The organism is Priestia sp. TRM10 (genome assembly GCF_057808375.1).
The window spans coordinates 806619-863017 of sequence record NZ_JBJZOT010000013.1 but is presented as its reverse complement, the minus strand read 5'-3'; the positions used below and the strand labels follow the sequence as shown (position 1 = coordinate 863017).

The window sequence follows — 56399 nt, the reverse complement described above, 5'->3', positions numbered from 1 at the left end:
CAATTATACGTAAATAAAAAGAACTCCTACACATGTTGTGTAAGAGTTCTCTTTTTATTTTGTTTGACTTTCAACAGTGTTTGTACCAAAGTATTTTTGAGAAAGTTTTTCTAAAGTGCCATCTTCTTTAAGTTTTTGGAGCTCTTTGTTTACTTTTTCTCTTAACTCATCGTTATCTTTTTGGAAAGGAAATGCAGTTGCATCCTCATCAATTGGCTTTCCAACAAGCTTTGCTTTGAAATCATGTTTATTAATTTCAGCTGAAAGAACAGAACCTGAATTTACATATCCGTCAATACGGCCTAATTCAACATCGTTCATTGCTCCTTCACGTGTTTCATACGTTTTGATGTTAAGGTTCATTTTATTTTTCGTATTATACTCTTGAAGCTTTTCAACATGGTTAGAACCTAAAACACCAGCAACTGTTTTTCCTTTTAAATCTTCAATTTGATTTACGTTCTTATTATCTTTGCTTGTAACAATTTGTGTTCCGATATAAGAGTATGGATCAGTAAATTTATACATTTTTTCACGTTCAGCTGTTACTGCTACCGCATTTGCAACAGTATCAATTCGACCTGAGTTCAGCTGTCCCATTAGACCACTAAAATCTGTTGTTGTCCATTCTACTTTGTATCCAAGATTTTTAGCAATTGTGTTCATTACCTCTACATCATAACCAACAAGCTTACCATCTTCTTGATATGCGTTTGGAAAACTTTGACCTGTTGCTCCAACTTTAATTACTTTTTCATCTGAACCTTTGCTTTTCTCCTCTGAAGAATTTCCGCATGCAGCAAGTGCAACAGATAAGAGAACTACAGTAACAAGCGTTAATAGCTTTTTCATTTAATAAACTCCCTTCTTTCACCTAAAATACCTTTTAAATTTTTTGATCTCTTCATACTATGTGTTCTTTTTTTCTTTTTATAATACGTCAAGAAGCTCCCCTATTGTGTGGCTTCTCTCAAGCTGTTGAATTTCATCTACTATTTTTACCGTTTTTTCTTCATCTTGCAAAGCACTGGACATCTTCTCCTGTAGTTCTTCAAAAGATAATCCATTTCCAGGGGCTCCTTTAGGAAGATCAACACGTTCTGTGAAAGTAGCACCGTTTGCTTCAACTTCAACAATCGTAAAGCGACCTTTTGGAACTGCAGTTGGCAAAGGTACTATGTCCTCTCTGTACACTCTCTCAATACGAGGTAAAAAAGCTTTGATGCTAGAATCAATGCGTTTATTTTTAAAATTTTCTAGTCCAAGTGCTTTTTTATGTAAAGCAAGCGCTACAACGTACTCAACGCTAAAGCGACCTTGTTCACCAGTTTGCGGATTTTGTTCTATAAGTGCAGCATCTCCTCCTTTCGGAAAAGAGATTTTAACGTTTGTCACATCTTCTACACGAAATTCATTTTTATATGAAAGCTTAACAGCAGCATCTGCCGCATGATGAGCAGCAGAACAAAACGGATAAATCTTAAACCAAAGACCTGGTGAATAAATTTTCCACTCTTCGCCCCAACTTGAGAAGAGAAGAGCTGATGGAGCAGGATCTTCTCCATAGAGAGCGAAGAAACCTCTATCGCCATCTAATGCGCTTTTTGTTCCTCCAAAATTGATTTCTGCAAGTTTTAAAGCTTGCAAAGCGTTACGTGCTGCAAACCCTGCATGAAGGGGCTTTGTTTCTGTTCCAAACTGAGCCCTCATTCCCCCAGTCTGCGTTGCTGCAAAGCCGATAATTTTTTGAAGTGTTTCTATGGAAACATTTTTTAAATATCCACATGCTATACTTGCAGCAATTGTGCCAAGCGTGGCAGTATTATGCCACCCTTTAATATAGTGATCACTGCCAATAGCTTGTCCTAATCTTGCCATAACTTCTACACCTATCACATAAGCGCTCAAAAAACGTTCCCCACTTATATTTTCACAAGAGGAAAGAGACAAAAGCGCTGGTAAGATAACAGTGCTTGGGTGCCCTCTTACATCTGAATGAACATCGTCGTAATCAAGCGCATGGCCGAGAAAACCATTTATTAAAGCACTTTGCAAAAAGTTTGCTTTTTTGTTCTGGCCAATAATGGGGACGTTCTGATAACCGCCCTCTTCTTCAATGAGTTTTAATAACTTTTGAACGCCTTCGTCATCTCGAGCTGCAAAGCTTGAAGCAAGATAGTCGATTACCCCAAGCTTCGCCATTTCTAGCGCTCTTTTATCTTTAAGCGGGTGTGAAGAATATACAAGCTCGGATAGTTTTTTTGTTATTTCCATGTTTCTAGCACTTTTAACGCTAAATTGGCAAAATAGGAAGATGCAACTTCAAGCGCACCTTCTTCCAATGTAAAGGCTGGATGGTGCCATTCTTGGGTACCGTTTGTACCCATCCATACAAAGAAACCTGGAATTTTCGTTTGATATACAGCGAAGTCTTCTCCACCTGGGCTTTTTTCTGCTTCCACTGCTTCATACCCTAATTCAATCGCTGCCTCTGTTGCAACTTCAGCAAAGCGAGCATCATTCTGAACAGAAGGTAAATATGGGTACCAACGAAATTCAGCTTTTGCTCCATATCCTGCTGCAACTCCTTCAACTGTTCGCTGCATAAACTCTGGAATTTTCCCCCGTGCATCATCTTGAAATGTTCTTACAGTTCCTTCAAGCTTCACTTTATCAGGGAGAACGTTCCATGAACTTCCTCCATGAATATTGCAAATACTTACAACCGCATTTTGCAATGAGCTTACGTTTCGGCTTACAACAGATTGCAAACTTGTCACAATAGAACTTGCTGTCACAATCGAATCAATACTGCTATTCGGGATGCCAGCATGACCGCCAACACCAATGACGTCAATTTCAAAGCGATCAACACTTGCCATTAAGGAGCCTTCGCGTATACCTACTGTTCCAACTGGAAGATCTGGTTTGTTATGCATACCAAAGATAGCTTCCACCCCTTCAAGCGCTCCTGCTTCAATGACTTTCTTGGCACCAGCAGCTATTTCTTCTGCTGGTTGAAAAATAAAACGCACAGTCCCTTGCAGTTGATCTCTCTTCTCTTTTAGGAGAAGAGCTGTTCCGATAATTGAAGCTGTATGAAAATCATGACCGCAAGCATGCATTACCCCATCTACTTTAGATGAAAAGGGAAGGTTTGTTTCTTCTTTTATAGGTAATGCATCAATGTCTGCTCGAATCGCAATCGTTGGTCCTGGCTTTGCACCTTTAATTTCTGCGATAACCCCAACTTCAAGGTTCTCAAAAGGAAGAATATCAATATCGCCCTCTTCTAACCAGCGACGAATTCGTTTTGTTGTCTCAATTTCCATCATAGAAAGCTCAGGATGTTCATGAAGTTCACGACGCATGTTTGTAAGCTTTTCTAAAAGCTTTTCATTTCCTTTTTGAGGTGAAGTCACGTTCTTCATTCCTTTCCTTTTTGTTTATTGACTACCAACTTGCTGTAAGAATTTTTTTGTGCGTTCATGTTTTGGGAAGTCAAAGATTTCCTCTGGTGTCCCTTGCTCGACAATATGACCATCCGCCATAAAAATAACCTTGTCTGCTACTTCACGCGCAAAGTCCATTTCATGAGTTACAATTAGCATTGTTGTTTGTCTTTCTGCGATTTCTTTAATAACCGCAAGCACTCCAGATACAAGTTCAGGGTCAAGTGCTGATGTAGGTTCATCAAACAAAAGAGCATATGGATCAATAGCAAGTGCTCTTGCTATTCCAATTCGCTGCTGCTGTCCCCCTGAAAGTGTAATAGGATAGCTGTCCGCTTTATGAGCAAGACCAACTTGCTCTAAAAGATTCATTCCAATCTCATTTGCTTCTTTTGGTTTCATTTTTTTCGTTATAATAAGTGCCTCTGTTACATTTTGAAGCACTGTTTTGTTTTTAAAAAGATTGTAATGTTGAAAAACCATCGCTGTTTGCCTTGTTAAAGCATGCGCTTCTTTGCGACTATACCTCTCTGCATTCAGCTTAACATCCCCAATTTGAATTTCTCCCTTATTAGGAGTCTCAAGCAAGTTCAAGCAGCGGAGAAACGTTGATTTACCAGAACCAGAAGGACCGATAATCGCAACAACTTCTCCTCGCTCAACTTCTAGACTTATTCCATCTAGAACCGTTAAATCTTTGAATTTTTTCACCAAATCTTTTACAACGATCAATTGTTACACCCCCTAGTTTCGGTACGGTTTCCCAATGATTTTTTCGATTACAGATTGAACGATACTGTAAACAATTGTTAATAACCAATATAAAATAGCAATTGCTAAATATGTTTCAAGGTAACGAGCAGATGCAGACGCTAAAATCTTACCTTGTGCAAAAAGTTCTGTTAAGCCTAGTGTAAATGCAAGAGACGTTTCTTTTAACAATCCAATAAACGTATTCCCTGTTGCAGGAATCGCATTTCTCGCTGCTTGTGGTAAAATCACTCTTCGGTATGCTTGAAACTTTGTCATTCCAACAGATGTACACGCTTCAAGCTGCCCTTTATCAACAGAATCTAACCCTGCGCGAAAGATTTCAGCTAAATATGCGGAGTTCTTCACACTTAGACCAATAATGGCAGCTGTTAGAGCTTGCATTGCCTGAAGTTCCGGAAAAATTTGTGGAAGTCCATAATAAATTAAGAAAAGTTGCACAAGCGTTGGTACAGCTCTAAAGAATGAAATGTATAAGCTTGCTAACTGATGCAAAACAGGGATTTTACTCTTTGTAATAAGAGCGAGTACAAGTCCTACGATAATTGCAACAATCATCGAAACTACGGCCATTAACAATGTAACCGGAATATACGGGATAACATCCGGAAAAACGTTAATGAAATAATTTAAATCAAAATTCATATTCCACACCACCTTGCTTCTCTAAATAACTTTTTTATTTTTGTCCTCTATAAAGATTTACTGAAAATCTTCACGAAGTTTCTTAACTAAATATACGGTAATATGTCCTTTTCCTAAGTCCTGTGACCCTGCCTTTTCATATCCTTTGCGCTCATACATTTCAATAAGCCAAGGATGTTTGTCAGCCGTCCCTAAAGAAACTGCTGGACATTTTAAGGTTTCGCTTAGTACCGTATTTTCTAACCATTCCATCATTAAGCTTCCAATGCCCTTTTTACCATAGCTTGGATCTACTGCAAACCACCAAATATGCGGATATTCAAAGGGTCCTGGCTGAGGACCCCAAGGCATCCTAAGTGAAGCTGTTGCAATAATGTTTCCATCCTCTTCTAACACATAACACATATTATTTCGAACGTTTTTCTTCACGAATGCAAGGTCTGCTGTTGCTGCCGCAAAGTTAATTCCTAGCTCTCGAATTGGCTCATATGCTCGAAGTGTTAAGTCTAAAAGCTTCTCTGCATCTTCTTCAGTTGCTAGTCGATAGTTTCTCATTTTGTCACCTCAGCATCTTTTAAAATCAATTAGAAGCATAGCGATTTTTAGGTTCTTTTAACCCAAGATGATCACGAAGTGTTTTACCTTCGTACTCTTTTCGATATACGCCTCTCTCTTGAAGAATCGGAACGACTTTTTCAACAAAGGTTTCTAAGCCTGCAGGAAGAAGTGGCGGCATAAGGTTAAAACCATCACAAGCTTCTCCTTCAACCCATTCTTCCATTTTATCTGCAAGTTGTGCTGGTGTACCAATGAAGATATGATGTCCACGTGAACCTGCTACAGACTTATATAATTGTTCTAATGTAAGATCATCTTTTTCAGCCATTTTCTTAATAAGCTCATAGCGACTTTGGACACCGTCTACTTTTTCAATATTCAAGTCAGAAAAACGACTTTGGAGTGGATATTGAGTTAAATCAATACCACCTAAGTAATTGGATAAAATGCTTAATCCAAGCTCAACAGGAATTAGATCTTGAAGTTCTTGATATTTAGCATGTGCTTCTTCTTCCGTATCACCAATAATCGGAAAAATACCAGGCATAACAAGAACTTCATCAGGATTTCTACCAAAAGAACGCACTTGCTCTTTAATTCCCTTGTAGAACTTTTTAGCGTCTTCGATATTGTTTTGTGCTGTAAAAATTACTTCAGCAATTTGCGCTGCAAGAGCCTGTCCTGCCGGCGATGAACCTGCTTGAATAATAACTGGATACCCTTGAGGAGCACGGGCAATATTTAAAGGACCTTGAACTGAGAAAAATTCACCTTTATGTCCAAGCTCGTGCATTTTATCTTCATTAATGAATTCGCCGTCTTCCTTATTACGAATAAAGGCTGATTCTTCCCATGAATCCCAAAGACCTTTTACAATTTCCACAAATTCTTCTGCACGCTCATAGCGCTTGTCATGTTCAAGGTGCTCGGTTTTACTAAAGTTTAGACCTGTTTGAGGGATAGAGGACGTTACAACATTCCATCCAGCACGTCCACTGCTTAAATGATCTAAAGAAGCGAACTGTCTTGCAATGTGAAAAGGTTCGCTATACGTTGTAGAAGCTGTTGCAGCTAAGCCAATATGCTTTGTTGCCCCTGCCATAGCTGTTAAAAGGGTAAGCGGTTCAAAGCGTGTAATAATATTTGGATGAGAATTTTTATTAACAGATAAGCTATCAGCTAAAAAGATCATGTCTAATTTTCCTTTTTCAGCTGTCCGAGCTAAATTGATTAGATAAGGGAGATTCATTGCTCCATCCTCAATTGCTTTTGGATGTCTCCAAGATGCGATATGATGACCAGTACCAGCAAGAAACAGGCCAACTTTTATTTCTTTTTTGTTACTCATAACAACGATTTCCTCCTGTAAAAAATTTACGTTTAATCTCTTTATAAACAAAAGTTAAAGGCACTTATATGTTCAATTTTTCACTTTATATTTCATATACTTCCTTAGGTTATGTAAGAAAATGAACAAGTAATCATGTTGAATTCGAGATATTTAGTCTTTTTAAAACCTTTACTAGATAATAAAGATTCCAAAACCAAGTATTCTAATAAGTATTATCAACTTTAAAGTCCTTCCTATAATTTATATGACAGACCTTCATCTGTCAAACAAAAATCACTGCAAAAGTCTCTTGTTTCTTGAAATTATCGCTTAATGATTGATTATACCGATAATATTAGTTGGGTTCAACGATTTAACGCTAATTTTTCGATGAATTTCGACAAATATAAAGGTCATTTTATTTTATTTATTTTTTCATTAGTTTCTTTAATAATATTAGAAAAAGATCTTTATTTTTGTTTTCTTCTACAACAGGATTTTCTATATAAGAAAATTTACGTTTAAAAACGGCTTCTTTCACAGGAAGAATCGCTATCCTTTCCTCCTTTTTAAGAGCATATGCAGATAACATGGACATTCCCATTCCGTTCAATACCGCTTCTTTAATAGCTTGGTTACTGCTCATTGTAATAAATGCACGTGCTTTTAAACCGTTAGAATCAAGCACATGTTTTAAATACTCTCTTGTGCCTGACCCCTTTTCTCGCGTAATCCATGTTTGATTTTGCAAATCTGACAAAGAAAGATTTTTTTGAGTCAGAAACAAACTGTTTTCCTCTACAATAATAGAAAGCTCGTCTTCTAAAAATGGTGAAATCTGAAGTTCAGTATGATTGACTCGTCCTTCAATAAGACCAATGTCAGCTTGAAAAAGTCGCACATGTTCAGCAATTTGCGCTGTATTATCAATAAGTACTTCAATTTCTACATGTGGATATAGCTGATGAAATTCACTAAGTAACTTTGGCAACACATACTCACCAATTGTAAAACTTGCCCCGATCGTTAATTTGCCTTGAACAAAATGATGATGTTCGTAAATCTCTTGTTTTGCTTGTTTGTATAAATGAAGAATTTGCTTTGCTCTTTCATAAAGCATTTCTCCCGTAGGAGTTACTGTGACCATTTTAGGCGTTCTTTTGAGAAGTGTAGTCTGAAACTCTTCTTCAAGGTTTTTAATATGTAAACTTACGCTAGGCTGAGAAATCCGTAGGTTCTCGGCTGCTTTTGTAAAATTCCTTTCCTCGACTACATTAACAAATGTTTTCAAAGCATCATAGTACATAACTTCCCTCCTATTATAAAAAAAACTAATCATTACTATCATTTATATGTATTTTACTTATCCTTTTTCTTTACGTAAAGTTAATAATAGCTAAAAGAGGAAGGAGCAGCGTTTAGGGATGAGAAGCGTTTATTTTTTATAGAAGGAGTATTTGTTACAGCTATCATTACAGCATTCTCTATTTGTTAGTGAAAATTCCATATCTATCTGTTGTAGGGCAGCTCGTTATCGCCATTATGATGGGTATGCTGTTGAAAACGCTTATCTCTGTTCCCATTTCTCTAAATAGCGAAATCTCTTTCTCCAACAAGAAATTGTTCAAGATAAAAAAACAGCAACAAGCATTGCAGTTGTAGCACTGCTTGGCATATTTTTCACAATTTTATACACTTCTCCCCCCAGTTATCGCTCTCTAAAACGAAGTATGGCCTCTTTGCAGGGCAGGTGGAACACTTCACGAAATTGCTCATGTTATAGCAGCTTTTACTCCTTTTGGTCAAGAAGCTGTTGAAGCAGCTCTTATCGTTAAACTTTCTCGAGTCCTCATGCTTGTACCAATTGCCTTTATAGTAGGTTTATTTTTTAATAAGAACAAAGAAACACCCCACTGTACGACTATTACTTTTCCTTGGTTTATCATTAGATTTCTTATCATGAGTTTTCTCAATATGCTTGAGCTTTTTACAAAAGAAACAAGATCCTATTTGCAAACAATTGCTTACTTGCTCATTTCCATGGCTATGGGAGCTCTTAGGTTACAGGTCAGAATAGAAATCATCATAAAAAACAAGAAGAGTGCTTTCTTTGCCTGTTTGTTCGATTCTTTCGTTTTATCTGTTGCTGGGTTTCTCCTCGTTTTTTGGACTCATTAATCTGTATTTCATAGGTCACATTTAAAGCATGTAGTATAGAAAAGAAGGATCGTGTCCGATCCTTCTTTTCTTGGCGCTTTTCCTATCATTATAATTCCTTTTACACCTATAAATAATATACGCAAAGAGAGGAAAAAGATTGTTTTTAAGAATATTACATAGTTCTTAATGACTAACATAGATAATTACCAATTCAAACCTTTCATCACAAACTCTTTGTTCTCCAAAGAAGAAATAAGCTTTTTTATACATTTACTTCCTTTTTAATAGATCATAGTATCCATGTCACATATTACGTAATTAATACCCTTAATTGTATAAATATGCTAAATGTCTCTTGTGAAAGAGTTCCTTTCTTTGCTACGATAATTTTTGTTGTCTTTTTTCATTTTTTTCTATTTAAGATAACATTTTGAATTTTTAAAAGGAGGAATACAATGAAAAACTACTGGCACCTTTTTTATCGCCCATCAGCCTTCTGGGAACAGAATAAAGTAATCAAAAGTAAGTGGGCTATGTTTCTTCTATTGTTAAATGCAGGCTTTACAAGTGTTGGTTTTTATGGAGTTGTTTTAACTCTTGCCCTCGGCTTTTTTCTTTATGGTTTTATGATGCTTGGTGATGTTTCTGAAATCAGTTTACTTTTTATTCCATTGAGCTTTCTTGTCCTATTTTTAATCTCATGGCTCATTGCTTTTATCATTTCATATGTCATAGGATTTTCCACTAAAACGGTTTCAAAGTGGATAGGTGGGAAAGGCAATATGCTACAAGACCATCGCAAAGCTTATTTATTTAGCATGTTAACTTATTTACCATCGAATATTGCCTTGCTTATAATAGCAGTCTTATCTACCATTCTTTTTTTACAAAACCCAGAACAAGTCTATGTAGACCGTGATTTTATGTTTTTACCTGTACTAATCGGGATATGGATCATTTTACATATTGCAGCAAGTATATGGGCAATTTTTGTATGGTGTATTTCTATTGGAAGAGCTGAAGAAATGTCAGCATGGAAAGGATTCCTTACAGTTATTGTAATGACAATTGGGTTATGGATCATTTTAATGATTGTTGTATTTATTCTTTCAATCGCTTCAGTACCTTTCTCTTCTTAAAAAACGAAGATAAAAAGTTAAGAGAGAATACATATTTTACTACGGTACTCCAACAGATACACTTTTAATTTTTATTTTTACGATGCTAGGATCGATTTTAGCTTTATTGAGTTTACTTAACTGGATGATAAATATCAGTAAAATTAAAAAGTCAGCAAATGGGTAGCTTTCTTTATTCTTATTATTTTACCGATTATCTTTATTGCTGTATTTTTCATTATTTTTTACATTATCCAACTCACTATATAACTTCATCATACAAAAAAGAAAAAGCGACGTGATGTCGCTTTTCTTTTTAATATCGCTAGTTTAGTCCATATTCTTTTAACTTATTATATAATGTTCCTCGCGATATCCCTAATAAGTTCGCTGCTGCACTTTTATTGCCATACGTTTTCTTAAGTGCTTCCTCAATTAGAGCAACTTCATTTTTCTCTTCATTTTCCTCTACTTCCTGTTCATCTTCAGGCAAAGAAAAACCTTCTCTCATGTTATGTGGAAGGTAACTAACACTAACATGATCTCTGTCACAGAGTAAGATAAACCGCTCGATGACGTTTCTAAGTTCTTGGACGTTTCCAGGCCAGCTGTAAGTACGCAGCACTTCCATGACCTCTTCGGAAATTTCAGGTGCTTTTTTCTTATATTTCGTACTAAATTCTTGCATAAACTGCTCAACAAGCTCTTGAATATCTTCCTTGCGTTCGCGAAGCGGTGGAATATAAATATTCATAACGGTTAAATGATAGTAGAGGCTTTCGTTAAACTCTCCATTTTGCATCATTTCTTCTAAGTTTTGGGATGTTGATGCAATAACACGCGTATTCTCTGAAAGGGTAACAGGTTCATTCTCTCCTACACGATAAAAAGCTTGATCATCCAAATAATTTAAGAACTTTTGCTGAACATCGAGCGGCATTTTATCAAGTTCTTCAATAAACAGCGTTCCATTAGATGCCTGTTGAATCTTCCCTTCTTGAGTAACCTGTTCATCTTCAGTAAATGTTCTTTCTTGATATCCAAAAAGCTCAAACTCTAGAAAGTTCGGAGGAACAACCGAACAGTTTAAGGTTATAAAAGGTCCTGTACGTTTTGAACCACCATAATGAATAGCTTGAGCAAGCATCTCTTTTCCAGACCCAGATTCCCCTGTTAAAAGCACAGGAATTTCTGCATACGCTACTTTTTGAGCTACCTTTAACGCTTGATGAAGATCTGAATTTGTGCCAACAATGGACGAAAAAGGTTTAGGCTGCTGAATTAAGAGTGGAAGCGAAGAATCTAGCTCTTCATTTAGCCGAACCATCTGCGTGATATCCTGCTCGGTCGCAATCCCCCCAATAATCTGATTCTTACTTGTAATTGGGGACGCATTAATAAGGACATGATTATCGCTGTTCGGCCTATGGTAGGTTCCTCGAACAGGACGCCCTTCATTTAAAATTCGAAGTAAGATGAGAGAATCAGACTGAAAATGCTCACCTATCTTCTGGCCAATAATATCTTCTCGCCTAATTTTATATGTATTTTCAGCCGCTGTATTCCAACAAACAACATTCCCATCTCGATCAACAGCTGTCACAGCATCATTAATCGTTTCAGCAAGCGTAAAAAAAGCATTTTCTAAATTTTCGTTTCTTCGTTCCAACGTTTTAATCCAGGAAGTTGCGGTTATGATGCCTTTTATTTTTCCTTCCCTGTTTGAAACAAGAACAGGGCGATTCCAATCCTGATCGCTTAATGAAAGTTCTTCTTCTACATAAACAGGAGATGATGGCCATTCTGTTTGTTCAATCCATTGTTTTACTAATATATCATCACCCGGAAGGAAATGACGTTCATTGCGAGAGATAACATAGTACTTCTCTCCTTCAACGACAACGAACGAATATTCTGTTAGTTTATTTTTTATCTCAGAAATGTCTTGATTCAAAGAAGTAATAAGGAAAGACGTGTGAAGATCATTTTGTTCAAATTCGAGCATATGAGATTCCTTTCATTCTATATTTTTCACCTAATATATATATGTGATGCTATGCTTAATCTTATTTTGAGCATTTTTCTCTTACAATGTAGAGAACTCGCTTATTTTAATAATTCTAACATTACATAAGAAATGAAGAAAGTTTTGTAATTTTAGCATAACAAATAATTACGAAAGGAACCAATATCTCTCTAATGAGAAAAGTGAATGTATTGAAGTAATACGAATGGAACAAGAATTTTTCGGGAGAAAATGAAGGTTATAAATGATGATTATATAATAGAAGAAAAAGATGCATTATTTAGAAGGGTGTTTTTTTCGCTGTTGTTTTAATGTAGGCAATTCTTTCGAAAAATGACACCCTTATTTTATTTATTTTGAGAAGAATCCTTTAAGAGCAAATGCCACATTTTGCGGTCTTTCTGCTAGACGACGCATAAAGTATCCAAACCAGTCTTTTCCAAAAGGAACATAAACGCGCACTTTATATCCTTCTTGAACTAGACTTAGCTGAAGCTCTGAACGGAATCCATATAACATTTGAAATTCAAATTGAGTACGAGGAATATTATATTTTTCGACCATTTCTTTCACTTTGTCAATAATATTATGGTCATGAGAAGCAATAGCTGTATAGCTTCCACTTAATAGATGTTCCTCAATAATGCGTACGTAGTTTTTATCCACATCTTCTTTGTTTTGAAAAGCAACTGTTGGAGATTCTTGATACGCTCCTTTCACAAGGCGTAGCGGAACTCCTTTCAAATCTTTTACATCTTGCTCTGCTCTGAACAGATATGATTGAATAACAGTCCCAACGTTATCATATGTTTCTCGCAGTTCTCGTAAAATATCAAGTGTCATTTGACAGTGAGCATAGTCTTCCATATCAATTCGCACAAAGTTATTATACTGTTTCGCTGTGTCCAAAATACGACGCATATTATCTAAACAAAAGCTTCGGTCAATGTCTAGTCCAAGCTGCGTCATTTTAACAGATAAGTTACAGTCTACCCCATTAGCAGCCATTGCCTCTAATGTTCGTACGTTATATTGAGTAGCTTCTGTTGCTTCTTCTCTACTTGAGACGAATTCACCTAAATGATCCAACGTGCAAACTAATCCTTTTTCATTAAGTTCACGGACTTTTTTCATTGCCCCTTCAATTGTATCTCCAGCAACAACTTGCCCAGCACCAAATCGAAGTCCCCATTTTTTAGCTGCTTTATTTAGCACTCTATTTTGTGAAGCGTGAAGAAACACATTTTTCGATACATTTGCTAACATATAATTCTCTCCCCTCTCTATGTTCCTTACACTTTTTTAATAAAGGAGAGCAAAATGCTCTCCTTCTTCTTAATTAAAGAGTTACGCTCGTTGTTTTAGCTTGTAGGTGAAGAATTAAATAATCAGGGCCGCCTGCTTTTGAATCTGTACCAGACATATTGAAACCGCCAAATGGATGGTAACCAACAATCGCTCCTGTACAACCTCTATTAAAGTAAAGGTTCCCAACATGGAATTCCTCTTTCGCACGTTCAATATGGCTTTCTGTATTTGATAAAAGAGCTCCTGTTAAACCATAATCTGTGTTATTTGCAATCTCCATCATATGATCAAAGTCACGCGCTTTTGAGAAAGCAACAACAGGGCCAAAGATTTCTTCTTGCATAAGACGCGCGTTTTCATCTACATCTGCAAAAATTGTTGGTTCAATAAAGTAGCCTTCTGAATCGTCTCCTTTACCACCAATCATTAATCTTCCTTCTTCTTTTCCAATTTCAATATATTTTGAAATCTTATCAAATGAAGCTTGATCAATAACAGGACCCATATACGTATTTACGTCTTCTGGATTTCCTAGTGTTAATGTTTTTGTTAACTCAACTGCTTTTTCTAATACTTCGTCATACACATCTTGGTGTACAACTGCACGAGATCCTGCTGAACACTTTTGTCCAGAGAAGCCAAACGCAGAGTAAACAATAGAAGAAGCTGCTAAATCTAGGTCTGCATCACGGTCAACAACAACAGTATCTTTTCCGCCCATTTCAGCAATAACACGTTTTAGCCAAATTTGGCCAGGATGTACTTTTGCAGCACGCTCATAAATACGGCAACCAACTTCACGAGATCCTGTAAAAGATACGAAGCGAGTTTTTGGATGATCTACAAGATAGTCACCTAACTCTGCGCCACTTCCAGGAATATAGTTTAGCACACCATCCGGAAGGCCTGCTTCTTTCATTACTTCAATGAACTTCGCTGCAATAACAGGAGTGTTGTTTGCAGGTTTAAGAAGCACTGTGTTACCAGTTACAACCGCAGCAGCTGCTGTTCCAGCCATAATTGCAAATGGGAAGTTGAATGGAGAAATAACGATTCCAACTCCTAATGGTACATAACCGAATGAGTTTTTCTCTCCTTCACGGCTTTCAACGGGAACACCGTCTTTTAGCTTCAGCATTTGACGAGCATAAAACTCTAGGAAATCAATTGCCTCAGCTGTATCAGCGTCAGCTTCTTTCCATGGTTTACCTGCTTCTTTCACTAAATAAGCTGAGAATTCATGCTTGCGGTTACGAATGATAGAAGCAGCTTTAAATAGTACTTCTGCACGTTCTGCAGGATCAACCTTTTTCCATGTTTTAAAAGTTTCTAATGCTACTTCCATTGCTTTTTCCGCTAGCTTTTGATCCGCTTTTGAAACACGACCAATAACTTCACTCTTGTTTGCTGGATTCACAGAAACGATCTTGTTTTCTGTTTCAATTTCTTCCTTACCAATAACAAGTGGATAATCTTTTCCAAGAGATGATTGAACAAGCTTTAAAGCTTCTTGAAACTGTGTCTTATTTTCCTCTACCGTAAAATCTGTAAATGGCTCATGTTTGTACGCTTTGATTTCTGTATTTGTTGTCATTTTATTCTCTCCTTTTTTAAACAATCAATTTTGTAAATCCACTTTCATAACAAATTACGTGTAAAGCCATCTCTTTAAAAACATCTTTTGGAATCTATCTCCACCCTAGTTATCTGACTTTTTATAATTTATTAAATTTTCTATGCTTTATTATAAACACATTCGTTTTGATTTGTATACACTTTTTTAACAAAAATGTTCAACTTTTTGTTAATTGAACAAAAGTGTTCAAAAAGATCCACGACCCTTTCTCCCTTTTTCTAACATTCTTTTCTATAGAATAAAGGCAAATCAAAGAGAAAAACTTCCTTTTAAATCTAAAAATGTAAAATTTAATGTCAGAAAATCGAACAATGTATTATACTTTCTCTTATTTCTTATATATACTTAAGAGCATCTACAAGTGAAACTGTATAAAAAATACTTTAATTTGCTAAAAACAGTAGACAATGTTGTATAATTTAAATTATCATACAATTAAGAAATTTTTATGAACACTATTTTCATTTATTTTTTTAGTAAAGGAGGAATATAGCTCGTTTCCTAACAAATCTACGACTTTGAAAGCGTTTTCTGTTTTCGCTGTCGCAAAGGAGGAAATACATAATGAATATGGAACAACCGCAACTAAAGAAAGAACTAAAAATTCGTCATATTACAATGATCTCCTTAGGAGGAATAATCGGAGCTGGGCTTTTTATAGGAAGTGGAACCCTTATCGGTCAAACAGGACCAGGCTCTATCTTCTCTTACGCTTTTGCAGGTTTATTCGTTATTCTCATCATGAGAATGCTCGGTGAAATGTCTACAGCTAACCCGTCCAGCGGTTCTTTTGCTACTTATGCAAGACAAGCTTTAGGTCCTTGGGCAGGATATACGATTGGCTGGCTTTATTGGTTTTTCTGGGTAATCGTTATTGCTGTTGAAGCTATTGCAGGCTCAAATATTATTCAATATTGGTTTCCAGGCATTCCTTCTTGGACTATGAGTCTCATTCTTACCTTCTTATTAACCCTTACAAACGTGTACTCCGTTAAGTCATTTGGAGAATTTGAGTACTGGTTTTCTCTTATAAAAGTAGTTAGTCTTGCTTTATTTTTAATTCTTGGTGGAGCAATCATTTTAGGTCTTATCCCAGGCGTTGAATCACCAGGAACAACAAACCTTGTAGACCGAGGTGGCTTTCTTCCAAATGGAATAAGTTCTGTCTTTTTAGGTGTTGCACTTGTAATGTTCTCGTTCATGGGAACTGAGATTGTAGCAACAGCAGCTGGAGAATCAGCAGATCCCGAAAAGGCGATTACAATTGCTACAAGAACAGTTATTTACCGTATCCTAATTTTCTACCTTGGATCAATGATGATTCTGGTTACAATTCTACCTTGGGACTCTCCAACACTTTTAAAAAGTCCATTCGTGTCTATTTTAGAGCTTGTAAACGTTCCAGGAGCAGCCCAAATTATGAACTTTATTGTATTAACAGCTGTCCTTTCCTGCTTGAATTCAGGTCTCTATACAAGCTCACGCATGCTGTTTTCAATGGCTCAAAAAGGTGATGCACCTCGCATGTTTTTGAAAGTGAACAAAAAAGGTATTCCATTTAATGCTATTATAGGTTGTACAATTGTTTCCTACATTAGCGTTGGTTTTAACTATCTTTCACCAGATAAAATCTTTTTGTTCTTAGTGAATGCTTCTGGTGGAGTTGCGCTACTTGTTTATCTTGTTATTGCCTTTTCACAGTTAAAACTGCGCCGTATGTATGAGAAAACAAATCCTGAAGCGCTTAAAATTAAAATGTGGTTTTTCCCTTACTTAACGTATATTACAATCGCTGCAATGGCTAGCATTTTCTTTGCAATGGCATTCATTGATTCGCTTCGCTCACAGTTTTATCTCACAACATTAATTGCTTTATGTGTTGTAGGCTCTTATTTCTTAGTTAAAAAGAAGAATGATGTAACAAGCGTTGCAACGTCTACAAAAGAAGAAATTTCATAATAAAAAAGCTCCTTACTTTCATGTAAGGGGCTTTTTCATTATCTCTTCATCATTTTATCTCACGCTGAGAAATTCCTTCATGTTTTATTTATTATGCACAACTTAGACTTAGTCTGGATTACAGGCAATCTTTCCGTAACGAAGTGCATCATAGATTGCTCGCCCATCACTTGACGTTGTTTCTGAAAACTTAATAGGCAAAAGAGAGAATGCAATATAGTAGACAGAAAAGTAAACAAACTGATAAGAAAATAGAGAAGGTTCTACTGTACTATACATGACTAATCCATTTGTAATCAAAATAGAAAATAGGTTAGCAATTGATCCTCCTGCATATACAAGAGCATGTGTAAATCGGTTATCAATCTTTAATTCTTCATAAACACAAAAGGAATCTAAAAAATAAATAGACTTAATTTTAAATTTCCCCTTCTTAAAAATCGTTCTACCACGACCAATTGTAAAATCTACTCTTCCTCCAAAAAGAATAGCAACGACTGAATGTCCTAGTTGATGAGTAACAGCAACAAGTGGAAGGACAATTAAAAAGGAAAAGAAAAACTTTGGTAAATCTTCAAACCCAAACATGATGGTCCCTCCTGTTAACTTAATGGAAGGAAGCTTTATAAAAAGTTTCCTTTTCTCTCCTACATTCCACCTTTTTTTTGTTCAAAACCTTTTTTTCCTTTTTTCTTTATGCAGAAAAGAAAAAAAGAACACAAGGATGTGTTCTTTACATGTGCTATGCTATATTTTTAGCCTTGCTCCGTAAGTCAGCAGCAAGTGTTTCTAGTTTTTGAATAAGAGTTGAGCCTGTTTCATTTGCCTTTTGAGACTTTGTTGTAAGCTGGGCCTGATGCTCTATGTAAATGTCTTTTTGATGTCCAAGCCAAGAGCTCGCATGTACCCCACATGCATTTACGTTTTCTTGAGCTCCTTCATTGAAGTTGTTAACAGCTCTTCTTACCGTGTTTGCATAGCTTTCAAGGACAAGAGCTTGAGCTAAATATTTTGCTTTTAGAAACTCTCGCTCAATTGCCTCTCCTACTGTATCACTCACATGATGTAGCGCATCTCCTACTTTATGTGCAGCATCGCTAATCTCATGTGTAAGATGCTCTAATCCTTGCTGTCTTGTCATATCTTATCCTTCCTTCCATACAACTCTATCTTTCCAATTATAAAGGTATAAAGTAAGATATTGGATAGTAAAAAAGACTCTTTTTCTCCTTTACCTCTATCTAAAGACCTATACCCCTATTAAATCATTTTCACATAAAATAAGCTCTTCTCTGAAGAGAAGAGCTTATTTTAGCGATTTTTTGCTTTTCCAATTTCTTTTTGCACATCGCCTTTTAATTTATCTTTTTTACCTTCATTCTGCATATGACGATCATTCGTGGCATTTCCGACTTGATCTTTTGTTTCTCCTTTTACTTTATTCACTGCACTTTTCACTTTTTCACTAAGTCCGTTGTTTTTACTCATCTACATCACCTTCTCCTATTTAATTTGTTACTTTTTCTTTTCCCTCTCTAAAAAAAAATCAAACATATTATAAATTCTGATTGAAAATAGCTTTATGATAGACTATCTCTAAGGAGGAATGAATATGAAAACAATGCTTATCGTACACGATGTCGAAGAATACCGTTCCGCAATTGAAGAAGTTGCCGAAGGATTCCATGTAATTATTGAAAAAGACCAAAGCAAATGGAAAAACTATGTGGAAAAAGCAGAAGTTATGCTCGGTTGGAGAAAAGAGATGAATGTTGAAGAATTTAAGAACCTTCGCTTTTTACAAAGCTGGAGCGCTGGGGTTGATACACTTCCACTTCCACAACTTAAAGAAAAGAAGGTTTTTCTTTCTACAGCAAGCGGCGTTCACGCTTATCCTATTTCAGAAACTATTTTTGGACTTCTTTTATCTTTAACAAGAAAAATTCATACATATGTAAGAAATCAGCTTGAGAAAAAGTGGCATAATAGCGGATTGAGCTTAGAACTTCATGAGAAAACGATTGGCATCATTGGAATGGGCGCCATTGGTAAAGAAACGGCTAAAATCGCGAAAGCTTTTAACATGAAAACGCTAGGTCTTCGCCACTCAGGTAAAGAAGAAAAGCATGTTGATGAAATGTATACAACAAAAGATCTCTCTTCTTTCTTGCCTCACTGTGATTATGTGGTGATTACACTTCCTCTTACTGAAGATACGCACGGAATGTTCGGTGAAGAGCAGTTTAAACAAATGAAAAACTCCGCACTTCTTGTGAATATCGGCAGAGGTGAGCTTGTTCGTGAAAGAGACCTTATTCAGGCTTTACAAAACGCGGAAATTGCAGGAGCTGGACTTGATGTTTTTGAACAAGAACCACTTGAAGAAAACAGTCCGCTTTGGGAGCTCCCAAACGTGATTGTGACTCCACATACTTCTGGCGCTACTGAATATTATGCGAAGAGAGTTGTAGAAGAGATTTTTCTTCCGAATGTAAAAGACTATCTCAGCGGAAAAACACCTTCTATTAATACAGTGGACTATGAAAAAGGCTACTAATTTAACAAAGAGACGCTGTATTCCATCAAAAGCCTCTCTAAGCTTTTAATGGAATACAGCTCTAATAGCGAGCTTTTTTAAATTTCTCTCCATTATCATTATCTTCTTCCCTATTATTTTCTTCTTCATGAAATTCGACAGTGTTTTGTCCTGTAATATAATCAAAGGGTGTATAGTGACTTTTAGAAACCGTACGTTTTAAAATAAAAAATTTGTAGCACACAACCAAAACGATCAAGATAAAAACCATTGTAAAAGTAAGAAACACCAGAGATAAAAAAAGCAACGAGCTACCCCTCCTCTGTTTGTATACGTTTTCTTCACTTTGTTGGTTTCAATAAAATCGACTAAATAAAAATTATGGATGAACAAAAAAGTAAGATAAAGACTAGAAAGATCCATTGAATTTTGTATACGTTTTCTTTCTCCTCTATTCATCTTCTTTTTTATATGCTATAGTTTTTATAATTACATTATTAGTAGTAGAGAAGGGATTAAATCATGAATGGAACATACTCTCCATACATAACGTTCACGGAAAAGGAATGGTCTAAGCTTCGTTCTGTTACACCTTTTCCATTAACAAATGAAGAAGTCGAAAACTTCCGAGGCATTAACGATAAACTATCTGTCCGTGAAGTATCAAACATTTACTTACCGCTTTCTCGTCTTTTAAATCTTTATGTAAAAGCTTCTCAAATGCTTTTCAAAGGTACACACGACTTTCTTGGTAAACAGGGTAGTAAAGTACCTTACATTATCGGAATTGCCGGAAGTGTCGGCGTTGGGAAAAGCACAACAGCACGCGTTATTCAGGCGCTTTTGTCTCGCTGGCCTGAACATCCGCGCGTTGATCTTGTAACAACAGATGGTTTTTTATATCCTAAACATGTGTTAGAAGAAAAGGGACTCATGCACCGCAAAGGGTTTCCTGAAAGCTATGACACAAAATATTTAATTGATTTTTTAACAGCTGTAAAATCTGGAGATCCACATGTTAATGCGCCCCTTTATTCACATGTGCTATATGATAGAGTTCCAGATAAATATACTCATATTTCACAGCCTGACATTTTAATTTTGGAAGGCATTAACGTTCTTCAACAAATGCAAAATTTTGAGACTCCTCAGCTCTCCGTGTCTGATTTCTTTGATTTCTCGATTTATGTAGATGCTGATGAGTCTGACATTTTTCGTTGGTATGTAGAACGTTTTAAAATCTTTTGTCAAACATCTTTTCAAAACCCAGATTCTTATTTCCATCGCTATGCAGGCCTTTCTGAACAAGAAGCAACAAACATAGCGACAAACATTTGGAAAGATATTAATCAAAAGAACCTTCATGAGAACATCCTTCCTACCCGCTATCGGGCAGATCTTATCCTTCGTAAAGGACAAGATCATGGAGTAGAAAAAATCCGCATGAAGCAACTCTAAAAAAGAGAGCCACTCTTAGTGGCTCTCTTTTCACATTTTCTTCTTTTTAAAAAGTTCTTTTTCTTTCCATTTTCCATATCTGTAATAGAAATAGACAACGATACTGCTAATTAAAAAGCTAATGCCCATTCCAAGACCAATGCCCATCTCTCCAAAAAAAGACGATAAACCATATGTTAGTGGATAGCGTAGCACCCAAAGGGAAACAACATTTAAAAGTAAAATTTGAATCATAGCTCCCGAAGCCCGGACAACTCCGTTTAAAATAAAATTAATCCCAAGGAGCGGATAAAAAAAGGCGATAATTTGGAGGTACTCTCCACCAAACTTAATAGCACTCTCATCATTTGTAAAAAGACTAACAGCTTCATGAGCAAAGAAGAAAATGATAACAGAAACAACAAGCATGATGACCAAATTGTATAAAACGCCATACCGAGCAATTTTATGCACTCTATCCCACTTTGAAACGCCTATGTTTTGACCAGCCATACTGCTGACAGCTGTACCAAGAGCCATTGCTGGAAGCATTAGCAACGAATCCAGACGCTGTGCTGCCCCAAAACCAGCTACAGTATGCTCTCCAAAACTTGTTACAACGCTCATAATGGCCATTACTCCTGAAGAAATCACCATCATTTGCAGTCCTGCAGGAATGCCAAGTTTTAAAATAAGCAGTATTTCTTCCTTTTGAGGGAAACTGGGCTTTGTAAATGGAGCAAGCTTTTTCCTAATCATTAAAGCTAGTCCATACAGAAAAGCAAACGCTTGTGAAATAAGGGTTGCATATGCAGCTCCTTCTATCCCAAAATGAAACTGTATAATAAACAATGGCACAAGCACTGTATTAAGAAGAACCGCAATACATACAAACTTTAATGGTGTTCGGCTGTCTCCTAATGCTCGTAAAACGGTTGCGATAAAATTATAGCCGAACAAAAAGAGAATACCAACGAAGTTAATCTTTAAGTATAACGTAGCTTCATCAACCATTGATGGCGGTGTTCCTAGCATCATTAAAATCGGACGAGCTAAGAAATAACCAACAACTCCAAGCACAAATGCTAAACATGTAAGCGTAACAACAAAGGCATTTAAATAGTTTTTTAAGCCTTCTTCATTTCCTTTCCCTTTTTGCTGAGATAAAATGGTTAATGAGGCATTGTTTACACCTATGACAAATGATAAGATTGTAAAAATCACGGTACCTGATACTGCAACAGCTCCAAGCGCCTGAGCCCCTAGCAAATTACCAACCCACAAACTATCAATAAACTGATAAGACGTCTGAAGCAAGTTTGTTAGTAAAATGGGGGTTGAGAACCATAACATTTGCTTAAATATATTTCCCTCTGTAAAGTCATACCGTGCCATATTCATCCTCCCCCTTTTTATTGTCTTTCCCTATTATGCCAAAAAGAAGAGGGTAATTCATGCTATTTGACTTCACATTTTTTAATACATTTAAAAAGGAGCGTAAAGATGATTCATTCATTAAAAGTTGGGCGAGCAAACGTGTTCGTCATTCAAGAAGAAAAAACAATTATCGTTGATACAGGGGCCCCTAAGAAAAGCACTTCTTTACTTCAATCTCTCTACAAACTTGGCGTAACAAAAAACAGCGTATCCCTTATTCTTTTAACACATGGTCATCTTGATCATTTTGGTAATATCAATGAGATAAAGAGCGTATTTAATGTGCCCGTAGCCATTCACAGAAAAGATGTAGGCGCCTTAGAAAAAGGACAAGACTCCTATTTAAAGCTGACCCGAAAACGGGGAGCCCTTATCAAACCATTTTTGCACGGTAAAATTAAAGGAACATCGCCTGATATTATGATAGATACTATGCTTTCACTTAAACCTTTTGGTGTAAATGGAAAAGTTGTTCATACTCCTGGTCATACAGACGGTTCCCTCTCTGTTATTTTAAAAAATAAGGAAATGATTATAGGGGATCTTTTAATGGGTGGACACATTGGTGGCCTTTTTTTTCCTCATAAACCAAGACACCATTACTTTGCTCATAATATGGATGCTGTTCAAAAAAGTATTCAACGTTTGCTTCATGAGAAACCAAGTAAAATCTATGTTGGCCACGGTGGTCCTCTAACTTTTCAAGACATTCAAAAGCGGGAATTTTAACTTCTTCCCCTTAAAATGAACATGCTTTTGAGGAAGAAACATGGATAAATGAGCAAAAACAAATTCACTCCCCACCACATGATGTCAAAGTCTTTTCTTACACTCCAAAAGCTAAGTGCCATAAGTCCTGCACAAAAAGTAAGAAGAAGAGAACAAAAAGCAAAAGCTTCCCATTTCCTATTGTTTCTTTTATATAGAGCTAAACTTATAAACCCCGTAATTGAAATAAGGATATCTAGTGGAAAGAACGACCAATTCCATGCTACAAGAATGGGATTTTCGTAATCTTTGAATGCATAATGAAGAGGAATCAAATTAAAAAACGTGAGCAACCAATAAAGAACAAAACCGATATCTGTAACGAGAAAAAAATAAGGAAGAGATCTCATCTGTTTTCCACAACTTTCTCATCTTTATAAGCTTCATGATCGCTTGATGTGATATTTAGCGTTATGACTCCAATCAAAATAAAAAGAATAGCGATAATTTTTACTATGCTTATTTCTTCTTTAAAATATAGAAAGCCGACCCCTGTAATAAGGACAATCCCCATTCCAGACCAAATAGCATAAGCAATTGAGATTTCTATGTTTTTTAAGGCAAGTGTTAAAAAAGTAAGACTTCCTCCATAAAATATGAGCATAAGGAGGCTAAGCCCCCATTTCTCTAACCCATTTGTTCGTTTCATTGTTACAGTTCCTGCGAGCTCCAAAATAATCGCTATACTTAAATATATCCAATGCAACATTCTCTCCTCCTAAGCTTTAATTCCGGTCATTAAAATCTCCACAATCTGTTGAAGAAGCTCCCCTAGCGTAAGATTATGTTCGTGCAAGGAAGTATAAGCATTATTAAAAGCTCCAATGTACATTTCAATAAAAAGCGGAATCGATATGTCCTTAAGAATTCCTTCATCTTTTGCTTGTTCTAATAAATGTGTTATGATGTTCCACTCTTCTTTTAAAAATAGCTGGACTTTTTCCCATTGATCATAGTGATACCTTTTTAGTTCAAGAAGGAGTCTTGCATCCATTGCTTCCCCTTCTGCTGGAACGCAAACAAGTAACAGTTTGATTTTCTCTATAAGAGGGAGTGTTGTATCTAACGCTATTTTCTCCTCCTTTACTTTTATTTCCGCTAAAAAGCAGTCCACAATCTTATTGATAAGATGGTTTTTAGAAGGAAAATGTTCATATAACGTTCGCTTGCTTACAGATAGTTCAGCAGCAAGCTCATTCATTGTAAATTTTACTCCTTTTAATTTTAAAAGTTTTGTTGCTTCCTCCATTATTCTATTTTCCATATTTCCCACCTCCTAAAACCAATGGTACCATAAAAGTTTTTTTAGTACCATTCTTTTTTTCCACTCTTTTCCTAATTAAACACTGCACAATCTTCTGAATATTAAAAGGGTTTTTAGACGCCGTGTCGAATGAGATAAGGGAAGAAATATTTATAAGGAGGAATCTTAGTTGACAGAAAATGGCGAAGTGAAAGATTGTAAAGTGAAAGCGTTGCGTAACAAGCTCGCTAAGCTTATGTCTCTCTCTGCAGATGCTTTATACTACTTGAAAATTTCGTATAATCATCTCTATCCATCCGCTGTATCTATTTCAAGCAGACAAGTTGCTCTCGAACTATTAAGTAGAGCATATCGACTTAAGGAAACAATAGAAGATACATATTATTACTTCCTTTCTGAAAAGAATAAAAGGTTGCTTGAAGCGTTTATTCAAAAATTTGAAATGTTTGATCATGAGTTTTTGGATTCATTTGCAGTTGAGGATACAATGCATCATACTCGTCAATATCATAAAGAACTTGAAGATCTTTATATGACCTTATCACACGAAATCTATGCTGAAGCTTCTGTATAATGAATTTTAACTGTTACCTATACGTCCTCTTTTATCCTTTCTTATTTTTCGCTATACCTTCCAACTTTTTTGGAAATCCTCTTGTTTTTTCCATCTCATTTTATACTTTGACTACCAGAGGAGAAAGTGCAGGTGTTGTTCTTGATTTTAGTTAGTTCATGTTTAGCAGGTATAGAGTGCCGGTATGACGGCACTCATCGTTTAAAAGAGAAAATACGTTCTTTAGTAGAAGAAAAAAAAGCAGTTACCGTCTGTCCTGAACTCCTAGGTGGATTTTCCACACCCCGACAATCTGCAGAAATTGTTGGTGGAACTGGTAAAGACGTTTTGGCTGGAGACGCAAAAGTTATTGAAAAGTCAGGAAGAGATGTGACAGATCTCTATGTAAAAGGTGCTTATAAAATACTAGAAATAGCCTTAAAACTCCAGGTAACTCATGTTGTCTTAAAACAGTTTAGTCCGTCATGTGGAAGCAAATCTATATACAACGGAACGTTCTCCGGCGAGAGAATACAAGGAGAAGGTGTAACAAGCGCTCTATTAAGAAAAGCGGGCATTACCGTGCTAAGTGAAGAAGATCTTTACTATCTATAAAACTTCTTCATAAAGCTCAAGCGGTAATCCATCTGGATCTTTGAAAAAAGTAAATCGCTTATTTGTAATTTCATCTACTCTTACAGGTTCCGTTTGAACGCCATGTTTGTTTAAATGTTTTATACATGTTTGTAAATTTTCTACTTCAAAAGCAAGATGACGTAACCCTCTTGCCTCAGGATAGTTTGGACGCTCTGGCGCATTCTGAAAAGAGAACAGTTCAATTCTATCCTTTCCTCCTATTTCTAAGTCTAATTTAAAAGAATCTCTCTCCTCGCGGTAGCTCTCATGAATCATTTTACATCCTAACACATTCGTATAAAAATCTTTAGATTTTTCATAGTCTGAGCAAATAATGGCTGCGTGATGAATTCCTTTAATATTCATATGTTTCCCCTCTCTTTTTTTCTTTCATTATAACGGTAAATCTCCTATCCTACATTGAGATTTATTATAATCTAAAAAAAAAATCTTCTTTTATACATATTTCTAAAAAATGGTGAAATTATATAAAAAAGGAGGTGACCTTTATGGCTAACAATCGTTCAAATGATTTACTTCGTGATGAAGCAAGACTTGCTATTGAACAAATGAAGCATGAAATTGCTTCTGAATTTGGTGTAACACTAGGTGCTGACACTACTTCTCGCGCTAACGGTTCAGTTGGTGGAGAAATTACAAAACGCTTAGTTCAAATGGCTGAACAAAAATTAGGCGGATCAACTTACCACTAGAGGGACGTTTTTCATCCCTCTTTTTCTTCTTAGAACATCTAAAATTGTTTTCATTTACCTTCTCCCTTATATTTAGAAAAGGTCTTAATGTTTTTTGTTCTGTTAGTTCTCGTTATTTCGCGAATGAACAAGCTGGAGGAAATATTATGATTGAAACAGAGCGCTTGCAGCTCGTCTCATTTAAAAGTTCGTATGCCCAAGCAGTTTTGAAAGGTCGTTCACATTTAGAAAGACTTTTCCCTTACGCTATCTCTCCTCAGTGGCCAAATGCAAACTACTCTCTTATCCTTCCTATCATTGCGCTAGATGTGCTTAATCACCCTTTTAAACAACAGTGGAATAGATTCATTGTACACAAGAAACAAAGGCTGCTTGTTGGCCAAATAAGCTGTTACGAGTATCCTGGGCAAAAAGGTCATGTTGAGATTGGGTACGGAGTTGTGACAGACTACAGAGGATACGGGTATGGAAGTGAGGTTGTAAAAGCATTTATTTCATGGCTCTTTTCACATGAACATATACATAAAATAGTTGCTGAGTGTGTGATAGAAAATAAAGCATCAGCAAGAGTGCTTGAAAAATGCGGATTCTATAACACTAGTAATAGCGGGGAACGAACATACTGGGAGCTTATCAGACAAAAAAGAAATGTAAAATTATTCTAATAATAAAACCGTACTTTTCGCCTTCTGAAGAGTACGGTTTTTGATTAGATGTTCTGTTTTTTTAATCGTTTATGAATCCAAATAGCCGCCTGCACTCCGTCTCCTAAAGCAATAGCTACCTGCTGAGAATGAGCAACTAAATCCCCAATTGCCCACACGTTTTCTATATTGGTTTCTTTCGTGCGTGGATCAACAATAACATGTCCCTTTTTTTCATGTTCAACTCCCAGCATAAGGGCGAGCTCATTATGAATCTTATTTCCACCAAAAGCTAAAAAAGCGCGTTCCATTTCTATTTTCTCTCCTGACTTTAAAAGAGCTGATTTGATTATCCCATTTTCTTCTTCAATAGATGCTACACTACCAGAGAGAATGGAAATGTTATGTTCATGAAGAGTTTTTTGCATTTCTAGATCAAGTTCTTCACCATGATTAATATATGTAATGGGTTGATCAAAGTATGCAAGTTCTAATGAGAGGGAAGCTCCAACCTTTCCAGCCCCTAATACGGCTGTTTTTTTCCCAATAATTTCGTACCCATCACAATCTGGACAAACATATATGCTTTTTCCTAGGCAAGCTTTTAAAGAAGAAATAAGAGGAAAATGATCGCGAAGCCCTGTCGCTAATAGGAGTGTTTTTCCACCAAAAGTGTTTTGCTCTGTGTGTACTTCAAAGATTTGTTTTTTTACAACAGAAACAGCTTTTTCCTCTTCAAAAGCAACTCCGTATGATAAGGCTTGTTTTCGACCTAACTTCCTTAACGTTTCACCGCTTACTCCTTGGGGCCACCCTAATAAATTATGATATCCTTTGCATAATGTTGAACGTCCTTCACTTGTATCAAGAACAAGAATTTTATAGCGATATCTTCCAAGCTGAATGGCAGCTTGAAGACCAGCAATTCCCCCACCTACAATGATACAGTCATATACCATCATATTATCCCTCCTCTATTGTTTATTAACGTTCATTAATAGGGAACAAATTATACACAAAAAAGACTTCTGCTATATACAGAAGCCTTTTTTTACTTATTTTTTTGTTTTAGAAGTAAATAAACAAAATATGGAGCACCAATCAGTGCAGAGACAATTCCTGCTGGGAGACCGTTTGGCTCGATAATATTTCGACCAATTGTATCGGCTACAAAAAGTAGCCATCCTCCTAAGACAATTGCAAGTGGAATAAACATTCTACTTCTTGGTCCAACGAGCGTTTTCGCAATATGTGGAGCCATGAGGCCAATAAATGAAATTCCCCCTGTAACAGAGACAGCTGATGCAGCTAGTGCTACAGAAGCTAACAGCAGAATAACTCTCTCTTTTTCAATTCTCAGTCCTACTCCTATTGCAACTGATTCACTTAATGTTAAAACATCAAGTTTGTTTGCTTTGTACATTGTAAATGGAATAAGAATAACAACCCATGGAAGCAGCGCCAAAACAAAAGGCCAATCTGTTCCCCAAATGTTACCGTTAATCCATTTAGCAATAAAGTCTACTTTTTCCCGTCCTGCAGATGAAATAAGCACAATCATCAGCCCCGAAAGAGCAAATGAAAAACCAACTCCAACGAGCACAAGCCGAACAGGCTGTAAGCCAGACGAACGATTATAAGAGAAAAAGTAAATAAGCAATACGGTTACAAGCGCTCCGATGAAAGCAGCTAGTGGAAGCATATAAATAAATGAGCCAGCTTCAATTGGTAAAAATAAAAAGAAAAGTGCTACAGCTACACCTGCGCCTGAATTAATACCAATAATACCAGGTTCCGCTAAATCATTCCTTGTAATCGTTTGTAAAATAGAGCCTGATAACGCAAGGGCCATTCCTGCTAAAATAGTTATGCAAATGCGTGGAAGTCGAATGGAAAATAAGATAAATTCTTCTTTAAATGTTCCATCTCCTAAAAATACAGGAAGAAGACGATTGTACGATAGAGAAGAAGAACCTATACCAAGACAAATAAAAATAGTAATCAAAAGAACAAGTACAAACAAGCTAAACAAAAGGCGCTGCTTTTTTTGCAAAGATGGTGAAATCATAAGTACTTCCCTCCTCCTTTATGAACAATAAATAGAAAGAAGGGTAATCCTATTACAGTTACAACAGCAGTTACAGGCGTTTCATAAGGAGCACTAATCGTCCGCCCAATCAAATCGGCAAGGACAAGGAAAGCAGCTCCCACAACAGCTGATATTGGCAAAATAAACCTGTAATCTGTCCCAACAATCGTTCGAACGATGTGAGGAACCATAAGGCCAATGAACACCATGTTCCCTACTAGTGATACAGCTGCACCTGCTAATAAAATAATGACGATAAAAAGAACGGCTTTAATAAGCCCAATCTTTTGCCCTAACCCAACAGCTACCTCTTCACTAAGGCTTAAAATCGTAAGCTGTTTAGATAGAAGAAGAGAAAGAAGAATACCGATTATCACAACGGGAGCCATGAATTTTATCTGTGTCCACGTTGTTCCAATCATTCCTCCTGAAGTCCACATTGAGACATCTTTTGATGTTTTAAAATAAAGGCTTACTCCTTCTGCAACAGCATACAGGAAAGCAGAAACCGCAGCACCTGCTAAAACAATCCGAAGAGGTGAAAAACGACCTCCTTTAACAGAGCCAATTCCAAATACAATAATAGACCCGGCAGCAGCTCCAATAAAGCAAGCAACCATTGTTCCCATATAGCTTGCGCCCGGAATAAAAGCAACGGCTATCGCAAGGGCCGCGTTCGCTCCTGCTGTTAATCCTAAAAGCCCAGGATCTGCGAGCGGGTTTCTCGTTAACCCCTGCATAATCGCTCCTGCCACAGCAAGTGCACTTCCAACCAGAACAGCTGCGACTTCGCGTGGCAACCTAATTTCACGAAGCATTGTAATTTGCTCACTTTTTACATCTGAAGTAAAAGCAAGCCAAACGTCTTTAATAGTCGTTTCTGCTGCTCCAAATACACAGCCTGCTATAAATATGCCAATTAAAATGATCATACAGACAATCATTTTATATGTAAAAGCAATACGTCCCCTTTTCTTATTCATGATATCCTCTCATATCTTTTTTTATTTTATGTATGACAATAACTAGAAAAAAGCGCTTTTAATTGATAACCTTTATCAATGTTATACTTGTTCTTTTTTCTTGTCAATATGATTTAGGATTGTAAAAAAAGCAAAAAAGGTGTAATATTTAATTGATAATGATAATCAATACTATTGGTTTTTTAAAAGGAGTGCACAACATATGGGTGAAAAAGAACTCTTTGACGTAACAATTATTGGAGGCGGACCAGCTGGGCTTTATTCAGCTTTTTATAGCGGACTTCGCGAAATGAAAACAAAAATTATTGAATACCAGCCAGTATTAGGTGGAAAAGTGCATGTCTATCCAGAAAAAATGATTTGGGACATTGGTGGACTTACTCCTGTTCCTGGAGCGAAATTAATTGAGCAACTTATTGAACAAGGATTAACGTTTGATCCTACTGTTGTGCTGTCTGAAAAAATTATTTCTATTTCAAAGAATGAAGAAGGATTTTTTGTGCTAAAAGCATCTTCAGGAAACGAGCATATTTCAAAAACAGTAATCGTTGCCGTTGGAGGCGGTATTTTAAATCCTCAAAAATTAGACATTCAAGGCGCAGAGCGTTTTGAAGTTTCAAATTTAAACTATACTGTAAAGTCTCTGCAGCGTTTCAAAGATAAAATCGTTATTATTTCTGGAGGCGGAAATTCAGCTGTGGACTGGGCAAATGAGCTTGAGCCAATTGCTAAAAAAGTGTATGTTACATACCGAAAAGAATCACTAACAGGACATGAAGCACAAGTTAAACAACTACTAAACAGCTCTGCTCAGTGCTTTTTCAATACATCTATTACAAAGCTCATTGCTTCAGATACACAAGATACAGTTGAACACGTTGAGTTAACTGACCATAAAACAGGTGAAATAACTACTGTTTCCATTGACGAAGTCATCATTAATCATGGCTATGAACGAGATCAAGCTCTCCTCAAAAATAGCGATCTTAATGTTGATATTGCAAAAGACTACTTTATTTCAGGAACTTCAAACAGCGAATCTTCTATTGAAGGACTTTATGCTGCTGGAGATATTCTCCATCATGAGGGAAAACTGCATTTAATTGCTGGAGCATTTCAAGATGCAGCAAACGCTGTTAACAAAGCAAAATTGTTTATTGAACCAACCGCTCATAAAAGTGCCATGGTATCTTCTCATAATGAAATATTTAAAAAACGAAACAAAGAACTTGTAAAACAACTTGTAAAATAGGTTTTTCATTTAAAAAAGGTGAAAAAGAGCTCTTCTTGCTTTTTCACCTTTTTTCTTATTCTTGTTTTTTTTCGTTTCGATAAATATGACTTTCTTCAGTTGCACGGAAGTCGCCTTCTTTGTGATGATGAATTTCACATTGACTTACTGTTGCTTCTCCTTCATCAACAGCAAAAATACCAAATTTGTTCGCGTTGTGAAGAAAAGATTTTTTAAGAGATAAAAAGCCCTTTGTTGCAACCCCTGCATTTGAACCTTGTTGATTATAAATCTCACAATGAATCACTTCACATGTTCCTTCCCTTTCAACAAACAATCCATGTTGTGCACCATCATAGATAGCGCTATGCTCCATTGAAAGGTAGCTTCCTTCTCTTACGACAACGCCATCCCATTCATGAGCATAAATTTTCGAGTGTGAAACAAGTACTTTCGCCCCTTCGTTAACGAGGACTCCTTCTTGCTCGCCATCGTAAATATGACAATCTTCTATTGTAACGACAGACTTTTTTTCCACTTGAACATTTGCAGCTTCATTTTTATAAATATGACATTTTTTCAAATGGACATTTGCTGACCTTGTTGCCCATATGCCATTTTCCCGACTTTCATAACTTTCAGAATGGGAAAGCGTAACATGGCTGTTCAACCTTGAATGAATATTTGAATAACCGTTTTTAAATAAGCGACAACGATAGAAAAAAGCCGAGCTTTCTTCCTTAATCCAAAGACCATTTTGTTCACTATTGTAAACAGAGCATTCGCTTGCTGTTATGCTTCCTTTTTCTCTTATTTTAATATTTGCATAGTGATTATGATGAATATCACATCTCTCAAGCGTGCCTTCTCCGTTTTTTTCAAGGAGAAGTCCGTTTTGTTTACTATCATAAACTTGCGAATCACTCATACTTATATGGCCCTTCTCCGAAACAGAAATATTATGACCTTTATTGCTATAAACAGAGGATTCTTTTAAAAAGGCTTCACCTCGCTGTGTAATAAAAATCCCTTCGTATACGCTATGATGAATACGGCAGCGAGTGGCGCGAAAAGTACTATCTGAGAGAACCGCAACATTAGAATGAAGATGTTCGTAAATATCACTGTGCTCAATCCAAACATGACCGTTGTTTTCTACGACAATTCCCCGGGTTTTTCCTTCAAAAATTTTAGATGAATAAATATCCCCTCTAGCTTCATCTGTTACAACAAGATTTGTATTCTCATTCTGAAAAATTTTAGAGGAGCGAATAGATACAATGCTTTCTCCACTCGCATACACACCGGTTTGCTTGCTTCCCCAAATACGGCAGTTTTCAAAAGAAGGATGTGCCCCATTATCTGCAACAACATTTGAACCCTTATTGTGATAAATAGAACAATTCTCAAATCGACTCTTTGCATTGCTTGTCAGATGTGCTCCAACTCCATTACAGAAATAAAGCTGACAGTTTTTAAAAAATGGGTTTGCTTCTATTCCAGCAACCTTTATACCATAAGCCGTTTCAGATATGAAGTGACAATTTTCAAAAACACTCTCTCCAGCTAAGACCACAACTCCAAAATCGCTTTGTTTCTTTTCTGTACCGCGGTAAAAGGTTATATTTTGGATTTTTGCTTCTTTCGCATAGACAGACGCAACTGGCGTTAAAATATTACAAACAATTACTTCAGAGGGATGTCCATGTCCGACAAGGGAGATTTCTTTGTCAATCTTAAGAGGGACATTTTCATAATATATACCAGGTTCAATGATAATTTTGGTTCCATTGTCTGCATTGGCGATTGCCTCACTAACAGACCTAAAAGAATCAGAAGATGTCTTGGACACCAAAAGAACGTTTTCGTTAATCATGAAAGCCACCTCACAACTCATCAATTTTTAATTACATTCTACTTTTTCGATCTTATTTTACACTCTTATTTCTCTCCAACTATATTTACGTGTGCAAGGTGGTGATTTCCATGCCATGCATATAGAGCAAGAGCTTCGTATAATGTTAGCGTTTCTTCTGTTTCAGGATGTCTAAACGTTCGTCCGAAATCTTCTTCAGTCATCCTTTCTAGAAGGGTTACCCAGCGTCTATGAAGAGCTTGTAGAAGAAGCAAAGATTCATGCACGTCTGCTTTATAATCTGAAAGTTCCGCCCACTTTCCTTCATCATACGGGCGAATTATCGGATTTTCTTCTGTTAACGCTAGCTTAAATCGAATAAAACTGTTCATGTGACTGTCTACCACATGATGCACAACTTGGCGAATCGTCCAACCACCATCACGATATGCTTTATCAAGTGCTCTTTCTTCAAGAGATTCAACAGCTTTTGTTAGTCTTTCTGGCAAGTTCTTTATTTCATCTATGTAAGATTTCTTATCTTCTCGAGTGAACGCACTTGGCTTAACAAATGTTCCGATTGGATAACGTCTTTTCATTTTCTTTCCCTCCCAATACTTATACGTAAACGTCTTCATCGATAAAATTTATTTTTATGTTCTCGCTGCATTACAGCTTATTTTCATTTTTCTGGATCAACGCTTCTTTTTCAATAAGCTCTGCTAGTATTCTAAGTCCCTTCTCCATTTCTTCTAGTGAAGCATAAGAATATGAAAGACGCAGCGATGTCCGATCTAATCTGTCGTATATATGTCCAGGGGCAATTAAAATGCCTTTTTCGACTCCTTTTTTAAATAACTTATCAAAGTTCAAACGAAAGTGAAACACAATCCATATATAAAATCCGCCTTTTGGTATGGTCCATGTAGCAAGATGTGAAAAATAGCATTCTAGAAGAAATTGCATAAAATCCCTTCTCCTTTTTAACATCTGTCGTACATATGTGCTATGTTCTTCATATTGTTCACTTAACATCCACCTTCTAGCAACATATTGTGAAACTGTACTTGATCCATAGTCTGTTTGCATCTTTGTATCTGCTAAGCGTTCAATAACTCCCTCTTGTCCAACAACCCATCCTATCCTTAGCCCTGGACTTACTAACTTGGACATCGTTCCTAAATAAAGAACTTGTCCACTTTTATCATAGCTCTTAAGCGGAAGAGGAGGCTTTTCATCAATCCATAAATCTTCATATGCTGAATCTTCAATTATAGGAAGCCCCATGCGAATGCAGTTTTCAACAAGTGCTTTTCTTTCGGGTTCACCCATTAAAGCTCCTGTTGGATTATGAAACGTTGGGTTCACATAAAACAAGGAAAGATCAAAACGATTTTTTAACTGTTCCACTTTTTCAATTGATAGAGGTTTATTCATGCTTCTTTCTATTCCAATTAATTTGATTCCAGCAGACTGAAGCGCATTTACTGAATATAAATAAGAAGGACGTTCTACTAAAATACGGGCTGATCTTTCTAATAAGCTAAGTGACAGAAGTTGGATAGCTTGAAGGGCTCCTGAAACGATTAAAATAGAAGACGGTGTTGTATAAATTCCTTTTTCTCGCAATCGTTTGCTAATCGCTTCTCTTAGCTGCAAATCCCCTTTAGGCTCAGAGTAGCCGAGATGAAAGTCTGTTTCATCTGCGGAACTCATTAACTGTTGAAAAAGCTTTTTCGGAAGTAAATCCGTGCTTAATTCTCCTGTTCCTAACCGAATCAGATCTTTTTCAAATTCATATTGATTAATCTTCTGAATAAAAGGCTGATTTGGATAGTGACTCCCTTTTTCAATATAGGCGGTCCAATTTGGCAAAGGTGATTGCTTCTCCCATTTTCCATATGTGACCTTTGTTCCTCCCCCATGCTCTCCTTCGACATATCCTTCCGCTATTAGATTTTGAAGAGCTGAGACAATTGTACTCCTATTCACATTAAACCGAGAGGCAAGATCGCGCTGTGAAGGGATTTTTGTATCATATCCCCATTCTCCTCTTTCAATTTTCTCTTTCATATAGTCTGTAATTTGCTTATATAGTGGTTTTTCTTCATAACGATTTGGCTTCCAATCCAAAAATTCACCACCTCCTTTCTTTATTTTAGCATTTGGTTGGGTTAATGCCCTCTTAAATGGATGGGGACAAGAGCTTTTTCTTTTACTATTCTAAAGAAAGAATATAAAGAAAAGGTGAGAAAATGATGATTGAAGCATTTATTCATGGAGTTTTTTTAGCTTTAGGGCTTATTTTGCCACTTGGAGTTCAAAATGTATTTATTTTTAATCAAGGAGGAAGTCAACCCTCTTTAAAAAAAGCTTTCCCTTCTGTCATTACTGCTTCAGTATGTGATACAGTCCTTATTTTAACTTCTGTTTTGGGCCTTTCTATCTTGTTATTGCAAGTCCCTTTTTTAAAAACTGTGCTTTATAGCGGTGGAATTATCTTTTTAACTTATATGGGATGGACAATTTGGCAAACAAAGCAGCAAGAGAACGAAAAAACAGAAGCTTTATCTTCAAAAAAACAGATAAGCTTTGCCCTTTCCGTTTCTCTTCTTAATCCTCATGCCCTTTTAGATACAGTTGGAGTTATTGGTTCTAACTCGCTTCTTTATAGCGGAGAAACTAAAATCTGGTTTACGCTTGCTACTATTTTAGTTTCATGGGTATGGTTTTTCTTTCTGGCTGTTGCAGGTCGTTTTGTCCAAACTATTGATTCCTCTGGAAAAGTTGTCTACCTGTTAAATAAAAGTGCCGCACTTATCATTTGGGGAATTGTTATTTATATGATTATACATTCTTTCTAAGCGTAGGACGTTTAGTTTTTTCTGATTGTGGTATTTTTTATGTAACGCTGAAAATGAAGGAGAGATATCATGGCTACAACTGAACTAACAAATGAACAAGAACAACAGCTTAATGAAGGCATTTCACATCTTTCATTTACAGATGAGCAACAAAACATCATCAATGCAAAAAAACAAACACCACTTGAGCACAGAGAAAGTCATGGAACAATACAGCCAGCAACAAAGCTCGCTGTTGATAAAAAAGAACTGCTAGAAGCGGTCGGCAATACTGTAAAACAGTTGCCAGACGCGTTAAGTTCTGCTTTTGATCAAGATTCTTTTGTCAAAACAGTTGAAGAATACTTTGAAGAATATGAAACAGTTGGAGATGTTCTTTCAGCAGCCGTTAAAAAACAGCATGTTTCAGGTGATGAAAAAGAACAAGCTTTAGTTCTAGACTATATTACTTTTTCATTACCGCTTTAGAATATAAGCGCAGGAAACCTCCTGCGCTTATATTCTAGAAATTCAAGGCGGTTACCGAAAGGATCGCGAACGAAAAAACGCGTTCTTCCTGGAATTGGACGATCTTCCTTTATTTCAATTGCCTGCTCCTTGAGATGATTTCTTAACTCTTCTATGTTTTGAATAACGAACGCAGGATGAGCTTTAACTGGCGGTATAAACGGATCTTCAATGCCAATATGAATTTCCTGTGTTCCTATCACAAACCAGCATCCCCCACTACTTTTAACACTTGACGGCTTTGGAATTTCCTTCAAACCTAAAACTCCATTGTAAAAGCGCCTTGCTTTTTCTTCACACCCTTTTGGCCCTGTAAGTTGAACGTGGTCAATATAAGAAAATGAAAATAGCATATGTACCCTTCTTTCTTTTTCAGCTCTCTTTATTGTAATCAAAAAGAAGAAGAACGCCTAGAGTAAAGTACACGATTAATCATCATCTTTTTTCTTTTTCTTCTCGTCACTATCATCACTGTCACCTTGGTAATCGTCCATATTTAATTCTTTGTTCTCTTTCTCATCTTCTCCCTCTTTTTCCTTTTCTTTTTCCTCTTTCTTCTCGTTTTCTTTTTCCTGTTTTGATTCTTCCCCTTTTCCGTCTTTTTGTTCATTTTCTTCTTTCCGGTTTGATGTAGAAGGATCTCCTTTACTAGGAGCACATGCTTGTAAAGTTAAAGTTGAGAAAACAAACACAAGTAAGAAAAGCCATTTTTTCATTTTCCATCTCTCCAAATCAATGTATTTATGAAATAGCCTTCCCTACTGAAGCAGAAATACTAATTCTTCTTAATTTAAACATCAAAAAAGCCCTAGAGATTTAGGGCTTCTGTTATTTACAGAGAGACTTTAAATGCTGCTCAATAATTCTCTCAAGCTTCTCTGTTGAAAATTCCGTTTTCTGTAAGACGGCATGAAGAGCAAGTCCATCAAGAAGAGCAAAAAGTCGCTCAACTTCATATTCTTCATCAAGGTTGTCCCTTAACAGTTTTAGTTTTTTTAGAGCATCAATAACACTTGCTGCTCCAAACTTGATTCCTTTATACACTTCGTCACCCGCTTCTTTCAACGAATCGTCTGACAAAGATTTAATAATAAAGGCCATCCATACCTCCATTTCGACTTCTTTTTCTTTTGTAGTTGGTAGAAACTGCAGGAGAAATTCTTTCATTACTTTAAAAGGTTCTCCTTCAAAAGACATAGAGTGAATGCGTTCATTCACCCGCTCTGATACTAAGTTCATTGCAAATGTCAGCAAACTAGCTTGAGAAGGAAAATAATGACGAATAGAACCAACAGAAAAGCCAGACTGTTTCGCAATGTTGCGAATCGAAGCTTGATCCATTCCTTTTGTTCGGATTACTTCCCATGCTGCGGCTGCGATTTTTTCACGTTGTTTTTGATGATCGACGATTTTTGGCATAACTTTATTATAACATATTTACTTTTTTAATACACATGTGCTATATTGTTTTTAACACAACTGTATTAAAAAAGGGAGACAGGTATATGATTGGATTTTTCATTGTCTTATGTGAGATTAGCTTTTGGATATTTATCTTAGGAGGTCTTTTCCTAAGATATAAATGGAAGAAAAAAAAGCTAAGTATTATCGTTCTTTCCTGTACACCGCTTATTGACCTTTTATTACTTATTTTCACTTACATTGATTTAAAAAATGGTGCTATCGCTACTTCTCTACATGGATTAGCAGCCGTTTACATTGGCGTAAGTCTTATTTATGGTCATAGTATGATTCAGTGGGCTGATAAACAGTTTTCTTATCGATTTATGAAAAAACAAAAACCTGAAAAGAGACGCCTTTATGGAAAAGAGCATGCTTCATTTGAAAGACATGGTTTTTACAAACATGCTGCTTCATTTCTCGTTAGCTCTCTTTTTATCCTTTCCCTCATCTTTTTTATAGGAAATAACAGTCAAACAGCTGGGCTTGCTTCTCTCCTAAAATATTGGGTAATCATCCTGCTCATTGATTTCTTTATTAGCTTTAGCTACACCGTTTGGCCACGTCAAAAACCTCGTTCGAAGAGGATATCTCAATGAAGCGATTAGAATCACTTGATATACTGCGTGGGTTAGCCATTATTGGAACGCTCGGCACAAATATTTGGCTCTTTTCCTCGTTTGGAGATACGAGCGTACTTTTTGGAAATGAGGAAGAGTTTTGGAAGACAGCAAACGGCATTCTTCAAGCATTTGTGCTCTTCCTTGTAAACGGAAAGTTTCTTGGGATGCTTACACTCCTTTTCGGTGCTGGTTTAGAACTAAAACGAAAAAGAGCACTGAAACGAGGTGAACGCTGGCCTGGACTTTATCTCTGGTCTTGTTTTCTACTTTTAATAGAAGGCTACGTTCATTATCTTCTTGTTATGGAATATGACATTTTAATGAGCTATGCCGTAACAGCGATCATTGTCTCATTTGTTGTCACAAAAAGTGATCGCACACTCAAAAGAGTAATGATTAGCGCAGGAAGCCTTCACTTTTTAATGGTAGTCTCTGTCTTCCTCCTTACATTACTTTCTCCGCCCCTTTCTAATGAAGTTAATCTAAATTTATATAGAGATGGTAGCTGGATTGATCAAATTATGTATCGTTTTGATTCTTTTTGGATTTACCGATCTGAGTCTATTTTCATTATTCCTCTTAACGTTTTTCTTTTTCTGCTTGGCAGAAAGCTTTTATGTCTTGGAGTTTTCACTTTTGACGGCAGTGGAAAAAGATGGAGAAAGAAGCTATTAAAGATTGGAATAGGAGCACTTCCGCTTAACTTTCTTCTTATAGTGCAAGGCGAGCTTTTTATGTTTCCTGTGCGCTATTTATTTGCTCCACTTCTTTCGTTAGGCTATATTAGCCTTATAATCATGTTATATGAAAGAAAGAAAAACCGTTTTTTCTTCAAAAGACTTTCCGAGATCGGGCGAACTGCTTTAAGCTGCTACATTTTACAAAATATACTTTCCTCTTATATATTTTATGGATGGGGACTTGGTTTGGGTGGTAGAGATAACGCTTTTCTTACCGTTTCAGTTCTCCTTATCATTTCATGCCTCCTCGCTCTTTTCTCTAATATCTGGCTTAGATTCTTTCCTAGAGGACCTTTTGAATCTTTGTGGAAATGGCTTTCGTACTTGCCTACTAAAAAAACGAACTAGAAATCTAGTTCGTTTTTTTAGTAGCCGTTAATAAGAGGGCTTCTCCTTTAAATGAATGAAGCTTCTCCTGTTCTATCACAATAGAGAAATAGCGTTTGATATCCGCGGAAGCATTCTTCATTTCGTCTTCTAATTCTTTCACCTTTTCAGGCGCTAGCTTCATCATGTTGCACCATGTATAAAACTGAAACTCTTTCGGAAAAAGAGTAGCGCTTTCTATTTTTAGCCCATTTTTCTCAATAAGAGAAACCCACTCACTCTTTTTATAAGCTCGAACATGGCTCGGATCACGAAATTTTTCAATGTTATTATAAAACTTATCATACGCTTCTTGCTCAGGTGCCACATTATCAATAAGGACAAACACCCCTCCTGGAGTAAGCACTCGCTGTACTTCAGAAATAAAAGCTTCAACATTGGAAAAATGGTGTGGTGCAATACGACAAGTAACAGCAGTGAACGTGCTATCTTCAAAAGGAAGGTTCTCAGCATCTCCACAAACAAACGAAACATTTCTATGTCCATTTTTATTTAAAAATGATTCTGCTTTTTGAAGCATTTCTTCTGTAAGATCAAGAGCTACTACTTTTTTAAAAAGAGGGGCGAGTTTATTCACAACATGTCCTCCCCCTGTTGCAATATCAAGAAGGTAAGAACAGTCTTGTCTTTTTATAATTTGTTCCACTTCGTTTAAATCTTGCCCTTTTGCATGTGTTGGACTTTTAATATATTGTTCAGCATTTTCCCCAAACTGTCTTCGTACAACATCTTTATTGTCCATAAACTTCTCTCCATTCTTTCACCAAGTTATAATCTGAATCTTCTATAAAGAACAGGGTTCTTGGGTCACTCGAGTTTCATCATCTCTTTTAATCCTATGCGTCCTCTCCACTATAAATTTCTTCGTTCTTTTGAAAAGTGCACTAAGGATAAGGACAGGCGCCGTTTCCACTCCTCTTTTTCATCATATTATAAAACATGGCTACTTTAAAAGATATTCAAAAACCTTATGATGCTGCATTTAGTTTAGGGCATAATTGTTTTCCTGCAATCTACTTACGTAATCATAATCTACGCCCTTTTGCAGGGGTGCTAGACTGGATGATTAGCTTTTCATTAAGTGAGGTGAACAAGCTTTTAGAAAATCGTTTTGCTAACTTTCTCAAGAAAGAAAATCTAACGTTTGAATCTTATTTTGCAAACGGTCTAACTCTTAAAATTCGTGACAACCTTTATAATATTGATTCAGCACACGACTTTTTAGCGAAAAACAATACACCAACATCTTGGCCAGAATATGATGAAGTATATGCCAAATACAAGCGACGTGCTGAACGTTTCCTAGATACGCTTGAGAAAAGTGACGATCTTCTCTTTGTAAGACTTGGAGGCACATATGAAGACGCAAGACGACTTGAAAGCGTTCTTTCAAGTTTAGTGAAGGGAAATTTCAAAGTGCTGTTAGTCATAAATGGAGAGGTAGAAGATTTTACAGAATTACAGTGGAATTTGGCTCATACTTGCGTTCTTCAGTATCCTATTTTTGATATGGATAAGCTTCGTGATGAAGCAAAATGGACAAAACTTTTTGATGGAATGTCATTAAAATAATTTTTCAAAAAAAGGTTTAAGTGTCATTATAGCGGGTATAAAAATAATGAACATCGATATATCTGATATTTCCCCCTAAAAAATATTAGATATTGCGCCCTCTCCAAGTTTTCTTGGAGATTTTTTTTTTCAAAAAAAGAAGCCTTTCAAGTTGAAAGGCTTCTTATCTTCTATTTCAGGGGATGGGAGTCACAAAACAAAGGGGGTTATATTGTGACTATTACCTTTTCTATTATAAAAGCTAATTAGCGACTCTTTCTACTTTTTATAATTTCGTTTTTCTTACAAAAGTTTATCACCATCTTTGGTGTGACTTCTCTTCTACTTTTGTTCGTCTTTAAATTTTTTTCAAAGACGGACCAAAAATGACGAATAAGTGCGAATTCTGTATTAGAAAAATACGGTGGTTTTTCCACCATGAATAGGAGGAATTTTTATGATTCATCTTCTTTGGGCAGCTATTGCTATTATAGTTGCGACAGTTGCTTTTCAACTGTTTTTTATTTTTCCGAAATCGTCGTCCTCCATTCAAAAATGGGTGTTGCGTTTGATTGGTGTAGGCATGATTTCTGGACTTTTAGTTGTTTGTCATTTGATTATATAAAAAAACGAATCCCGCGATGGAATTCGTTTCTTATGTATAAGAGCCAATAAGTTCAGTATGCAAAATTGTGTTTACCAATTGTTCGGATAACTTTTCTAGAGAAAATCCACGTATTTGTTGAATCGACAGGGTTGTAATAATAAGTCGCTCCATAAGAAGGATCCCATCCCTTGTAAGCAGCCTTCACTGCCTGATAAGCAGTTGCATTTGGTGAAAGATAATATTGTCCATCATTCACAGCTGTAAATGCATTTTGTTGGGTAATCACAGATGCGACACTGCTTGGAAACTCTGGAGAATGAACTCTGTTTATCACTACAGCTGCAACAGCAACTTGTCCCTCAAAAGATTCTCCTCGTGCCTCACCATATACAACATGCGCTATTTTTTCTACGTCTTCTAACTTTTGAAATGTCAATGGACCTGCAACTCCATCTATCCCAAGTCCAAAGTCTCGTTGAAAATTACTTACAGCGTTTCTCGTAATCTCTCCATTGTATCCCGTTGGTGTTGTATTAAAGTAGCCAAGTAAACTAAGTTTACGCTGAAGCTGCATAATATCAGCATTTGTATCTGTACTTGCAGCGCTTACTGTATTATCCGCTCCTAGAGGACTTGCGAACAAACTTAGCCCCATAGAAAGAGGAATAATCTTCTTTAGATGTCTCACCATCTCTCCTCCTTACAACTTAATTTTGAATTTGGAAGTCTTCTTGTCTATTAAAACACAGTTTTATGGAAAGCAACACTTTAAAATGTAAAGAAATCTAAAAAAGGTAAATTCTACTCAAAAAAAAGAAGCTACCTTATATAGAGCAAGGCATTCACTCATTTTGACCCATAAAAAAAGAAAGGGTTTCCCCTTTCTTTTTATTTGGCTGCTAAAACATCGGCAAATTCTTTTACATATGGAGGTAGATCAGGAGGTCTGCGGCTTGATACAATATGACCATCCGTTACAACAGGTTGATCATGCCAAACAGCTCCGGCATTTTCCATATCATCTTTAATACCTGGTGTACTTGTTACATTTACACCTTGTAAAATTTTAGCTGAAATAAGGACCCATCCAGCATGACAAATTTGACCGATTGGCTTTTTAGCTTCATCCATTTCTTTAATAATAGTAATAACTTCTTCATAGCGACGGAGCTTATCTGGAGCCCACCCTCCAGGAACTAACACAGCATCGTAGTCAGACGAGGCAACCTCTTTGAAGCTGTAGTCAGATTGAATAGGAACACCATATTTTCCTATGTACGTTTTATTGCTTTCCTCTCCTACAACATGAACGATTGCTCCTTCTTCACGCAGACGAAGAATTGGATACCAAAGTTCTAAATCTTCAAATTCATCACTAACAAGGGCAATTACTTTCTTATTTTGTAATCTCACATTTCCCACCTCCAGGCTTTAGTATAACATTGTCTTTTCCAATAGAAAAAGAAGAACGCACAAAAAGAGCTGGCTTTACTACATCCAGCTCTCTATAGATTAAAGCTTTTCCAATACTTTTTCAGCTGTATGATAAAGAAGCTCTGTTCCCAATGCAATATCTTCATATGAAGAATACTCTTTTGGATTATGACTTATCCCATCTTTAGAACGAACAAAAATCATTCCGTAATCACAAACATAAGACATAACTAATGCATCATGAAAAGGCCCGCTCATAAGTTCTGGTGGAGAAATATTCATAAGCGCAGCCCCCTCTTTCATACAATCTTTAATCCATTTGGCACAGTAGCGAGGCTTTGAGTTTGTATCTTCTTTAATTGTATAAGTTAAGCCTTGTTCTGCACAAATGTCTCCAATTGCTTTACGTAGATCTTGCTCATAAGCATTTCGTCTTTCCATGTCCATATCGCGTAAATCAATGGTAAACCGTACTTTTTCAGCAATAATGTTGCGGGAGTTTGGAAACACTTCAATATTTCCTACTGTACCTACTGTAGGGTTTTCGATATTTTGAGAAGCTATGTTGTTAAGCGTGGTAATAATGGCAGCTGCTCCAACTAGCGCATCTTGTCTCATTGACATTGGGACGCTTCCTGCATGTCCTGCAAACCCTGCCAATTCAACAGTTAGCCATAACGGTCCAGATATGCCGGTTACAATTCCTACTCCCTGTCCTTTTTCTTCAAGAACAGGACCTTGTTCAATATGAAGTTCTAAATATGCCGCTATTTCTTCATCCTTATACTCCCACTTTAAAAATTGATTAGGATCACACCCAAACTCAATGAGTGCCTCTTTTCTTGTTGTTCCATGTTGATCTTTCCGCTCTAGTTCGTCTTCTTCTAATCTTCCGTGCATTCCCCGCACACCAAACAAGCCTTTATTGAATCGTGAGCCTTCTTCATCACAAAAGGCAACAACTTCAATTGAAACAGGGGGAACAATGCCTTTTTCATGTAACGTTTGGGCAACCTCCAATCCACCAATAACGCCAATAACTCCATCAAACCTTCCCCCATATGGCTGGGAATCAATGTGTGAGCCAATTCTAAGAATAGGGGCGCTTTTATCCCGGCCTTCTAAGCGGCCAACGAGATTCCCAAAATCATCAATATGAGTCTTTAAGCCCCCTTCTTCCATCCATGATTGAACAAGTTCAACAGCTTGTCTGTCTTCCTTTGATAGAGCTAACCGACAAACCCCAGTTCCCTCAATTTTTCCTATAGCTGATAGTTCTTTTATTCTGCTTTCTACCCTTTTATGATTAATAATAGAAGATGTAAGAATAATAACCCCTCCTAAATGATAAGATTATTAATAAAATATAGCATAGCTTCTCTTCATCCACATTAGACATAATGTTAAATAGAAGAAACTAAGCGAATACACTGCCTCCTCATTGCTCTTCGTATGAAAGAGGCCGCTTTTCATATGTAGGTAAAATTCTTCCGTCTCTGAAGTCACTCTTTTTTTATAAAAAAGAGCCTATACAAATGCATAGACTCTTCTCTTCCTATGATTCATGGCGCCATTTCACTGCCCATAATATAAGGGATATAATAAGAACAAAACTAACTCCGCTTGCTAAAAAAGCAATAGGGATAAAGCCCTCTTTTATAAAATTGATAGCGCTTGCAAATGAAAGTCCCACAAATACACTAAGTAGGACAAGCTGCTGCACTTTCATTGCTAACTCCCTCCCCTTTATACAACTCTTTTTCCTTATCTTATGATAGTTTTAGGTTATTGTAAACCTAAAGAAATATACATACTCCTGCTTCCTAACATATTGATCGCTTAACTTTTTTTTAATTAAAATATTTTATTTATTAATGAAATATGCTAGAATAACAAATGGGGACAAACAAAGGGATTTACATAAACAATGTTATTTTTCGTATAAAAAGCATGTATAAGCTTAACCTTACGTTAAATTTATACATGCTTTTTACAGTTCTTTTCACACTATGGATTTAACAAACTAAACTTTTTTTATTTATTTTATTTCAACAAAATGCTATACTAGAAAAGAAGCTAATGTTTGTTTTACATTAACAATCGCCCATTGTAGACGAATGGGCTCCTTTGTCCAGTAAAAAGCTCTCCTCTTGAAGAGGAGAGCTTTTTCTATTTTAATAAAGTAAATATTGCTTTCTTATCTTTTTGAAAGCTTTCGTATCCCTCTGCCACTTTGCTATAATATCCTCTACATTTGTTCCCTTTTCCAACTCTTCTCTTACCCAGCTGTTCCCGATTAATAAATCAAAGTTTCCACTCTTATTAAACGAGAACTCTTCTCCGTACAAATCATGAATCGTTTTAACAATGTACAAACCTGTTTCAACTGATTTATATTTCTCTCTATCTGTTACATAAACTTGAACACCATGACTAAGCTGTCCACTGTGCTTTGAAAAAGAAGGCGTAAATGAAGCAGCTCTGAATTTCACTCCATCTAAATGTAGATTATTTAACTTCTCACTGAGCTCTGTTCCATTAATAAACGGAGCTCCTAACAGTTCAAATGGCTTTGTTGTTCCTCTTCCTTCCGACACGTTCGTTCCTTCAATAAGACCTGTTCCTGGATAAACAAACGCCGTTTCTAGAGTTGGCATATTAGGGGATGGCATTACAAAAGGAAGGTTTGTTTCATCATAGTCGAAAGATCGCTTCCATTTTTTCATTTTAACAACTGTCAAATCTGCACCAATCCCAAATTCTTCGTTAAAAAGTTGAGCAAGCTCTCCAACTGTCATGCCATGTCGAAGTGGAATAGGATATTTCCCAACAAATGAAGAATACTCTTCTTCAAGAACAGGTCCTTCCACAACTTCTCCCCCAAGTGGGTTTGGTCTATCTAGCACAACAAACGGAATTCCTTTTTCTTTCGCAGCTTCCATTGCATAAGCCATTGTATAAATGTAAGTGTAGAAACGGGCACCAACATCTTGAATATCAAAAACAAGAATATCTACGTTTTTCAACATTTCAGGCGTTGGCTTTCTCGTGTCTCCATAAAGACTATAAACAGGTAATCCGGTTTTTTCATCAATATAATAGTCAACTTTATCTCCAGCTTGAGCATCTCCTCTTACCCCATGTTCAGGACCATAAAGAGCAGTTAGCTCAATATCCGGGTCTTCAGCAAATAAATCAACGCTGCTTCTTAACTCTGAATCTACTCCTGTTGGGTTTGTAATAAGGCCGACTCGCTTTCCTTTTAAAAGGTCTTTATGCTCACGAAAAAGGGTTTCAACACCAAGCTCAACATTCTTTTGGCGCGGCTTTGCCTCGGCTGTATTCCATGATAAAAAAACAAGTAGAAAAAGGGCTAACAACGTCAATTTCTTTCTCATCTTTTCTCCTCCCTTATTTAAGCTTGATTCCATGGCCATACGGATAAAGTGTTTCTCCTTTAGCTGTTACAGAAGGGATGGCAACAGGCAATTTCCCTTTTGGTTTTGCTTCACCAAAGATAACGTGAATTCCTGCTGAAATGTTAGGCTGTTGAAATCTTCCGTTACTATAGCCTTTAAAACCATATAGAGCTAAAACAGCATGAGCTTCTTCAAAGTTAGCAACATCATATGGATTTCTCAGACTTATGAGCACGAAAGGCTTCTCACTCTTTTGCGTATACATCATAGCTGCACGAGGAAAAGAAACTGCCCATGCTGAAGGTTCATTAATTTCATCCTCAATGACTCCGTCGTTTACAGCAGGGTCATTTTGTATAACATATGAACCTGTCAAAACATAGTCTGCTTCATCTATTTTTCTTTTCATCTCTTCGTTAAACCCCTTTTTCTCAAATGGGACAACGTCAACTTCAACATTTTTTATTTTCTTTTCACTAATCATATTTTGAACTGTTTTCTTTACTGCTTCCCCTTGATAATCATATGGAGTAAATACAACAATTTTTTCTCCTTTTTTCGGGTTTAATGGCAACGTTTTTTGCTCATTTTTCACAACTGTTACCGCTTCTTGGGCCATCTTCATTTCTTGCTTCTTATGTTTTTTATTTCCTACCACTTTCAGTGCATTTTTAACTTTCTTGTCCTCTGAAATATTTTTTTCCTCATACAATCCTCTTTTTATTTTTAAATCAAGAATTCTTTCAACGGAATCATCAATTTCTTCTTCCTTAATTTCACCTTTTTCAACAGCTTCAACAACTGCATTGTAAACGTTCGCTAAATTTTTTTCTTCTTCAAGCGATGTAACAGAAGCAGGCATAAGCGCAATATCAACACCTGCGTTAATGGCCATAATAACGGCTTCCTCTTGCCCGAAATTATCAGCAATTGCTTTCATATTAAGCGCATCTGTCACAATAATGCCGTCATAATTCATTTCTTGTCGAAGCAAATCATTTAATACTTTTTTCGATAGTGTTGCAGGAATAATAATGTCTTCTCCATCTTTTTTGCTCTTATAGACGGTATCATCGAAGGCTGGAAACTGTACGTGAGCGGTCATAATCATATCTGTACCATTTTCAATTGCTTTTTTAAAAGGTGCTAGTTCCACTTGACGCAAGCGTTCTTTAGAATGATTAACAACAGGCAAACCATAATGACTATCAACTGCCGTATCTCCATGACCAGGAAAATGTTTGACAGTTGTCGCTACTTTTTCCTCTTGCAAGCCTTTCATTGTTTGAACACCGAGGGTTGAAACAAGTTTTTCGTTAGAGCTAAAAGAGCGGACACCGATAACAGGATTGTTTGGATTATTATTTACATCAAGAACAGGACTAAAATTCACGTTAATCCCAAGCGCATGGAGTTCACGTCCAATGATTTCTCCTGTTTGATGCGCATTTTTCTCGCTCCTTGTTGCTCCTAATGCCATATTTCCTGGAAGATTTGTTCCTGACTGAAGCCTTGTCACAATTCCTCCTTCTTGATCAATTGCTACAAAAAGCGGCACATCTTTGCTGCTCTTTTTTAATCCGTTCACAAGCCTTGTTGTTTGCTCTGTATCTACAACATTTTCTGCAAATAAAATAACCCCACCAAGATGGTATTTGTCAATAAGACTTCCTACTTCTTCGTTCATCTCAGTAAAGCCTGTTGCTTTTTCTGCTCCTTGTTCTTTCCAATTTCTAAAGTCTGGCATAATCATTTGCCCTACTTTTTCTTCAACCGTCATATCTTGCACAATTTCTTTCGCCGTTCTCTCTTTTGCTTTTTCTTCTTTTTTAGCTTCTCCACTACACCCAAATGTTGTAAGCGCTAACAACCCTACAATGAAGACACTAATTACCTTTCTTTTTTTCAAGGCTGTTCCTCCTCTTTTTCGGTTTTCGTTCTCACATCATCACTGAGTAGTTTGGCAAGTTCTGCTACTTTTATAAAGAAAAAATCTGTTAAATAAAATTTACCATATATAAGGTATAGATGTATATACCGCCTTGTTCCTATAACGATAAATTTCACAACACTTTTTGCTATCTTTTCTTTTTTAAAATCCAAAGGCTGCGATGCAAAAATTATCTAAACTAAATTGTTCACAAAATGTTCACTTATGAAGAGTATCCTTATCTCGCTATAATAGCAAAGGATTGAAAGGAAAGGATGATCAACATTGCCAACAACAAAAAAGGAAAACTTTTATTTCGGAATGATGATGTGTATTGGAATGGTTATCGGTATGACTTTTTATAACCTCGTTATAAATGACCTAATTGGTACTATCTCATTACAAGGAATGCTGCTTCAACTTATTTTAGGGTTCATAATTGCTTTTATTTTAGAACTATTTATCGTCGGACCTATTGCACATAAAGTGGCTTTCTCATTACCATATGATAAATCAAATAAGCTTTTTGTCATTTTATCTCTTGCCTTTTGTATGGTCATTGGAATGGTACTATCAATGTCTATTTATGGAGTCGCAATGGCCCATTTTGCCAATGCAATAGGAGAAGGTTCATTGCTTAAACACTATTTTTTAACAGTAGGTAAAAATTTCATTTTTGCTCTTCCGCTTCAGCTTCTCATTATCGGACCTTTAGTTCGCTTTTCATTTGCTAAGTTTGTGAAAGGATAGAAAGCGATTCAAACGGATGGGGTGAGCTAGAAAAAGTGTTAGATAATGTATTGCAAACTAGTAGTCCCTTGTTCTTCAAGGGGCTCTGTTATTAATCGTTTTTTATTAATGATCTCTAAATCATTTTTCTGCAAAATCAATAGCGGATGATAGAGAAACAAGGTTTGAAGCTGCATATCCAACTTTATGGGCCGTTACTTCCTCTGTTTGTTCGTAACCTTTTACTATCTTTTCAAATCATTCTTCTTACATTGTTGGGGGTACATATATATTAAGAAAAGTTAGGACAGTCAAGTTTCCTACATCTACAATAAAATGTGAAAGGATCACCCATCTTAAACTCTTAGTTTTAAAATACGTAAGGGACCAAACAATCCCCATAACCGTTAAGTAAATATAAAGGTGATAAGATGTACTTGCAATTGAAAATACTCCCCACATAAACGGATGGCTTAGTACAAAAAAGATTGTTGTATACAAAACGCTTATCCACTTTGGAAACCAGTCAACTGCAGCATCTAATAATACACCTCTCCAATATAACTCTTCAAACCACGGATTGATTAAAGCAAATAAGATCCAAAGAACGATCAGGACAGTTGAATCAAATAATTTGTAATTCATGATTAATATAGAGAGCGGAAACATACCAAGAAGTAAAGACAAGATAATAGGTAATATGGAGATTTTGGGTTTCTTTAACCAGTCTTTAATATGTTTGTTTTCTTTAAAGTATACAATACAAAATCCAAGAGAACTCCAATATACAATTGCTAAAGGAATCCATGCCCATCCGTCTATAAATTTTGAGAAAATAGCAGCTGTGATAAATCCAAGTAAGATAACAATGATTGGGGATAGTAAAATAAGTGCTCTTTTTCTCTTACTAATCTCTAATATCATGGCGAGAGCTCCTTTACATTAGGGAATTTCCTTAAATATATTCATAATAAGATTGGCTTCTGGTATTGGACATTGTTCCCATTGAATCTTATTTATGGCTAACCCTTGAATAAAGGCATAATACGTAACAGCTAACTGTACTGGATCTCCTTGCTTGATTTCGCCTACTTTTTGTCCTTCCACAATTAGCGGGATAGTAGCCATAACAGGCGAAACAGCATGCTCTCCTGTTAAAATTTCTTTCACTTCTTCTGATACAATATCTGAAGTGCTAGCTTGAATCATAATTAGAAAAAGAAGAATTTCTTCACCATTGTCGATACTTTTCATAATTTTTTCTGTCATCCAACATAACTTTTCTAAAGGAGTTCCCACTTGTTCATTAGCATAAGAGATGACATCAAGAGAACTATCTAACGCTTTTTGTACTAAAGTCATGAAAATCTCTTCTTTTGACTTAAAGTAATGGTAAACAAGTCCATGACTAAGTTCGGCTTCTTTTGCAATATCGCTAATTTTTGCTGCTACCATACCTCTTCGCGCAAATACTCGCAAAGCTGCTTGTAATATTTGAGCTCTTCTTTCATCTCGGATTTGTTTATTTTGTTGATCTTGTCTAGGCATTAGTAACTCTCCTTTTTTTTGATTGACTAACCAGTCAATAATGTAACTATTTGTATATTATTCTACAAATTTACTTATTGTCAATGATTTTTGTTTTTATTAACGAGTTTATATCGTTTATTCCTAGGCACTTTCCTTTCATCTCCACTTAGTCCATTTATTACGATGTGATGAAGAAAAAACGCAGGTTCCTTGAGAAACAAGAGATCTGCGCTTTTTTTAATAAACTTTATGTAAAAAACAAATTATAGATTATTAGTTTTGTTATCTTTCAGGTTAAAAAATACAAAGTACAAACTGATAAAAAAGTAATATAAACAATACCCTATTACTCGTACTTATTATAAACCTCCTTGCGCAGTTGCTGTTGAAATCGTAACAACTAAAACACACTAGGTAAACCTACTCATTTTTAAGAATCAAATTAAGTTCAAGAAGCTAAAACCATAAATCGATCCAACAGCAAATAAAATTGTCCATACTGCTAAACTAACTGTCATCCATCCAATTACATGCCGGCGTGAAGAGCCAAAAGTTAGAGCTAAGACTGCGGCTATATCTGTACCTACTAAAATAGGGGCAAGCAAAGCTAATCCTGGTATACCGTATTTTTCCCAAATTTGTCTTGATCTTGTTTCCTTTTTAGTTGGGCTATTGATTCCCTTTTTCATTCTTCTTTTCGCTCTCCATGCTGAAAACTGCTTAAAAAATAGCCCAAGCAATAAAATTAAAATAAAATTCCCTAAAAATGCTGTTAATCCAACACTAAAAGGAGGTAACCCCCACACAATTCCAAGTGGAACAATAATAGATACATCCATCCAAGGTGCTGCAGCAAGCAGAAATAAGACTGTATACTGCCATAAAACAGGAGCATCTTGTGCCCATTCTATTAGATTCATTTCATCTCTCCTTTATCCTTCAATATTCGTTTAGATTCCAAATAATTATTCAATAAAGAATGTATTTCTTTATCTCTAGAAGGTTAATATTTAATAAGGAAATAAACAGACTATTATTTTATTAGATTGATTTCTTTCTGTATGGAAGATTGTATAAACAAAAAATAACCTTTATCTAAATCCTTCATAAAAGGAGACCTGGCTAACCAAGTCTCCTTTTATGAAAAACTTTTTATTGATGAATAGAACCAAGCATTTGTCTAGCCATTTCTTCATACTCTTGCAGTCCAGAGATTTCAGCAAACTCAGCAACTGAAATTGCCCTGGTTGTTTCCAATTCTAAAATATGTTCTTTCATAAGCGGCCACGTCTTCCCGCCTGCCTTTTCATAAGCCATAATAGCTTTTTCTAACCCTTTTTCTCCAGCAAATAAATAGTGAACAATAAAATCACGCGATACATCTGTAACCGCTACTTCAGTCCAATCAATTAAGCCAGTAACTTCTGATTGACGATTAATTAAAATATGTCCTGGATGAACATCTCCATGACTAAGTCCAGTATGCTTTGGCCATATATTATCGTTATTCACCCATTTCATCCAACGATTCCATAAATCCTCCCGAACCTCAAATTCACTCTTTATTTTATGCATTCTCGTTTTCATTAATTCTCTTGCCTCATATGCTGTATAAATTTGAATACCAGTATTTTTCACTAAACTTATTGGCAGTTGATGTATTTCCGCTAACGTACGTCCGAATGATTCATGGTATGCTAATGGAATGTCTTCTATATTTAGAACCCATTCATAATTTTGAATTTCAGGGTTAATAGTTCCAGCAGGTACTCCGTCTAGCGACTTATACGCTACAACCTCATCAGTGAAAATCTCCCAATACGGTGCTTGAATTGTTGTATATTGATTAACAGCATCTAATACCGTCTTCTCTTGATCGGCTTTTGCCATAGAATCTGGTCTGCGCGGAATTCGTAAAATCCATTTTTGTCCTTGCTCATCTTCTACATGTGCAACCTGAAAATCAAGACCTGATTCATTTAATCTTATTGTTTTTTCGTTTATATTTAATCCTTTTCGTTTTGCTAATGCTTTAATCTCTACTTTATTCATGTAAATTCCTCCATACCTTTTTAAGTTTTTCCGCTGCTCTTTCAATTCTCTTCAGCCCGAATTCTTATAATCAATAACACAACTTACTGGTTATGAACGGATATAGATTGGGTTTTTAAACATGAAAAAAGCTGCAGAATCCTCTGTCTGCAGCTTGAAGTAAACATTCCTCAACTATGTTTTACACTCTATAACACAGTGAGAAATCCAATTCATATATCATTGGATGGAAAAAAGCACATTTTTAAACATAACAAAAGAAAGACAAATAAATCCTCCTTGTTGTTAATGTCGCATATTACAATTTTCGTTGAAGATGATTAAAAATGAGCAGACTTATCCTGTTTACTCTGCAATTATTAAACAGAGTCCTTGAACATATTCAATTATTTGTTCAAAGTATGGATACGTAGTCTCATAGAAGCTGTCATTTTTAATAATCCTCCTTGTTTTAGAATAATCTCATTTTATATTACAAAATGATGATTTTCAAGCCCTTTATTTTGATGAAAGGTTGTTTTATCTAACTTTCCATAATGTATCAATCTAACTTTTGCTGAATTTTTTAGCTTCATCTTTCTCACCTGTTTATATTCTTTAAAACGCTTATACAAATAGAAGCTGTTAGAAGAAGTCCACATTCCAACAGCTCTGACACCTTTTATCTTTATTCGTTTGTTTTTCTCCCTGTTGTAAATCCTGAAAGAAGAATGAAAGAATAAGCTAATAAAAGCCAAGAACCGAAAATTCTATCCATTCTACTATCCAAATTTATAAAGATATCTGAGAAATAAATTAAGGATACAACATCAAGTAACATACCTGGTAAGGCGATTAAAATGGCTGCTTTTAATCGATTATATGAATCTAATTTTTTGTATCTATAAATGGGTAAAGTAAGAATTAATATTAAAGGAATAACCAAAATATATGAAGCGACTAACAATACGGGGGTTTCTAGCGAGAAGAAAAAATGTCCTAAAAATCTAAATAAAGCTGTAGCTCCTAACCAAACTAAAAATCCCCAAGTTAGAAAAAACATATTCTCTCACTCTCCTTTTGAAATTTGTTCCTCTGTTCTAGACGATTGAACATATTCTACTTGCTTTATAAAAAGTGATTCAATACTTTTAAATACACGCTCCGCATCAAAATCTTCGATCATTAAAGATTGTATAGCCAAACCATCTATTAACGCATTCATGAGGATGCTCCATACTTCTATTGAGTGGCCATAAAATTCATCTGCTCCTAGTAATGCTTCCATCTGTTGTTGAAGAGATTTATTTTCGTATTTCAACAATTCACTAATAAGATCTTTAACTTTATCATTGTGTAGCCCTGTTACAATTAATGATAAAAATAAAGGATGATAGAAAGAACCTTTAGTATTTCTGTTATAAGCTGATTTCATGGCAGCTTGAATCCAATCTAATCCTTGTTTCTTAGCCGCTTTTTTCTTTTCCTCTAATTCTTCCCATGATGTTTCACACATATCTTTTACAATCTCAATCATAAGCTGTTCTTTTGTTTTAAAATGGTAATATACAGTCCCTTGTGTTACACCTGCACCTTCTGCTACTGCTTTTAAAGTCAATTTATTTATCCCATTTTCTACTATGCATTTCTTTGCAGATTGGATTAGATCTTTTTTTGTGATCACATTCGGCTCGGCCATATAAACCTCTCCTTTATTTAATTGTTAGTCCAATAACTAGTATAGAAGATAAGCACTAACAAGAAATTCTTCTATTTTGTATATCCTTACACTGCTCTGCAACTCCTTCACTATTAAGCATTTCTTTCTTCTTAGGGCGTGCTCTCTAAAAAGGACAAATATCAAGATTTTCAAGAAACACTTAAGTTAGTTATATAACTAACTTAAGTGCATAAGTAAGAAACGGATGAATATCGTATACATGAGTACCGTTTCTTATCAAACGTTCGTTATGCTATATTTCTGTATTTCTTAAAGATAATAGCCTAGTTCCAGATCCCCTACATTAAGAGATCCATTTTCATTTACCATATTTTAATTAAAATATGGTAACCAATGTATTGTCAACATATTTTTGAATATATGTAATATATATACATATGGAAATGCGTTAGTTTTAATCTAAGGAAAAAGCTAATTGTTGTTTATCATATGTCATAATAGAAGAAAAGCCTGAAAGAAACTGTCCATAAGTTATCTTTCAGGCTTGCTATATGAAAAATTTTCATCCTAGTAATTGTAGCAACATTCTTCATCGTCATTTTAGTAAAGAAGAGAATATTCCCTTTGGTTAATTGAAGAAAGTAGTGAAACGAAAATCCAGCAAGTTACCATCTAAGAGAAGATCTCCTTTTTTAATCTCCTTTTCTATTGTTCTCACTATTTTCTGCATTAATAAGTTTTTCATCAGTTAGAGTTTTACTTTATTTTTTAACTTCTATGAATAGGGGTTTGTGAGTTATTATCCAAAAGAAATTCTTCTAAAATTCCGTTTGCCTCCCATTCATCTCTCCCATTCACCATTAAGGTAACTTCATCCCCCTCTTTAATAATTAAATCCATGATTTCCATAAGATCTTTTCCATTTGCTGTTTTTCCATGCTTAGAAAGCATTATTTCACTTTTAAAGGATGAAGCCTTACGCACAAATATTGCTGTATGTCTAGCTTGAAGTCCACGCGGAAGCTGAACAGTAAGCTTTTTCATTAACATCTTCTCTCACCTTATTTCCATAGCTATATTTATCACTTTCATTTATATAACCTAGAAAGATAGAGGATTAGTGTATTTTGCTTCTGGTCTCTTTACTAAATGAAACGTAAAAGCCTCTCCATAAACTCCGTAACTCCTCTTTCACTTTCTATTCATTCTGATCTTAATTCCGCCTTAAAGTCCTGTTCTCTTCTCTAGCTCTTCTGGATAACGGTCTCCCATCAATGTAATTTTTGAAGTTGCTGAATTTATATCATTCAGCTCTTCAGATGTTAGTTTAATGTTAGAGGAATTTAAGTTTTCTTCTAGTCGATTTAACTTTGTTGTTCCCGGGATAGGCACAATCCATGTTTTTTGAGCAAGTAACCAAGCAAGAGCGATTTGAGCCATTGTAGCTCCCTTTCGCTCGGCAACTTTTTGAAGTAACTGGATTAACACTTCGTTTGCTTGGAGAGCCTCTGAAGTAAAGCGAGGAAGAATGCTGCGGAAATCGTCACCTTCAAATGTTGAATTAGCGTTAAAGCGTCCTGTTAAATACCCTTTCCCTAATGGACTGAATGGAACAAACCCTATTCCAAGCTCTTCTAAGGAAGGTAATAACTCTTCTTCAGGACGTCTCCACCACAAGGAATATTCACTTTGAACAGCTGCAAGCGGATGAACAGCATGAGCGCGGCGAATCGTCTTCACTCCAGCCTCTGATAATCCCCAATGTTTAACTTTTCCTTCTTGAATTAAATCTTTCA

General features: G+C 36.0%; 63 protein-coding genes and 1 pseudogene (2 of these 64 cut by a window edge). 20 read left to right on the top strand and 44 right to left on the bottom strand.

The window, feature by feature from the left end; genetic code table 11:
• Positions 1 to 13, top strand: the end of a protein-coding gene (locus tag ACK3CR_RS15570; RefSeq protein WP_488975711.1) for a sulfotransferase. It extends 1040 nt beyond the left edge of the window; the window shows 13 of its 1053 coding nt (coding positions 1041-1053); its start codon lies beyond the left edge, outside the window; its stop codon occupies positions 11 to 13.
• Between the two features lie 41 nt (positions 14 to 54).
• Here ACK3CR_RS15570 and ACK3CR_RS15565 read toward each other — a convergent pair whose 3' ends face one another.
• The 8 genes from ACK3CR_RS15565 to ACK3CR_RS15530 form a co-directional block, all read right to left on the bottom strand.
• Positions 55 to 852 (bottom strand): transporter substrate-binding domain-containing protein, encoded by a 798-nt coding sequence (locus ACK3CR_RS15565; protein WP_243511512.1) that lies wholly within the window; start codon positions 850 to 852, stop codon positions 55 to 57.
• A gap of 78 nt (positions 853 to 930) precedes the next feature.
• Positions 931 to 2274: an MmgE/PrpD family protein gene (locus ACK3CR_RS15560; protein WP_488975710.1), complete on the bottom strand. Its 1344-nt coding sequence runs from the start codon at positions 2272 to 2274 to the stop codon at positions 931 to 933.
• Positions 2265 to 3431 carry a M20 peptidase aminoacylase family protein gene (locus tag ACK3CR_RS15555; RefSeq protein ID WP_488975709.1) on the bottom strand — a complete coding sequence of 389 codons (1167 nt, stop codon included), beginning with the start codon at positions 3429 to 3431 and terminating at the stop codon, positions 2265 to 2267. Before ACK3CR_RS15555 ends, ACK3CR_RS15560 begins: the two co-directional genes overlap by 10 nt.
• 15 nt (positions 3432 to 3446) lie before the next feature.
• Entirely contained in the window at positions 3447 to 4184 is a 738-nt protein-coding gene (locus ACK3CR_RS15550) for an amino acid ABC transporter ATP-binding protein (protein ID WP_243511518.1), read from the bottom strand.
• A 12-nt stretch (positions 4185 to 4196) separates the two neighbouring features.
• Positions 4197 to 4868 carry an amino acid ABC transporter permease gene (locus ACK3CR_RS15545; protein ID WP_243511542.1) on the bottom strand — a complete coding sequence of 224 codons (672 nt, stop codon included), beginning with the start codon at positions 4866 to 4868 and terminating at the stop codon, positions 4197 to 4199.
• 57 nt (positions 4869 to 4925) lie between these two features.
• Positions 4926 to 5423: a GNAT family N-acetyltransferase gene (locus ACK3CR_RS15540; protein ID WP_243511545.1), complete on the bottom strand. Its 498-nt coding sequence runs from the start codon at positions 5421 to 5423 to the stop codon at positions 4926 to 4928.
• Between the two features lie 25 nt (positions 5424 to 5448).
• Positions 5449 to 6774, bottom strand: a complete 1326-nt coding sequence (locus ACK3CR_RS15535; RefSeq protein WP_488975708.1) for an LLM class flavin-dependent oxidoreductase — start codon at positions 6772 to 6774, stop codon at positions 5449 to 5451.
• A gap of 409 nt (positions 6775 to 7183) precedes the next feature.
• Positions 7184 to 8062, bottom strand: a complete 879-nt coding sequence (locus ACK3CR_RS15530; RefSeq protein ID WP_488975707.1) for a LysR family transcriptional regulator — start codon at positions 8060 to 8062, stop codon at positions 7184 to 7186.
• A gap of 182 nt (positions 8063 to 8244) precedes the next feature.
• Between ACK3CR_RS15530 and ACK3CR_RS15525 the strand changes: the two genes are divergently transcribed.
• The 3 genes and pseudogenes from ACK3CR_RS15525 to ACK3CR_RS15515 all read left to right on the top strand — a co-directional run bounded on the left by ACK3CR_RS15525 (position 8245) and on the right by ACK3CR_RS15515 (position 10055).
• A complete protein-coding gene (locus ACK3CR_RS15525; RefSeq protein ID WP_488975706.1) occupies positions 8245 to 8418 on the top strand; it encodes a hypothetical protein in 174 nt (57 codons plus the stop codon).
• Between the two features lie 96 nt (positions 8419 to 8514).
• Positions 8515 to 8934 (top strand): annotated as a pseudogene (locus ACK3CR_RS15520) (putative sulfate exporter family transporter); the annotation flags it as partial.
• Positions 8935 to 9371: 437 nt separating this feature from the next.
• Complete coding sequence (locus ACK3CR_RS15515) at positions 9372 to 10055, top strand: hypothetical protein (RefSeq protein WP_328124850.1); 684 nt, start codon at positions 9372 to 9374, stop codon at positions 10053 to 10055.
• Positions 10056 to 10359: 304 nt separating this feature from the next.
• Here the strand turns inward: ACK3CR_RS15515 and ACK3CR_RS15510 are convergent, their stop codons facing one another.
• The 3 genes from ACK3CR_RS15510 to pruA all read right to left on the bottom strand — a co-directional run bounded on the left by ACK3CR_RS15510 (position 10360) and on the right by pruA (position 14962).
• Entirely contained in the window at positions 10360 to 12039 is a 1680-nt protein-coding gene (locus tag ACK3CR_RS15510) for a sigma 54-interacting transcriptional regulator (protein ID WP_488975705.1), read from the bottom strand.
• Between the two features lie 372 nt (positions 12040 to 12411).
• Complete coding sequence (locus tag ACK3CR_RS15505) at positions 12412 to 13326, bottom strand: proline dehydrogenase family protein (RefSeq protein ID WP_488975704.1); 915 nt, start codon at positions 13324 to 13326, stop codon at positions 12412 to 12414.
• A gap of 73 nt (positions 13327 to 13399) precedes the next feature.
• Positions 13400 to 14962: an L-glutamate gamma-semialdehyde dehydrogenase gene (gene pruA, locus ACK3CR_RS15500; RefSeq protein WP_243511577.1), complete on the bottom strand. Its 1563-nt coding sequence runs from the start codon at positions 14960 to 14962 to the stop codon at positions 13400 to 13402.
• 612 nt (positions 14963 to 15574) lie between these two features.
• On the opposite strand from pruA, the gene ACK3CR_RS15495 reads away from it, so the two are divergent.
• The gene (locus tag ACK3CR_RS15495) at positions 15575 to 16963 is read left to right on the top strand and encodes an amino acid permease (protein WP_410914836.1); all 1389 of its coding nucleotides are present in this window, start codon (positions 15575 to 15577) and stop codon (positions 16961 to 16963) included.
• Positions 16964 to 17071: 108 nt separating this feature from the next.
• On the opposite strand, the gene ACK3CR_RS15490 is transcribed toward ACK3CR_RS15495, so the two are convergent.
• The 3 genes from ACK3CR_RS15490 to ACK3CR_RS15480 form a co-directional block, all read right to left on the bottom strand.
• Positions 17072 to 17551 carry a site-2 protease family protein gene (locus tag ACK3CR_RS15490; protein WP_243511584.1) on the bottom strand — a complete coding sequence of 160 codons (480 nt, stop codon included), beginning with the start codon at positions 17549 to 17551 and terminating at the stop codon, positions 17072 to 17074.
• A gap of 154 nt (positions 17552 to 17705) precedes the next feature.
• Entirely contained in the window at positions 17706 to 18104 is a 399-nt protein-coding gene (locus ACK3CR_RS15485) for a hypothetical protein (RefSeq protein WP_488975703.1), read from the bottom strand.
• A gap of 170 nt (positions 18105 to 18274) precedes the next feature.
• Positions 18275 to 18451 (bottom strand): CsbD family protein, encoded by a 177-nt coding sequence (locus ACK3CR_RS15480; protein WP_243511601.1) that lies wholly within the window; start codon positions 18449 to 18451, stop codon positions 18275 to 18277.
• A gap of 118 nt (positions 18452 to 18569) precedes the next feature.
• Between ACK3CR_RS15480 and ACK3CR_RS15475 the strand changes: the two genes are divergently transcribed.
• On the top strand, positions 18570 to 19520 hold the full coding sequence (locus ACK3CR_RS15475) for a D-2-hydroxyacid dehydrogenase (RefSeq protein ID WP_488975702.1): 951 nt from the start codon (positions 18570 to 18572) through the stop codon (positions 19518 to 19520).
• A 61-nt stretch (positions 19521 to 19581) separates the two neighbouring features.
• On the opposite strand, the gene ACK3CR_RS15470 is transcribed toward ACK3CR_RS15475, so the two are convergent.
• Positions 19582 to 19806: a DUF3951 domain-containing protein gene (locus ACK3CR_RS15470; protein ID WP_243511607.1), complete on the bottom strand. Its 225-nt coding sequence runs from the start codon at positions 19804 to 19806 to the stop codon at positions 19582 to 19584.
• Positions 19807 to 20021: 215 nt separating this feature from the next.
• Between ACK3CR_RS15470 and coaA the strand changes: the two genes are divergently transcribed.
• Positions 20022 to 20957 carry a type I pantothenate kinase gene (gene coaA / locus ACK3CR_RS15465; RefSeq protein WP_243511620.1) on the top strand — a complete coding sequence of 312 codons (936 nt, stop codon included), beginning with the start codon at positions 20022 to 20024 and terminating at the stop codon, positions 20955 to 20957.
• Between the two features lie 30 nt (positions 20958 to 20987).
• Here coaA and ACK3CR_RS15460 read toward each other — a convergent pair whose 3' ends face one another.
• Positions 20988 to 22331, bottom strand: a complete 1344-nt coding sequence (locus ACK3CR_RS15460) for an MATE family efflux transporter (protein WP_328124864.1) — start codon at positions 22329 to 22331, stop codon at positions 20988 to 20990.
• Between the two features lie 108 nt (positions 22332 to 22439).
• On the opposite strand from ACK3CR_RS15460, the gene ACK3CR_RS15455 reads away from it, so the two are divergent.
• Positions 22440 to 23102, top strand: coding sequence for an MBL fold metallo-hydrolase (locus ACK3CR_RS15455; RefSeq protein WP_488975701.1), 663 nt, complete (start codon positions 22440 to 22442; stop codon positions 23100 to 23102).
• Here ACK3CR_RS15455 and ACK3CR_RS15450 read toward each other — a convergent pair.
• From ACK3CR_RS15450 to ACK3CR_RS15440, 3 genes are read right to left on the bottom strand one after another with little or no spacing between them, the layout of a single operon-like run.
• Positions 23099 to 23491: a YvaD family protein gene (locus tag ACK3CR_RS15450; protein ID WP_243511630.1), complete on the bottom strand. Its 393-nt coding sequence runs from the start codon at positions 23489 to 23491 to the stop codon at positions 23099 to 23101. The two genes, ACK3CR_RS15455 and ACK3CR_RS15450, sit on opposite strands and share 4 nt — an antisense overlap.
• Entirely contained in the window at positions 23488 to 23847 is a 360-nt protein-coding gene (locus ACK3CR_RS15445; RefSeq protein ID WP_243520890.1) for a DMT family transporter, read from the bottom strand. Before ACK3CR_RS15445 ends, ACK3CR_RS15450 begins: the two co-directional genes overlap by 4 nt.
• 12 nt (positions 23848 to 23859) lie before the next feature.
• Positions 23860 to 24405, bottom strand: coding sequence for a TetR/AcrR family transcriptional regulator (locus ACK3CR_RS15440; protein WP_243511633.1), 546 nt, complete (start codon positions 24403 to 24405; stop codon positions 23860 to 23862).
• A gap of 169 nt (positions 24406 to 24574) precedes the next feature.
• On the opposite strand from ACK3CR_RS15440, the gene ACK3CR_RS15435 reads away from it, so the two are divergent.
• Positions 24575 to 24979 carry a hypothetical protein gene (locus ACK3CR_RS15435; RefSeq protein WP_019395326.1) on the top strand — a complete coding sequence of 135 codons (405 nt, stop codon included), beginning with the start codon at positions 24575 to 24577 and terminating at the stop codon, positions 24977 to 24979.
• A gap of 141 nt (positions 24980 to 25120) precedes the next feature.
• Positions 25121 to 25573: a 2-thiouracil desulfurase family protein gene (locus tag ACK3CR_RS15430; RefSeq protein ID WP_488975798.1), complete on the top strand. Its 453-nt coding sequence runs from the start codon at positions 25121 to 25123 to the stop codon at positions 25571 to 25573.
• On the opposite strand, the gene gloA2 is transcribed toward ACK3CR_RS15430, so the two are convergent.
• Entirely contained in the window at positions 25568 to 25960 is a 393-nt protein-coding gene (gene gloA2 / locus ACK3CR_RS15425) for an SMU1112c/YaeR family gloxylase I-like metalloprotein (protein ID WP_243511636.1), read from the bottom strand. The genes ACK3CR_RS15430 and gloA2 overlap by 6 nt on opposite strands.
• A gap of 143 nt (positions 25961 to 26103) precedes the next feature.
• Here gloA2 and ACK3CR_RS15420 point away from each other — a divergent pair, with 143 nt between their 5' ends.
• Together ACK3CR_RS15420 and ACK3CR_RS15415 are read left to right on the top strand one after the other, a co-directional pair.
• Entirely contained in the window at positions 26104 to 26307 is a 204-nt protein-coding gene (locus ACK3CR_RS15420; protein ID WP_019395323.1) for an alpha/beta-type small acid-soluble spore protein, read from the top strand.
• A 146-nt stretch (positions 26308 to 26453) separates the two neighbouring features.
• A complete protein-coding gene (locus tag ACK3CR_RS15415; RefSeq protein WP_243511639.1) occupies positions 26454 to 26972 on the top strand; it encodes a GNAT family N-acetyltransferase in 519 nt (172 codons plus the stop codon).
• A gap of 44 nt (positions 26973 to 27016) precedes the next feature.
• Here ACK3CR_RS15415 and ACK3CR_RS15410 read toward each other — a convergent pair whose 3' ends face one another.
• The 3 genes from ACK3CR_RS15410 to ACK3CR_RS15400 form a co-directional block, all read right to left on the bottom strand.
• Complete coding sequence (locus ACK3CR_RS15410) at positions 27017 to 27913, bottom strand: NAD(P)/FAD-dependent oxidoreductase (protein WP_243511642.1); 897 nt, start codon at positions 27911 to 27913, stop codon at positions 27017 to 27019.
• An 89-nt stretch (positions 27914 to 28002) separates the two neighbouring features.
• Positions 28003 to 29019 (bottom strand): FecCD family ABC transporter permease, encoded by a 1017-nt coding sequence (locus ACK3CR_RS15405; RefSeq protein WP_488975700.1) that lies wholly within the window; start codon positions 29017 to 29019, stop codon positions 28003 to 28005.
• Positions 29016 to 30023 (bottom strand): FecCD family ABC transporter permease, encoded by a 1008-nt coding sequence (locus ACK3CR_RS15400; RefSeq protein WP_243511674.1) that lies wholly within the window; start codon positions 30021 to 30023, stop codon positions 29016 to 29018. Before ACK3CR_RS15400 ends, ACK3CR_RS15405 begins: the two co-directional genes overlap by 4 nt.
• 202 nt (positions 30024 to 30225) lie before the next feature.
• Here ACK3CR_RS15400 and ACK3CR_RS15395 point away from each other — a divergent pair, with 202 nt between their 5' ends.
• On the top strand, positions 30226 to 31275 hold the full coding sequence (locus ACK3CR_RS15395) for an NAD(P)/FAD-dependent oxidoreductase (RefSeq protein ID WP_243511676.1): 1050 nt from the start codon (positions 30226 to 30228) through the stop codon (positions 31273 to 31275).
• Between the two features lie 55 nt (positions 31276 to 31330).
• Here the strand turns inward: ACK3CR_RS15395 and ACK3CR_RS15390 are convergent, their stop codons facing one another.
• The 3 genes from ACK3CR_RS15390 to ACK3CR_RS15380 all read right to left on the bottom strand — a co-directional run bounded on the left by ACK3CR_RS15390 (position 31331) and on the right by ACK3CR_RS15380 (position 35242).
• Positions 31331 to 33130: a right-handed parallel beta-helix repeat-containing protein gene (locus ACK3CR_RS15390; protein WP_243511680.1), complete on the bottom strand. Its 1800-nt coding sequence runs from the start codon at positions 33128 to 33130 to the stop codon at positions 31331 to 31333.
• Positions 33131 to 33195: 65 nt separating this feature from the next.
• Complete coding sequence (locus tag ACK3CR_RS15385; RefSeq protein WP_243511684.1) at positions 33196 to 33708, bottom strand: YfiT family bacillithiol transferase; 513 nt, start codon at positions 33706 to 33708, stop codon at positions 33196 to 33198.
• Positions 33709 to 33778: 70 nt separating this feature from the next.
• Positions 33779 to 35242, bottom strand: a complete 1464-nt coding sequence (locus ACK3CR_RS15380) for an aminotransferase-like domain-containing protein (RefSeq protein WP_488975699.1) — start codon at positions 35240 to 35242, stop codon at positions 33779 to 33781.
• A 125-nt stretch (positions 35243 to 35367) separates the two neighbouring features.
• Between ACK3CR_RS15380 and ACK3CR_RS15375 the strand changes: the two genes are divergently transcribed.
• Complete coding sequence (locus ACK3CR_RS15375) at positions 35368 to 35973, top strand: LysE/ArgO family amino acid transporter (RefSeq protein ID WP_243511690.1); 606 nt, start codon at positions 35368 to 35370, stop codon at positions 35971 to 35973.
• A 69-nt stretch (positions 35974 to 36042) separates the two neighbouring features.
• On the top strand, positions 36043 to 36441 hold the full coding sequence (locus ACK3CR_RS15370; RefSeq protein ID WP_488975698.1) for a hypothetical protein: 399 nt from the start codon (positions 36043 to 36045) through the stop codon (positions 36439 to 36441).
• On the opposite strand, the gene ACK3CR_RS15365 is transcribed toward ACK3CR_RS15370, so the two are convergent.
• The 3 genes from ACK3CR_RS15365 to ACK3CR_RS15355 all read right to left on the bottom strand — a co-directional run bounded on the left by ACK3CR_RS15365 (position 36438) and on the right by ACK3CR_RS15355 (position 37899).
• Positions 36438 to 36833: a VOC family protein gene (locus tag ACK3CR_RS15365; RefSeq protein ID WP_488975697.1), complete on the bottom strand. Its 396-nt coding sequence runs from the start codon at positions 36831 to 36833 to the stop codon at positions 36438 to 36440. The two genes, ACK3CR_RS15370 and ACK3CR_RS15365, sit on opposite strands and share 4 nt — an antisense overlap.
• 75 nt (positions 36834 to 36908) lie before the next feature.
• Positions 36909 to 37196: a hypothetical protein gene (locus ACK3CR_RS15360; protein ID WP_243511699.1), complete on the bottom strand. Its 288-nt coding sequence runs from the start codon at positions 37194 to 37196 to the stop codon at positions 36909 to 36911.
• Between the two features lie 112 nt (positions 37197 to 37308).
• A complete protein-coding gene (locus tag ACK3CR_RS15355; RefSeq protein WP_243511704.1) occupies positions 37309 to 37899 on the bottom strand; it encodes a TetR/AcrR family transcriptional regulator in 591 nt (196 codons plus the stop codon).
• An 86-nt stretch (positions 37900 to 37985) separates the two neighbouring features.
• On the opposite strand from ACK3CR_RS15355, the gene ACK3CR_RS15350 reads away from it, so the two are divergent.
• Positions 37986 to 38540: a hypothetical protein gene (locus ACK3CR_RS15350; protein WP_328124877.1), complete on the top strand. Its 555-nt coding sequence runs from the start codon at positions 37986 to 37988 to the stop codon at positions 38538 to 38540.
• Complete coding sequence (locus tag ACK3CR_RS15345) at positions 38537 to 39652, top strand: DUF418 domain-containing protein (RefSeq protein WP_243511710.1); 1116 nt, start codon at positions 38537 to 38539, stop codon at positions 39650 to 39652. Before ACK3CR_RS15350 ends, ACK3CR_RS15345 begins: the two co-directional genes overlap by 4 nt.
• Before the next feature lie 4 nt (positions 39653 to 39656).
• Here the strand turns inward: ACK3CR_RS15345 and ACK3CR_RS15340 are convergent, their stop codons facing one another.
• A complete protein-coding gene (locus ACK3CR_RS15340) occupies positions 39657 to 40433 on the bottom strand; it encodes a class I SAM-dependent methyltransferase (protein ID WP_243511727.1) in 777 nt (258 codons plus the stop codon).
• Positions 40434 to 40630: 197 nt separating this feature from the next.
• Here ACK3CR_RS15340 and ACK3CR_RS15335 point away from each other — a divergent pair, with 197 nt between their 5' ends.
• Together ACK3CR_RS15335 and ACK3CR_RS15330 are read left to right on the top strand one after the other, a co-directional pair.
• Positions 40631 to 41263: a DUF1796 family putative cysteine peptidase gene (locus ACK3CR_RS15335; RefSeq protein ID WP_243511741.1), complete on the top strand. Its 633-nt coding sequence runs from the start codon at positions 40631 to 40633 to the stop codon at positions 41261 to 41263.
• Between the two features lie 436 nt (positions 41264 to 41699).
• Complete coding sequence (locus ACK3CR_RS15330; RefSeq protein ID WP_243511745.1) at positions 41700 to 41867, top strand: hypothetical protein; 168 nt, start codon at positions 41700 to 41702, stop codon at positions 41865 to 41867.
• A 52-nt stretch (positions 41868 to 41919) separates the two neighbouring features.
• Here ACK3CR_RS15330 and ACK3CR_RS15325 read toward each other — a convergent pair whose 3' ends face one another.
• The 6 genes from ACK3CR_RS15325 to ACK3CR_RS15300 all read right to left on the bottom strand — a co-directional run bounded on the left by ACK3CR_RS15325 (position 41920) and on the right by ACK3CR_RS15300 (position 48611).
• Positions 41920 to 42537: a cell wall hydrolase gene (locus tag ACK3CR_RS15325; RefSeq protein WP_243511760.1), complete on the bottom strand. Its 618-nt coding sequence runs from the start codon at positions 42535 to 42537 to the stop codon at positions 41920 to 41922.
• A 200-nt stretch (positions 42538 to 42737) separates the two neighbouring features.
• Positions 42738 to 43262, bottom strand: coding sequence for a type 1 glutamine amidotransferase domain-containing protein (locus tag ACK3CR_RS15320; RefSeq protein ID WP_019395303.1), 525 nt, complete (start codon positions 43260 to 43262; stop codon positions 42738 to 42740).
• Between the two features lie 99 nt (positions 43263 to 43361).
• Complete coding sequence (locus tag ACK3CR_RS15315; RefSeq protein WP_243520894.1) at positions 43362 to 44615, bottom strand: M20 family metallo-hydrolase; 1254 nt, start codon at positions 44613 to 44615, stop codon at positions 43362 to 43364.
• A 223-nt stretch (positions 44616 to 44838) separates the two neighbouring features.
• Positions 44839 to 45012 (bottom strand): hypothetical protein, encoded by a 174-nt coding sequence (locus ACK3CR_RS15310; protein WP_488975696.1) that lies wholly within the window; start codon positions 45010 to 45012, stop codon positions 44839 to 44841.
• A gap of 445 nt (positions 45013 to 45457) precedes the next feature.
• Complete coding sequence (locus ACK3CR_RS15305) at positions 45458 to 46681, bottom strand: exo-beta-N-acetylmuramidase NamZ family protein (protein WP_488975695.1); 1224 nt, start codon at positions 46679 to 46681, stop codon at positions 45458 to 45460.
• Positions 46682 to 46694: 13 nt separating this feature from the next.
• Positions 46695 to 48611, bottom strand: a complete 1917-nt coding sequence (locus ACK3CR_RS15300; RefSeq protein ID WP_488975694.1) for a glycoside hydrolase family 3 protein — start codon at positions 48609 to 48611, stop codon at positions 46695 to 46697.
• A 306-nt stretch (positions 48612 to 48917) separates the two neighbouring features.
• Between ACK3CR_RS15300 and ACK3CR_RS15295 the strand changes: the two genes are divergently transcribed.
• Positions 48918 to 49382, top strand: coding sequence for a DUF2798 domain-containing protein (locus ACK3CR_RS15295; RefSeq protein WP_488975693.1), 465 nt, complete (start codon positions 48918 to 48920; stop codon positions 49380 to 49382).
• 246 nt (positions 49383 to 49628) lie between these two features.
• Here ACK3CR_RS15295 and ACK3CR_RS15290 read toward each other — a convergent pair whose 3' ends face one another.
• From ACK3CR_RS15290 to ACK3CR_RS15255, 8 genes are all read right to left on the bottom strand, one after another.
• Positions 49629 to 50285: a CPBP family intramembrane glutamic endopeptidase gene (locus ACK3CR_RS15290; protein ID WP_328124889.1), complete on the bottom strand. Its 657-nt coding sequence runs from the start codon at positions 50283 to 50285 to the stop codon at positions 49629 to 49631.
• Positions 50286 to 50303: 18 nt separating this feature from the next.
• Positions 50304 to 50909 carry a TetR/AcrR family transcriptional regulator gene (locus ACK3CR_RS15285; protein ID WP_243511780.1) on the bottom strand — a complete coding sequence of 202 codons (606 nt, stop codon included), beginning with the start codon at positions 50907 to 50909 and terminating at the stop codon, positions 50304 to 50306.
• A 419-nt stretch (positions 50910 to 51328) separates the two neighbouring features.
• Complete coding sequence (locus tag ACK3CR_RS15280; protein ID WP_328124891.1) at positions 51329 to 51811, bottom strand: small multi-drug export protein; 483 nt, start codon at positions 51809 to 51811, stop codon at positions 51329 to 51331.
• Between the two features lie 232 nt (positions 51812 to 52043).
• Positions 52044 to 52943: a macrolide 2'-phosphotransferase gene (locus tag ACK3CR_RS15275; RefSeq protein WP_328124892.1), complete on the bottom strand. Its 900-nt coding sequence runs from the start codon at positions 52941 to 52943 to the stop codon at positions 52044 to 52046.
• 667 nt (positions 52944 to 53610) lie between these two features.
• Complete coding sequence (locus ACK3CR_RS15270) at positions 53611 to 53985, bottom strand: DUF5367 domain-containing protein (protein WP_488975692.1); 375 nt, start codon at positions 53983 to 53985, stop codon at positions 53611 to 53613.
• Positions 53986 to 53991: 6 nt separating this feature from the next.
• On the bottom strand, positions 53992 to 54621 hold the full coding sequence (locus ACK3CR_RS15265) for a TetR/AcrR family transcriptional regulator (protein WP_488975691.1): 630 nt from the start codon (positions 54619 to 54621) through the stop codon (positions 53992 to 53994).
• A 750-nt stretch (positions 54622 to 55371) separates the two neighbouring features.
• Complete coding sequence (locus ACK3CR_RS15260) at positions 55372 to 55653, bottom strand: HPr family phosphocarrier protein (protein ID WP_243511830.1); 282 nt, start codon at positions 55651 to 55653, stop codon at positions 55372 to 55374.
• Between the two features lie 174 nt (positions 55654 to 55827).
• Positions 55828 to 56399, bottom strand: the 3' portion of a protein-coding gene (locus ACK3CR_RS15255; protein ID WP_488975690.1) for an aldo/keto reductase. 415 nt of this gene lie beyond the right edge of the window; only the last 572 of its 987 coding nucleotides appear in the window; the start codon falls outside the window, past its right edge; its stop codon occupies positions 55828 to 55830.

Coding starts and splice junctions, on each gene's coding strand:
- ACK3CR_RS15565 (WP_243511512.1), bottom strand. CDS start 852: ATGAAAAAGCTATTAACGCTTGTTACTGTAGTTCTCTTATCTGTTGCA.
- ACK3CR_RS15560 (WP_488975710.1), bottom strand. CDS start 2,274: ATGGAAATAACAAAAAAACTATCCGAGCTTGTATATTCTTCACACCCG.
- ACK3CR_RS15555 (WP_488975709.1), bottom strand. CDS start 3,431: ATGAAGAACGTGACTTCACCTCAAAAAGGAAATGAAAAGCTTTTAGAA.
- ACK3CR_RS15545 (WP_243511542.1), bottom strand. CDS start 4,868: ATGAATTTTGATTTAAATTATTTCATTAACGTTTTTCCGGATGTTATC.
- ACK3CR_RS15540 (WP_243511545.1), bottom strand. CDS start 5,423: ATGAGAAACTATCGACTAGCAACTGAAGAAGATGCAGAGAAGCTTTTA.
- ACK3CR_RS15535 (WP_488975708.1), bottom strand. CDS start 6,774: ATGAGTAACAAAAAAGAAATAAAAGTTGGCCTGTTTCTTGCTGGTACT.
- ACK3CR_RS15530 (WP_488975707.1), bottom strand. CDS start 8,062: ATGTACTATGATGCTTTGAAAACATTTGTTAATGTAGTCGAGGAAAGG.
- ACK3CR_RS15515 (WP_328124850.1), top strand. CDS start 9,372: ATGAAAAACTACTGGCACCTTTTTTATCGCCCATCAGCCTTCTGGGAA.
- ACK3CR_RS15510 (WP_488975705.1), bottom strand. CDS start 12,039: ATGCTCGAATTTGAACAAAATGATCTTCACACGTCTTTCCTTATTACT.
- ACK3CR_RS15505 (WP_488975704.1), bottom strand. CDS start 13,326: ATGTTAGCAAATGTATCGAAAAATGTGTTTCTTCACGCTTCACAAAAT.
- pruA (WP_243511577.1), bottom strand. CDS start 14,962: ATGACAACAAATACAGAAATCAAAGCGTACAAACATGAGCCATTTACA.
- ACK3CR_RS15495 (WP_410914836.1), top strand. CDS start 15,575: ATGGAACAACCGCAACTAAAGAAAGAACTAAAAATTCGTCATATTACA.
- ACK3CR_RS15490 (WP_243511584.1), bottom strand. CDS start 17,551: ATGTTTGGGTTTGAAGATTTACCAAAGTTTTTCTTTTCCTTTTTAATT.
- ACK3CR_RS15485 (WP_488975703.1), bottom strand. CDS start 18,104: ATGACAAGACAGCAAGGATTAGAGCATCTTACACATGAGATTAGCGAT.
- ACK3CR_RS15480 (WP_243511601.1), bottom strand. CDS start 18,451: ATGAGTAAAAACAACGGACTTAGTGAAAAAGTGAAAAGTGCAGTGAAT.
- ACK3CR_RS15475 (WP_488975702.1), top strand. CDS start 18,570: ATGAATATGAAAACAATGCTTATCGTACACGATGTCGAAGAATACCGT.
- coaA (WP_243511620.1), top strand. CDS start 20,022: ATGAATGGAACATACTCTCCATACATAACGTTCACGGAAAAGGAATGG.
- ACK3CR_RS15460 (WP_328124864.1), bottom strand. CDS start 22,331: ATGGCACGGTATGACTTTACAGAGGGAAATATATTTAAGCAAATGTTA.
- ACK3CR_RS15455 (WP_488975701.1), top strand. CDS start 22,440: ATGATTCATTCATTAAAAGTTGGGCGAGCAAACGTGTTCGTCATTCAA.
- ACK3CR_RS15450 (WP_243511630.1), bottom strand. CDS start 23,491: ATGAGATCTCTTCCTTATTTTTTTCTCGTTACAGATATCGGTTTTGTT.
- ACK3CR_RS15440 (WP_243511633.1), bottom strand. CDS start 24,405: ATGGAAAATAGAATAATGGAGGAAGCAACAAAACTTTTAAAATTAAAA.
- gloA2 (WP_243511636.1), bottom strand. CDS start 25,960: ATGAATATTAAAGGAATTCATCACGCAGCCATTATTTGCTCAGACTAT.
- ACK3CR_RS15420 (WP_019395323.1), top strand. CDS start 26,104: ATGGCTAACAATCGTTCAAATGATTTACTTCGTGATGAAGCAAGACTT.
- ACK3CR_RS15415 (WP_243511639.1), top strand. CDS start 26,454: ATGATTGAAACAGAGCGCTTGCAGCTCGTCTCATTTAAAAGTTCGTAT.
- ACK3CR_RS15410 (WP_243511642.1), bottom strand. CDS start 27,913: ATGATGGTATATGACTGTATCATTGTAGGTGGGGGAATTGCTGGTCTT.
- ACK3CR_RS15405 (WP_488975700.1), bottom strand. CDS start 29,019: ATGATTTCACCATCTTTGCAAAAAAAGCAGCGCCTTTTGTTTAGCTTG.
- ACK3CR_RS15400 (WP_243511674.1), bottom strand. CDS start 30,023: ATGAATAAGAAAAGGGGACGTATTGCTTTTACATATAAAATGATTGTC.
- ACK3CR_RS15395 (WP_243511676.1), top strand. CDS start 30,226: ATGGGTGAAAAAGAACTCTTTGACGTAACAATTATTGGAGGCGGACCA.
- ACK3CR_RS15390 (WP_243511680.1), bottom strand. CDS start 33,130: ATGATTAACGAAAACGTTCTTTTGGTGTCCAAGACATCTTCTGATTCT.
- ACK3CR_RS15385 (WP_243511684.1), bottom strand. CDS start 33,708: ATGAAAAGACGTTATCCAATCGGAACATTTGTTAAGCCAAGTGCGTTC.
- ACK3CR_RS15375 (WP_243511690.1), top strand. CDS start 35,368: ATGATTGAAGCATTTATTCATGGAGTTTTTTTAGCTTTAGGGCTTATT.
- ACK3CR_RS15370 (WP_488975698.1), top strand. CDS start 36,043: ATGGCTACAACTGAACTAACAAATGAACAAGAACAACAGCTTAATGAA.
- ACK3CR_RS15365 (WP_488975697.1), bottom strand. CDS start 36,833: ATGCTATTTTCATTTTCTTATATTGACCACGTTCAACTTACAGGGCCA.
- ACK3CR_RS15360 (WP_243511699.1), bottom strand. CDS start 37,196: ATGAAAAAATGGCTTTTCTTACTTGTGTTTGTTTTCTCAACTTTAACT.
- ACK3CR_RS15355 (WP_243511704.1), bottom strand. CDS start 37,899: ATGCCAAAAATCGTCGATCATCAAAAACAACGTGAAAAAATCGCAGCC.
- ACK3CR_RS15350 (WP_328124877.1), top strand. CDS start 37,986: ATGATTGGATTTTTCATTGTCTTATGTGAGATTAGCTTTTGGATATTT.
- ACK3CR_RS15345 (WP_243511710.1), top strand. CDS start 38,537: ATGAAGCGATTAGAATCACTTGATATACTGCGTGGGTTAGCCATTATT.
- ACK3CR_RS15340 (WP_243511727.1), bottom strand. CDS start 40,433: ATGGACAATAAAGATGTTGTACGAAGACAGTTTGGGGAAAATGCTGAA.
- ACK3CR_RS15335 (WP_243511741.1), top strand. CDS start 40,631: ATGGCTACTTTAAAAGATATTCAAAAACCTTATGATGCTGCATTTAGT.
- ACK3CR_RS15330 (WP_243511745.1), top strand. CDS start 41,700: ATGATTCATCTTCTTTGGGCAGCTATTGCTATTATAGTTGCGACAGTT.
- ACK3CR_RS15310 (WP_488975696.1), bottom strand. CDS start 45,012: ATGAAAGTGCAGCAGCTTGTCCTACTTAGTGTATTTGTGGGACTTTCA.
- ACK3CR_RS15305 (WP_488975695.1), bottom strand. CDS start 46,681: ATGAGAAAGAAATTGACGTTGTTAGCCCTTTTTCTACTTGTTTTTTTA.
- ACK3CR_RS15290 (WP_328124889.1), bottom strand. CDS start 50,285: ATGATATTAGAGATTAGTAAGAGAAAAAGAGCACTTATTTTACTATCC.
- ACK3CR_RS15285 (WP_243511780.1), bottom strand. CDS start 50,909: ATGCCTAGACAAGATCAACAAAATAAACAAATCCGAGATGAAAGAAGA.
- ACK3CR_RS15280 (WP_328124891.1), bottom strand. CDS start 51,811: ATGAATCTAATAGAATGGGCACAAGATGCTCCTGTTTTATGGCAGTAT.
- ACK3CR_RS15275 (WP_328124892.1), bottom strand. CDS start 52,943: ATGAATAAAGTAGAGATTAAAGCATTAGCAAAACGAAAAGGATTAAAT.
- ACK3CR_RS15270 (WP_488975692.1), bottom strand. CDS start 53,985: ATGTTTTTTCTAACTTGGGGATTTTTAGTTTGGTTAGGAGCTACAGCT.
- ACK3CR_RS15265 (WP_488975691.1), bottom strand. CDS start 54,621: ATGGCCGAGCCGAATGTGATCACAAAAAAAGATCTAATCCAATCTGCA.
- ACK3CR_RS15260 (WP_243511830.1), bottom strand. CDS start 55,653: ATGTTAATGAAAAAGCTTACTGTTCAGCTTCCGCGTGGACTTCAAGCT.